Source organism: Vibrio sp. DW001, from assembly GCF_029016285.1.
Lineage (GTDB): Bacteria > Pseudomonadota > Gammaproteobacteria > Enterobacterales > Vibrionaceae > Vibrio.
The window spans coordinates 865,072-922,742 of the sequence record NZ_CP091976.1 but is presented as its reverse complement, the minus strand read 5'-3'; the positions used below and the strand labels follow the sequence as shown (position 1 = coordinate 922,742).

Sequence of the window (57,671 nt, the reverse complement as noted above, 5' to 3'; positions counted from 1 at the left end):
AGGATTAGCAGCATAGTTATAGTTCATGCCCATTTCATTTAGTGCCCAACCAAAGAGCCCTATATCTGCACGACCGAAGATTTGCCAAATAGTACCCACTACATTCAGAGGTACTAAAAGGGGTAAAGCCAATACCAGCAAAGTCACGACAGACCAATTGCCAGATTTAGGCATCATTAAGGCCACTGCGATCCCAAGAGGAATTTCTATCAGTAACACTGCCCCGGAAAAGATAAACTGACGTACTAATGAATCCTGTAATCTAGGGTCACTCAAAATTTCTCGGTACCATTCGGTGCCAACGTAGATACGTGTGTTGACGTCAAAAATATCTTGAATCGAATAGTTGACCACAGTCATAAGCGGCACAACGGCACTAAACGCCACCAGCAGAACAACGGGTAGAACTAGGAACCATGCCTTGTTGGAACGAGATTTATTCATTATTTTCACCCTTAGAGACAAGAAACTCGTCGACATAAAGCATTAACCATTGATCTGGAAAGCTAATAAAAGCATTACCTTCTGGAACAGGTTGGTCTTCTTGCAGGCGTGCTTTAATTAAAAGTCCATCTAGATTAAGGCTAACAATTTTATAGGTTCCGAGATCTTCAACGAATTCGACTTCGGCTTTGTATGCTTCACCATTTGGTTTGTCCCAAACATGTATAAATTCTGGCCGGATACCTATCTTTAAGTTGTCTGAATCACACTTTTCCAACGCTTTCAGTTCTTGTTCGTTAAGGGTAAATATCTTTTCTCCAAAACAGACGCCTTCTTCACAACGTTTTACTTCTAGAAAATTCATACCCGGGCTACCTATGAAGTAACCTACAAATGTATGGTTTGGTTTTTCAAACAACTCACGCGGCGTACCAAACTGCACAACCTGCCCTTCATACATCAAGGCTATTTTGTCTGCAAAAGTAGAGGCTTCAAGTTGGTCGTGGGTGACATACACCATAGTGGTATTAAACTGCTCGTGGATTTGCTTCAACTTTCGACGCAGTTTCCATTTTAATTGCGGATCGATAACAGTAAGAGGTTCATCAAACAAAATAGCCGACACATCATCACGTACCAAACCTCGGCCCATCGATACTTTCTGCTTCTCATCCGCGGTAAGGTTCGCGGCTTTTTTCTTCAGTACATCGGTTAGTTCAAGTATGGCTGCAATCTCGCCAACCTTGGATTGAATTTTTGCGTCGCTGGCCCCCATATTGCGCAATGGAAATGCCAGATTGTCAAAAACAGACATGGTGTCGTAAACGACGGGAAACTGGAAAACCTGAGCAATGTTACGATCCTGCGGTGGAATATCATTGACTCTTACCCCGTCAAACAATACGTCGCCATCTGAAGGCTCCAGCAAACCAGAAATAATATTAAGCAAAGTAGATTTCCCACAACCTGACGGCCCAAGGAGAGCAAAAGCGCCGCCATCCTGCCATACGTGGTTCATTTCTCTAATTGCGTATTCTGGTTCCGCTGCCGTCCTATCGTAACTATGCGCTAAAGATTTTAGGTGGATTTCAGCCATGATAGTTACCCTCGATTCTGCGACTGGAAGCTTGGATTAATTGACCATCCATTTGAAATACATTGAGTTTATGGGTTGGCACATAGATCTTGATTTTTTCATCCACGTTATAGTTATGCACACCAGATAAATGTAATACCATTTGGAAGTGGTCATTGCGCACATGCAAGAATGTTTCGGAACCACTAATTTCTGCCACTTCTACTTGGACTGAAATTTCCAAATCATCATCATTTTTCGGTAACAAACTTAAATGACTCGGACGTATTCCAAATTGATATTCCCCTTCATCTAGAGACAGAAGCTCGGATGTCAACGGAAAGTGCACTGTGTTATCGAAGGTCACCTCGGCTTTGGTTATGTTGCCTGTAATCAAATTAATAGGCGGTTCATTGAACAAGGTTGCCGCGATAACATTGCACGGCGAATGATAGGTTTTGGCGGTTGGGCCACTCTGAATTATCCGCCCCTCATGAAGAATGGTCGTGGTACCACCTAGCGCCAAAGCTTCATTAGGCTCTGTCGTTGCATAAACAGCTATGGTGTTACGCTCAGCGAATAAATTACGCATTTCTTGACGTAATTCCTCACGTAATTTGTAATCCAAATTAACCAAAGGTTCGTCAAATAAAATGATGTCGGCATCTTTCACCAACGCGCGAGCCATCGCAGTACGCTGCTGTTGACCACCCGAAAGTTCTAAAGGTAAGCGAGAAAGAAAAGGGGTGATGCGCAACATGTCAGAAATTTCCATCACTTTCTGTTTGATCGTGGCTTCCGACTCCTTAGCTAGTCGTAGCGGTGAGGCGATATTGTCGTACACCGTCATGCTTGGATAGTTTATGAATTGCTGATACACCATGGATACATTACGCTTCTGGACTGGAACACCAGTCATATCTACGCCATTCATCAATACACGACCCGAAGTCGGTTTATCCAATCCAGCTATCAGACGCATCAAGCTCGTTTTTCCAGACAATGTTCGACCAAGCAGTACATTAAATGATCCAGGCTCAAAACTGAGATTTGCCTGATTAATGTAATACTGACCGTCCACTATTTGTGTTACATTTTCCAATGTCAGGGACATACAGCGATAATCTCCATTTTGATTAACTGCAATGCAAAATTAATTTTCTGTTCAATTTTGCCAATTCCCTAACGGTACTGCCAAATTCATGCCATATTTACAAACACCACCTAATTCATTGTTATATAACATAATTCATTGTATTTTTTCATTTTCACCCTCCCCTTTGGTTGTTATTTAATTGAACAATCGTTGTTAAGTGTGTGAACAAAATGTAAACCAAACTGTTCAGATACTGCTTACTGATATTTGTATGAGTTATGTGATGGGGGTTAATGTATTGTTTCGTAAATGTAAGCACACTATGGCTACGAAAAAACACTCAGGTTTTACGCTCACTATTAAATTCATCATTTGAGAAGATGGGAAGTGATTCATGCTTAAAAAGTCCGCTGCGAAAGTTGACCATGCTACAACGATCAAACAATCTTGGATGCGATGTCGAGAGTCCGGACTTACTCATCAATCGGAACCAAATGTTGATCATATAACAGGTGGTTCACTGTCATCACTGCTTGAAGAACACCATCGCCTTATCGAAACCACTCGCAACGAAGTCCTCCCTTGTTATGAAAATTTACTGATTAATAGTAAGAGCCAAGTCATGTTGGCTGACCATCAAGGCTATGTGCTTAAGAGTTGGGGTGAACAACAGATTAAGAAGAGCCGAGAAGAATTATTTGTTCCAGGCACCGATTGGAGAGAATCTACATTTGGAACAAATGCGATTGGCACAGCATTAACAACAGGAAGCGTTGTACAGATTCAGCACGACGAGCACTTTTTGATTTCCAATCGTTTTATGACCGGTTCTGCCGCCCCTATTTTTGGCATAGACCGTCAGATGCTTGGGGTTATCGACATATCAAGCGATACATATTTACCTGATTCTCACACGTTAGGCATGGTGAAAATCATGTCACAAGCTGTAGAAAACCAAATCATTATTTCTCACTTCAAGAGTGAGTATTTTTTACTGCGTTTTAATACCAGCGTTGAGAATATCGATAGCCAATGGTCAGGATTAATAGTATTTGATGAAAACGGATTAATCATCTCCGCCAATCATCGTGCTGAGCTCATATTGGGTAGCGACTTAAAACTGGTGAACATCTCTGAACTGTTCAATATCAATGTTCACCAACTCATAAATCAACCGAAAGGTTTTCAGGTCCCGTTACTTACCGTCAAAGGGTTTAGAGTTCACGGTATATTGGATAAACCTACCCAGCCAAAATCGAAAGTATTGGACTTTAGAACTCTAGTGAAACAGCCCAACAAGCCAAAGAAACATGTATCAGAACAACACAAATTCCATCTAGATGAACTCAATTTTGGTGATCCTGTATTTGAGAAAGCGGTCGCTCAGAGCAAGCGAATTATCAACAAAGATATTCCTATTTTGATCTATGGTGAAACCGGTGTTGGTAAAGAGTTTTTTGTCAAAGCGCTACACCATTCAAGCCAACGTTCCACACAAAACATGATCACGGTAAACTGTGCCGCAATTCCTCAGGAATTGGTTGAATCCGAGCTATTTGGTTATGAAAAAGGGGCCTTCACAGGTTCAAGTCAAAAAGGGTATATAGGGTTAATCCGTAAAGCCGATAAAGGGACACTATTTTTGGATGAAATTGGTGACATGCCGATGAATGTTCAAGCACGTCTATTGCGAGTATTACAAGAGCGCAGAGTCAACCCTCTTGGTAGTACTGAATCTTATCCCGTTGATTTTAAGCTTATTTCTGCGACCAACTGTAACCTCAAAGAGGCGGTAGCTGCGGGGACTTTTCGCAAAGATTTGTATTACCGAGTCAGTGGATTAAATATAGAACTACCAGCACTACGTCATCGAAGCGATCGTAAACAACTGATCTATTTCCTTTTGGATTATTATGCAGAAAACAAACATCACGCTCAAATAACAGAACGAACGATGCAGAGTTTCTGTCAACACAGTTGGCCTGGAAATATTCGCCAATTGGTCAGCGTCATACAGATTGGACAGGCGATGTCAGATAACGAGGCTATTGACTTTGAGCATCTACCGGACGATTTTTTCGCGGATATAGAAGCGGAAGCAAACAATGTTAAACCTGTCATTGTTAATTTAGAAAACAAAACACATTCGATCAGTGCGGAACCCTCCGCAGAGGACATAGTGACGCTGTATCAATCGCTCAGCTGCAATATTTCGAAAACGGCGGCCGAGTTGGGCGTAAGCAGAAATACTGTCTATAAACGCCTACGCGAATGCGGCCATAAATAACAAGCAAAATACAGATATTCGAAAGGTTCATGACGCTTGTCTATGAACCCATCATTTAGACCCGATAAGTCGACTCCAACTCACTAACTCCCAAACCACTTTTCTTACTTACTTTAAGCTGAACTGGAATGCGCTCTTTCATCGCCTCAATATGGCTTATCACTCCAATCATCTTCCCAGACGCATTCAAACTGTCTAATGCATCCAGTGCTAAATCGAGCGTTTCTGCATCTAAGGTACCAAATCCTTCATCTAGGAACAGCGAATCGATACTGGTTTTATGGCTCACTAAATCCGATAAACCTAGTGCCAAAGCAAGGCTGACTAAAAAACTTTCGCCTCCCGATAATGTTTTGGTGTCGCGTACTACATCCCCCTGCCAAGTATCCATTACCGAGAGCTCTAATCCTTCTCCATGGTTACGTTGTAACTGGTAGCGACCATGTAATCGAGACAACTGACGGTTAGCCAAGTGAATCAAGTTATCTAAGGTCAATCCTTGTGCAAACTTACGAAATTTATCGCCACTACTAGAGCCAATCAGCGCATGCAAGTACTGAATATCGTCATAGACCGCTCTGTACTGCTCAATTTGATCAAATAGGTTCTGCTGCTCTTTGCGACGACGCTGATCCGATTGAATCTCGTTCGCCAACTCACCTTCCCTTTTCGTCGCTTGTCCTATGGTCGCTTTGAGCTCACTTAAACTCTGCTCTATGCTGGATCTGTCCGCCTTTTGATACTCTTCAGAATACTCATCCCCCATTAAAGCGTCATACTGTTTGATGGCGGAATCAGATATGGCTTGTGCTCTTTCCAATGCCATCACACATTTTTGTTTCATCTCCGTTAGGCGATGTCGTTCTTCGTGGTCCAATAACGCAAACTCAAACGCCTGTGTTGAGGAGAACTGACTGAGTTCTAGCAACCCATTCCACTGGGTCTTTTGTCCATCACATTTCTCTTTTGCCGTTTTTAGGTTGGCGTTCAGGATCTTCAGTTCCCCTTCTATCGCCTTTTGTTCCTGCTGAGCTTGTTGGAATTGTTTCTGCGCGTTAGCCAACGCTTGTTCCGCCTGAGCAAACGCATGTAGACTACGTTGTCTTTCTTGCTCCACGACTCTCTCGCCGAACAACTCAATTCGCCTATCAACCAGATCAACCAATGTTTTTTCTTGATCGCTTAATTTCTTATTCTCAGTTCCTAGGCTTATCTCTATCTCAGACAATCGATGGTGATGAGCCTCCAAGTTGGATTGAAGCGCCGCATGTTCTTTCTGTCTCTCATTGAACTTCAGCTCATTGGCTTGCCATTTCGTCAGGTCTTGCTGTTTTAATGCCAACCAAGAGACTAAGTTCGTCTCTTGTTGGGTAACATAGCCACAATCCGAGATATTGTTCAGCAGGTCACTCTGTTGTTTTATCGCTTCAGATTCTAGTTTGTGTAATTGCTGTACCGCTTCATCTTTGCTTTTCTGTTCATGGTCGACTTGCTGTTGTTGCAATCTTGCCGCTGACTCTAATTGATGGTGTGCTTGTTCAGATTGCGAAAGGCTCTCCTTCGCGTTCTGTAACTGATCTTCAATATGGCGAAATTGCACAGTAAAGTCCGACAGTTTATTACGCTGAGTTTCTCGTTCCATTGCATAGGCGTTCAACGCTTGGCTGTTTTGTATCGGCTCTCGGTAGTCAATGGTCACCGCCGTTTTTTGCCATAATTGTGATAATGTTGACTGCTCTTGTTCAAGCCAACTAATCCGTTTGTCACCATCCTCCATATGGCGAATTAGGGATTCAATATCGCCCTTTATATTTAGTCCGTTGGTCTTAATGACCATCAGTTCTGCGGCTGCTTTCTCTAACGCTGTTTGCTTCGCAGACACGTCGAACTGTTGGTCAATATTATCGGCAAATGGATGGTCTTCTGACCCACAAAGTGGGCATGGGGCGTCGTTTTTTAGCTGGCTCCGGTAGAGTGCTAAGACCTGCTCTTGTTCCAGTAACGCTTTCTCTTGCTTCACTTGTTCTTCTAGTGATTCTTTCAAGCTATCTTGTAAACGATACTGCTCTCTGAGATGACCACGCTGAGTCTCTTTCTCTTTTTTCCGGTTCTCAATATCAACCTTGGATCTTAACTTCTCTTGTTTTTCTGCCTCATAGCCCATCCATTGAGTTTGATAGCCATGCAGTGTTTGTACTATTGCGATTTTTTGATTGAGAGCGCTCAGTTGCATCTCTATCTGAGGCAGCGTATCAACAAGTTTAGACGTCGTCTGCAATGCTTGTTTTTCGGCATCCGTTTTTGTCACTCGCTGCTTTTTTTGTTCCAATTCAGCACGGCTTTCAGATAGCCTTTGTTGTTTAGTTTTACCTTGGTCAATTAGAATCGTTATCTGCTGTTCTAACTGTTCAATATGGTTTTTTTGTTGCTGAACACTGCCGGAATGACGCTCAATTTGATTCAATTGCTCACTCCATTTCCCCATATGCTGATTAAGTGACGCATCAGCTTTATGGTCGGCTTGATATTGAGTGATAACGCCTATCGCTTGCTCTACCTCTTGCTTATCTGCGAGTGCTCTTTGCTGGATACCTTGAAAACCATGGTACTGTTCTTCCTGTTCTTTCACCCTTTTCTTGATCGTCCCAAGCGCGCTATTCTCTAATTTTATCTGATTATCAAGCGGTATGATTTGTTGATTAATTAAGGTTTCTAATTGGTTATTATCTTGCTTTTCTATCGCTTGTTTTTCTGTTGCACTCACTGAGATCAATTCGAGTTCTTTCGTTCGACTGTCTAAGGTCTGAATCGCTTGTTGCTTATCCGCAAGGCGTTCTTCAATAAGCTGTAAGTGAGTATTCGCTTCTTTTAAAAGCATATATGGGGAACGAATTTTCTCTGCGGGTTCGCACGCCGCCAATCTATCGAAATCGGGTTTGGCGTGTTCTAACTGTTGTTTAACAACGTCTAATTGGGATTGCGCCTCCGCTTTCTCAGCACTGTATTTCTCGACATTAATGTACCAATTTACATTGGCCTCAAGGCCAGAAAGTTGTTTTACTTGTTCCGTCTGCTTATCGCTTAACGCATTAAGCTCTGCCGTTAACAATTGTTTCTCTTCTTCATTGAGAAGATGAACACCTTTCGCCTGAGCTTCTAGCTCTGCTAAGTCTTGTTTGGCTAGGCTATAGTGTTCATGTACTTTTTGAGAGATCTGACTGTAGATTTCTGTTCCGGTTAACTCTTCTAATAACTCTGCACGCTCTGACTCTTTCGCATTTAGAAATGCGGCAAACTGTCCTTGAGACAACAGCATCGACTTCGTAAATCGACCAAAATCCAGACCCGTAATCGCCTCTACTAGCTCACCCTTTTTCTTTAGCTGGTTTGCCAGTACTTTACCTGACTCAACCTCAGCCAACTCAACCGTAGCAGGCTGAAGCTTACCATCCACTTTTCCTCTGGCTCGCTTCATCCCCCAAAATGCTCTATAAGCCTTGCCCTTCACTTCAAATTCAACTTCTGAAAGACATTCCGTAGTGCCACGAGTCATTAATTCATTGTTCGCGGGTGTGATAGGCCCTAATCGCGACGTTTCTTGATACAGGCCAACACAAATAGCGTCCAGTATCGTCGTTTTCCCTGCCCCCGTTGGACCGGTAATAGCAAACAGGCCATATTCAGAGAAAGGCGGTTGAGTGAAATCGATTTTCCACTCGCCTTTTAGTGAATTGAGGTTTTGAAAACGTAGGCTTAAAATTTTCATTCGCTCTGCTCCCCGTTTTCAACTTCTTCAACGATTTGGTGAAAACGCGTCTTTATTCTTACCAACCTTTGAGATTCATTTTCGCTGTCTAGCGTTTCGTGTTCGACTCGCTTTTCAAATACATCGAAAGGGGTCAGCTCAGCAAGGGTTTCAAGCTGTTCCTGTTGCAAGCTTTTTGTTTGCTGTCCTCTGGCTCGACGTAGTTGCAGCACCTCAACGTTAAGGTCTTCTGTTAATGCCTGAACTCTTTGTTGTAAGTCGGAGAGGAAATCCTGTACTTCGACCTCAATGGCAAGCCAGACAGGCTGCTCATCGGTAACATTACGATACGATTCGAGCTGTTTTTCTATATAGGTTAGATCACCCTTTATCATTTCCATTCGTTGAAACGTCGGGATTTCAATAATTTTTATATCTGAGCGTTTCTCTTTTTCAAATTCAACGATTACCACCTGTTTGGTGGATTTAAGTTCATCAAAACTTAAAGGAATAGGTGAGCCGCAATAACGAATATGTTCTGATTTCGCCACTATTTGCGGGCGATGGATATGACCGAGGGCGATATAGTCGGCCGGTGGAAAACCATCGGCTGAAAAAGCATCGAGTGTGCCAATATAGATATCTCGCTCCGAATCAGTTTTAGTGACACCCATTGCGGTCAGGTGACCTGTCGTGATAATAGGAACCTTTATATCCCTCTCTTTACGACGCTGCACGGCTCTCTGATAAAGGGACAAATAATGACCCTTTATCGCCTCCCCTAACTGTTTTTGTTTCTCATTGCCAGACGACCCCGCAACGCTTTGCATGACATCCCTTGCCCGCACAAATGGCACCGCACATAGCAACGCACCGATTTCTCCAGAACAAGACAATTCTATGATCTGACTGTCTAAATCGTCTGAAGTATTGGCAATGACATGGGTATTCAGACATTCAACAAGAGGCTTAGATTCATTCAGCATAGAGACTGAATCGTGATTTCCCCCCAATACGACCAAGGTGCAGTTAAGCGAGTTCAACTGCACAACGAATCGGTTATATAGCTCTCGAGCATAGCTAGGTGGCGTGCCAGAATCAAACACATCGCCAGCAATGATTACCGCGTTTATCTGCTGATCTTTAACAAGCTCAAGCAACCATTGAATAAACGCTTGGTGTTCATTTTTCCTGCTTTTAGTAAAAAATGACTGCCCTAGATGCCAGTCGGATGTATGAAGAATTCGCATAGAAAGTTCTTATGATAAAGGCTATACACTAAAGATGATTTGATTGTGCCAACTAAGTGCAGTTCATACAATCGATCCCTTATAAAGAAGTAAGTTTTTGTATAGTGTCCGAGGGGATTTCGGCAAACCAGAGGTTTCAGAGATAGTGGTTCTCGCTTAACAATGGATAACTCAGTAGAAACAGAAAGGCACATCGTCATCGATGTGCCTTTTAAAACCGTTTATTACATTACCAAATTATTTAAGTAATCCTGAACTCAGATTAACTTAAATCGACGTCCTTTGTACCCCATAGGTAGGTCGCCGCAAAGCCAGCCGCATAAGAAATACACAGTCCAGAACCATAAACGGCCATCGCAATAAAGATACCACTATTGGACGTCATAAGCGGCAGAGCAACGATACCTGATGGTCCGAATACCGTATTTAGACCCACAGGAAGACCGAAATAGGAGATCAAACCAATATAGAACCCACCAGCCATACCACCAATACATGCCGTTATGAAAGGTTTTACTCTAGGAAGCGTTACGCCATAAATCAATGGTTCACCAATACCCAAAATACCCGGAATGATTGAACCCCTAATTTGTATTCGTAAAAGAGAGTCCTTACCGGCCTTTTTATATAGAGCGAACGCGGCACCAACTTGGCCCCCTCCTGCCATCGCCAAAATCGGAAACAGTGAGTTAAAACCTTGTGCGTCCATTAGTGCAAAGTAGACAGGAACGAATCCTTGATGAATACCAAACATGACGGAAATCAAGAATAAACCCGCCAAAATTGCACTACCAATTGGGTTACCATTCAGGTTCAAGAACAGCCAAGTCATCCCACTATAAAGATAACCACCGATAGGCATAATGATGATAAAAGTGACCACGCCCATGACCAACAACGTAAAGAACGAAGTAAGAATCATATCAAGATCGTCTGGCATATACCGACGAATAAAACATTCCACTTTGGCCCCGACAATAGCGGCAATCAAAACACCAATGATGTTCCCTCTAGGGTCAATATTATGCCCAAAGAAGCTGTCGATACCTGAATAAAAACCTTTTGTTGCCTCAGGGTCGTAACCCAGTACAAACAAGGCCGCGATGATGGCCCCATTGACACCAGAACCACCAAATGCTTTTTGTGCATTGTATCCAATTAATATGCTCAGGAAGCTGAATAGACCTTTACTAAATATCTTCATGTAGCCAATCAGATAAAGTAAGTCTTCACTGGGGCTATCCGCTCCTTTAATGAAAAGTTGTTCAAATAATGTAGCGAATCCTAGCAATAAACCCGCGGCGATAAAGCCGGGAATTAATGGGGTAAAGATTGTGGCAAATTTTGATAAGAATTTATGCACGCCGCTAGTATGTTTGGCTTTTACCTGCTTTTTCTGATCAGCGGCAATATCTGAGAGATCAAGGACAAGACCTTCAGGCGTCACTAATTCATCAACAGAATCGCCACGTTCAGCCATCATAGCATTCAGCATTTCTGCCGCTGTTTGTGCCTTTCCTGGCCCCAAAACAATCTGCAACTGATCATCACTTTCTACAATGCCTAATACTCCAGGCACACGTTTTAGTTCACTATCGTCAACCAACTCATCGTTGATCAACACGAGACGAAGACGGGTCATACAGTTACCACACTGCTGTATATTTCGTTCTCCACCGACAAGTCGAATGATCGTTTCAATCGTCGTATTATTTATCTTTACCATTATTAATTACCTGTTGTAATGATGTTTATTTCGGTTATTTACTCAAAATATTTAACAATTGATCGCCGCTCTAATAAATCCATTATTTTTTCGAAGTAATTCATCTGCGTGACTAAAATCCATTTCGGTGAGCACCATCACGACGGCCGTTTTACAATCGCCATCACTTTGCACTAACACGTGTTCTGCCGTCTGTCGGTCACACCCTGTTGCTTCCATCACAATATTCTTTTGACGTTCGATTACCTTTGCATTGGATGCCGCTGCATCGACGCTTTGGAAGGCATGGGCAATAAAGTCGACCGACTCAGCGATTTCCGGGAAGATGAGTTCGATCGCTTCCGCGACCGTCTTATCTTCACTGTTGATCACCTTCAACTCACTGTGTTATTCACACTAGATATGGAATATTCAATTCCATATCTAGTGTGAATGTAGTAATAAATAATTCCTTTCGAACATGATTTATTTTTCTATGCCTGAATTAGCGCAATCTGATATGATTTTATGAATGGCTACACTATTTAATCTGAGTGATACAACATGGCATTACTAACAAAAATAATGAATCTAAAGAACAGCTTATCGGCAAGTAGTCGCCGAATTGCTCAGATAATATTGGATACACCTTCAGAAGCACTAAAAATGTCCTCGCAAGAAATGGCCCAACAAGCGGACGTGAGTCAATCTACCGTCATTAAATTCTCACAAAAAGTAGGATTCAAAGGCTTTCCCGCACTTAAATTAGCATTGAGCCAAGAGTTAGGAAGAAAGCGGGCAACAAATGAATCTCACAACTTGCACAACGAAATCAGCTTCGAAGATTCCATTCCTGATATTGCACATAAATTATTAGAAGAAAAAATTAAGGCCATTCGAGAAACAACGGAATCTATCAATTACGACGTATTTGATAGCATTGTCGAATTAATTGATAACGCACAGAGGGTTCAATTAGTCGGTATTGGTGGTTCTGCTCTAGTCGCGAAAGACTTTAGTTATAAGCTATTAAAAATTGGTATCAATACGATCTCAGAACTGGACACTCACGTACAAGTCTCCGTGGCTCAAACCCTATCCCCTAAAGATGTTCAATTTGTCATCTCATTTTCTGGCAATAAAAAGGACGTTTCCGTCGCCGTTCAGTCAGCAAAAAGTAACGGTGTACCTATCATTGCTTTAACCTCCATACTTAGCGCTGAACTGAGGAAAATTGCCGACTATTGTCTTGATTGTGTCGCGGATGAAAGTCGTTGGAGAAGCTCGTCTATCTCGTCCAGAGAGGCACAAAATACGGTTATAGATCTCATATTTATGGCACTTATCCAAAAGAGAGGGGAGATGGCTGAAACTCTTATCAGTGAATCTAGGGAAGCCGTAAAGAAACTCGAACTGTAAGCGATGCTACAAGCCGTTACCTACTTTCACTGCCGATGATTCAACCTATTTCTTTTTCATATCGAATTCCTCTTTTAAGTGGCCGATTTTTGCTTGATACTTAGCGAGCAGTCAAAAATAATAAGGGAATAAGAATGGCCGAACAACAAAGAGACATAACGCTTCGATTTCTAGCCGAACCCGGTGATGTGAATTTCGGTGGTAAAGTGCACGGTGGTGCCGTTATGAAATGGATCGATTTGGCCGCATACGCCTGTTCGGCTGGCTGGAGCGGAAAATATTGTATCACCGCTTATGCTGGTGGCATCCGATTCGTCGCCCCCATCCATGTAGGAAACTTGGTTGAGGTAAGTGCCAAAGTTATCTATACCGGCACTAGCTCTATGCATATCGCGCTAGATGTTCAGGCAAGCGATCCTAAGGAGTTGAATAAAACGCTCACGACACACTGTATTGTCATCATGGTGGCGGTAGATGCGAATGGTAAGCCGACTAAAATACCCGAGTGGATACCTAAAGAAGAAGAAGACATCAAGCTACGTGACTCTGCGATAAGACTAATGAACATGCGCAAAGAGATTGGTGAAGAGATGGAAATGCATGTAAAAATGCTGAGATAACCATTGCGCATATCGCAATGAATTCGTCATTACTCCCATAGAAATAGTTTTAAAAAGAGCCCCCACCCTAATATCTCAGGTCGGCGGCTTTTCATTTTGTCCATTGTCATTTTTCTTTAACGCTTTTCTGTTCTAATCCTCAACTCATTGTATATAACTCAAACATCCACAATAAATAACGGTAGGCCTTCAATTGATAGATGACCGATCTCTAATTACATTAAGTGATGACACAATAGGAAACTTAAGTGCAGTAGAGTACCAGTGGGTACGTACCATGTACGTTGAAGGTTATTTAAACGAGGATATTAACCATTACATCCAAACGTGTTTTGGTGGCGACGGTATTTTTGCAGACCTTTTTAGAAAAGTGGCCCTGCATGAGGAAAGTATTTATGTATTAATGCGCTACGTTGGCTGTGCACCTTCCAGTAAAGAATTATAACCAACAAGAATTATTGCTGGTATAAAAAAAGAGCGACCACTTGGTCGCTCTTTTGCTTCTTATCCTTTCACACCGCCCGCTGTCAGACCACCAACGAGCCAACGCTGTGCTAACAAAAACACTGCGGTAATAGGAACAGCAGACAATACAGCCGCCGCCGCGAAATCACCCCATAAATAGTTTTGTGGATAGAGATACTGTTGCATACCTACCGCAAGTGTGTATTTGTCTACATCAGATAATAATAACGACGCAACAGGTACCTCACCGACAACACCAATGAACGAGAGAATAAACACAACCGCTAGAATCGGTACTGAAAGTGGAAGCAGAACCAACCTAAATGCCTGCCATGGCGTTGCACCATCAAGTGCTGCCGCCTCTTCAAGTGAGTTATCAATGGTTTCGAAATACCCTTTAATCGTCCATACGTGTAGCGCAATACCACCAAGATAAGAGAAAATCAAACCACCATGGGTATTCAAGCCTAAGAACGGTATGTACTGCCCTAACTTATCAAATAATGCATACATTGCGACGAGTGCCAGCACCGCGGGAAACATCTGGAAAATCATCATTGCTTTCAAGATAGTGTTCTTACCGCCAAACTTCATACGCGCAAATGCGTAAGCAGAAGTTGTCGATAACGCAACGATGAAGATAGACGATATTGCCGCTACTTTCACTGAGTTCCACAACCAAAGAAGAACAGGGAATGGTGGTGGTGTTATCGAGCCGTCTGCGTTCGTTACAGAAAAGCCTAATGCCAGTTTCCAATGTTCTAGAGATGGATTCTCTGGAATCAAACTACCTGTTGCAAAGTTACCCTCACGGAACGAGATAGCAATAACCATCAACAGCGGAAAGATTATCATTGATAAGAATATCCATAGAGCAACATGGGTTGCCCATACACGATATTTCACATTTTTACCTTGTACAATTGCCATAATATTGTTCCTTAGTCCTGTGAAAGTTTCGTGAATCGTAGGTTGAATAATGCCAAACCACCAACCAATAAGAAGATAAGCGTTGCAATCGCACTTGCCAGACCAAAGTCTTGACCACCACTGCCTTCGAATGCAATACGATAGGTATAACTCACAAGTAAATCTGTGTAACCAGCAGGCTCTGAGGTTCCGATCATGTTTGGACCACCACCAGTTAACAGGTAAATCATCACAAAGTTATTAAAGTTAAAAGCAAAGCTAGCGATAAGCAATGGCGTCAACGGCTTAAGCATCAAGGGAAGCGTTATCTTGGTGAAGTTTTTCAATGGGCCCGCGCCATCTATTGCCGATGCTTCATAAAGATCATCCGGGATAGCCTTAAGCAGACCCATACAAAGGATCATCATATATGGGAACCCTAACCATGTATTTACAATAACGACCATGACTCTGGCGAGAACAGGATCAGAGAACCAGTTAGGGCTCAATCCAAATATGGTTTCCAGAACCATATTGATCTCACCAAAACTTTGGTTGAATAAACCCTTAAAGATAAGAATAGAGATAAATGCAGGGACAGCATAGGGCAAGATAAGCAGCACACGATAAGCGGCACGCCCTTTCAATGACTCCCATTGAACAACACTCGCCAGTACAAGGCCAATGACCAGTGTTAAACCAACACTCAGCGCCGAGAACGCCACTGTCCAAATAAAGATGCTAATAAATGGTTCTTTGATGCCATCGTCCTTCCAGACACGCTCGAAGTTTGCAGTATCAATATTGACGATGAATCCGGGTGATATGGTGTTACCAATAAATGCACCTTTTCCATCAATGACTTGATAAAAACCGACATCCATATTTGGCTTCAATGTCTCACCTGATTTGTTGTTGATCATGGATTCACCATCATCTTGCAACGAATACAGGGATGCGACAGAAGCAAACTTACGCAAGCCACTCATGCGGACATCAGAACCATCAGGCATATGCAAATCTACATTACCGAGAGAAGCTTTGTTCTGAATAATCGTTTTAATTTTCTCTTTTTCACCCTGAATGTCTGACACGATATTCAAGTCAAGGTCTGTTTCCGCAAAGCCTTCTAGGGTGAACTTATCAGTGGCGAGTAGTTGTTCGCCTTTCGTGACAACAAGTTGATGACCATTGTCAGTTTTATAGAGATTAAAAGGATAGCTCTCACCACTCTGGTAAGTTCTATCGAGTAATACAGTCTGCGCTCGTTCTAACGACAACTGATTTTTAGCACTATAGTTTGTAAACGCTAAGCCGACAGTATAAGCAAGTGGGAAAAGAATGAATAAAATCATTCCCGCTATACCCGGGTAAATATAGCGATGTGCGTATGTCTTTTTACTACCAAAAATATAAAGAGCTAGAGCGGTAAGCACCACTGTAAGCAGAGCGAAAGCGAGTTCACCGCGAGAATACATTAGAATTGTGGCATAGCCATTCACTATACCTACTGATGCCAATAATGCCCATTTGATAAACACTTTTTGGCTTGAAGGTAATGCGGCAGATGCCGTTGCACCTGAACCTTGAACTGACTGCATAAGAAAACCTGCTAGCGATTAAAAATAAAAAATATTAAGGAGAGGTTACCCTCTCCTAAAAATGAATAGGACCTTCAACTGCTTTCGTGATTGTGCAATCTATGGGCCCTATCTGTTTACTGTTACTTCGTCATTTGCTTGTCTGCGTCTGCAAGTGCAGCATCAACGGTTTGGCGACCGTCTACGATGTTAATGATTGCATTTTTGGCACTGCTCCAGAACGCACCCATTTGTGGGATGTTAGGCATGATTTCACCATTCATTGCGTTATCCATTGTTGCCGCTATACGCTTGTCACTATCCAATTCTTTCTGGAAAGAATTAAGAGCAACTGCACCCAATGGTTTGTCGTCATTGATCATACGAAGACCATCGTTAGTAAGTAGGTAGTTTTCGATAAACTCTACGGCTAGATCTTGGTTAGGTGACGCCGTGCTGATACCCGCCGTTAACACACCAACGAATGGCTTAGAAGATTTACCGTTAAATTTCGGAAGCGTCGCAACGCCGTAGTTAATACCTGATTTCTCGATATTGCCCCAAGCCCATGGACCATTAATAGTCATGGCTGTGTTGCCTTTGTTGAACTCTGCCTCAGAGACCGAGTAGTCCATATCAGGAGAGATAATACCTTTATCTATAAGACCTTTAACAAAATTCATCGACGCTTTAACGCCATCGGTAGCAATACCAGCATCTTTTACATCATAACCAGATGACGTATATTTAAACGCGTAACCCCCATCAGCCGCCATTAATGGCCATGTGAAATACGGTTCTTTTAGGTTCCACATAATGGCTGTTTTGCCATCTTTTTGCAGTTTCGCGTTTAACGCTTCAACTTCTTCCCAACTCTTAGGAGGAGTCGCCACTAAATCTTTGTTATAAATAAGAGAGAGAGACTCAATCGCGACTGGGTACCCTATTAGCTTGCCGTCATATTTAACCGCATCCCACGCAAAATCTACAATTCCATCTGTTACTTCTTTCGATGGCTTAACTTCTGCTAATAAACCAGCTTCTGCATAGCCGCCAAATCGGTCATGAGCCCAAAATACGATATCTGGACCATCGCCAGTTGCCGCTGTTTGAGGGAATTTGTCTTGAAGTGCATCAGGGTGAGCAACCGTCACTTTAATACCCGTGTCTTCTTCAAATTTCTTACCCACTTCCGCCAGACCATTATAGCCTTTGTCACCATTGATCCAGATAGTTAGTTGACCTTCTTCAATGGCTGCGTTTGCACTTAATGAACCAAGAGCGGCTAATGTGCATACAGCAACAGTGCTTAGGGCTTTTTTCATGTTTAATATCCTTTTTATATGTGAGATGTAGGGCTCTTTTTAGACGATAAGCCATATTTCGAGTTGTATCATCTTAAAATACGAGTAAGTAATCATCATCCTATATTCTACGCCCCGTATGGTATGGGAAATTTTCGTGATCGTCATCTGCATTAGATAGAGAAGCCCATCACACAATCGTCGCAATATGAGATACGAGTCACGTTTTGCGTATCCATTTATTTGAAGTGGATCTTGTTTTGTATTTCTACGCCTCCTACGCCTCATCCCCCACTACTCCCCCTGGAAATTAATTCTAATGGAGGATGTGTAAATAGCATTAATACAGGAAACTAGACACCATCAAGAGTAGTGATTAGTTGTTAATAGCAAAGCACATATCAAGATAACCGTAAGTAAGCTTACTAACTCTCTCTTTTTTTTAAACATTTAGTCAAAAACTGTTTCCTACTTTTTATTGTCTACCGTAGTATTTATATACTGTTAGACGATAAGACAAAAAATTAATCGAGGACAAGCTACATGGCGAGCGTCACGTTAAAGAATGTATGTAAAGCTTATGGCGACTTACTGATCTCCAAAAATGTTGATTTAGAAATCAAAGAAGGTGAATTTGTTGTTTTCGTTGGTCCATCAGGCTGTGGTAAATCTACGCTATTACGCTGTATTGCTGGTTTAGAAGAGATCACCTCTGGTGACCTCTATATTGGCGAAGAACGTATGAATGACGTTGAGCCATCGAAACGTGGTGTTGGTATGGTTTTCCAATCCTATGCGCTATACCCGCACTTGAATCTTTATGACAACATGTCGTTTGGCCTTAAGCTTGCAAAAGCAAGCAAGACTGAAATCGATAAACGTGTCTCTCATGTTGCTGAAATATTACAGCTTGGTCATCTGCTAGAAAGGCAGCCTAAAGCGCTTTCTGGTGGTCAACGTCAACGTGTCGCAATTGGCCGTACTCTTGTTTCTCAGCCGAATGTATTCCTACTTGATGAGCCCTTGTCCAACCTTGACGCCGCGTTGCGCGTAAATATGCGTAGCGAAATCACCAAGCTGCAACGTCAGCTTGGTTGCACCATGATCTACGTAACGCACGACCAAGTCGAAGCAATGACAATGGCCGACAAAATCGTTGTACTCGATGACGGTATTGTCTCTCAAGTAGGTAAGCCTCTCGAACTGTATCATTACCCTGAAAATCGTTTTGTTGCTGGCTTTATTGGTTCACCAAAAATGAACTTCATGAGCGTTAATATTGAAGAAGTCGAAGCAGAGCGTGTACAGGTTCAACTTTCTAATGGCAATACGCTTTGGATCCCAGTTGATGGTAGAACCGTCAATAAAGGCGAACGTATGTCGCTAGGTATTCGCCCAGAGCATCTACAAAATGCTGAAGAAGCCGACGCCGCCATCGAGGGTGATATTCAGATTGTTGAAAAACTAGGTAACGAAACCCAGATCTATCTGCATTTAGACAGCGCAGATGCGGATGTTATTTACCGCGCTCCTGACACGCTCGCGGTAGAGGTTGGGGACAAGTTCTCTATTGGTCTAGCAGCCAATCGTTGTCACCTTTTTCATAGTGATGGTAGAGCATGTAGAAGACTGCACAAAGAAAATGGAATAGATTTTGATTAAGGTCTAATAACGTCGCTCTAACCGTAACCACTAAAACCTTGCTCATACTTAGCAAGGTTTTTTATTTTCTCCCCCTAATCTATCCTCTAAGAAAGTACTGAGCGTCAAATCGATTCTCATATTGAGAATACGCAAGTTTCTCATTTTAATATCAACATAAAATCAATATATTTCCAATATTTCAATGACTTAAAATATGGCACATAAAGTGTATTTACCTATCTACACACAACCGCATAAAGAGTCATTGTCATGGAACTTAGAAAAATAGACGCAAGTGAAACACTCCTTACTCTTCAGCTTTCAGGAGACTTAGACGCAAATGGAAGCAAAGAAGCCCTTCCTCATATTGATCAGGTCCTTTCAGAAGATAACCATCCAGAGATCGAGATCGACCTAAAGCATGTTTTGTTCTTAGATTCCTCTGGTGTAGGCGCCATCGTTTACATGTACAAACGATTAGTCGAGCGAGAAAGAAATATGCGAATTGAAAACGTACATGGACAACCTCTCGAAATTATTACGCTGCTTCGTATCAATCAAGCGATATCTGTAAACCAAAAGAGAGAGGCCGCATAGATATCATCTCTATGCGAGACTTAAGGAGAAGCCAGCATGAAAAACAACACCTATAAACACCTGTTAATCCTTTTTAGCATCAGCTACCTAGTTGCATGCAGTAGTAGCTACCCAGAAAGCGGTCGTGGTGGCTTGGCAGAAAATGATTTTGAATCTGGCTTCTCCCCTGTTTTACCTGATGAACCACTCGGCCCAGAGCACGGGCTAAGATTTGACTGGCAAATAAGTAAGCTTCATCTCGATATGTTAGTACAAGAAGGCGCTATATGGTGCTTCCCTGCGGCGGTTGTACAGAACCAAGAAAGACAAAATAGAATCGCCAGAGAGCTTGAAGGCAACCTGTTACTCGATGCCGCAAACGACCTTATTGTCCAGAGAAAAAGTCTTAACAAATTGGAGCAACGGCTGACTTATGTCACCAATCAGGCCGATTGTACACCGCCAGAAAGTCAGCAAGACCAGCAGCAAGAACTGGGTATCATTAACGAGTTATTCGCGATGCTCAACGTTGACAATCAATTTGCCCAGAACTCAAGTGAGATCAATCCAAAATACATGGGAAACCTAGCACAAGCGGCCAACATGTTGAAAGAAAACAAGCATCTAAAGCTCGCCATAACGGGTCATGCCGACGCGTCAGGTAGTGTCGAATACAATGAAACGCTAGCATTAGATAGAGCAAATCAAGTGAAACGATACCTAACCATTTTTGGCTTGAACCCTACTAGAATTAAATCCAGTTCTCTCGGTTCAAGCGCACCACTTTTCCAAGGTGATACCGCTGCCGTTCAATTAACCAATAGAAGAGTTAGCGTTGAGATTATCTCAAGTAATAGCTCGACCGTAGCCTTAAACACAAGGGGCTCATTATGAAACCCACAAATCTATTTTTAGTCACATTAACCTGTCTATTTGTCTTACTTTTTACCTCTACCTCTCAAGCAAACTCAAATGAGACGGTTAACATCGGTGACAACATACAGGTTAACCTTCCTGGGGAAAGCAGTTTAAATAAAGGTTTCCAAGTCGACCAAAAAGGACAAATAACCCTTCCAGAAATTGGTGCTGTCTTTGTGGCCGGATACGATGAAGTACAGCTCAAAAACATCGTACTCGAACATCTTTCTGTCGCTTTTAGAGACCTGCGTAACGCCGAAGTATATGTCGCGAAGAAACAGCTAATCGTCATGGTACAGGGGTATGTGAAATCACCCGGTCAATTTACTATCCCTAGCAATGCAGGCGTTCAGGCAGCGATCACTTCCGCTGGTGGTCTTCGTTCGGGTGCTCAGTTAGATAAAATACTGTTAAAAAGAGGAACCGAAAACAGCGTCTTCAACTACAAGAAATTTCTTGATACCGGCGACAATAACGTTCTACCTAAACTTCGTTCGCTCGATACAATATTTGTCCCAGCATCACCGCTTGTTGGCAATATAGAACAAGAATTCAACCCACTTTCTCAGGCAAATTCAGGGGACAGTTCAGACCCTAAATCTGCCATTAAGGTTTTTGGGGAGGTCAATTCACCAGGGTCTTTCTCTTATAGTGCCGAGGCAAACCTAGTCGATATATTAATGCGTTCCGGTGGTGTCACTCGCTACGCTAGCGTTGAACAGATTCGTGTAATTACTGATAACAACCCTATCCTTTTTAATCTCAAACGGTATCTAGATTCTGGCGATAGCAAACTCCTTCCTATCTTATTACCAGGATCCACCATTTTTGTTCCTAAACAAGAAGAGGAGATAAAATCGGGAGCTAACACCGTTTACGTAATGGGTGAAGTTGCCGCACCCGGTGCATTTGAAGGAAAACCAGGTGCAAGCTTTATGGACATTCTTGCCAATGCTGGTGGCCCAACAAGGTTTGCAGAATCAAGACAGATACGCATCATTAAAAGTGGTGGTCAAGTCATTAAATTTGACTTAACCGCCTACACAGAAGGCCTAGGAACTAACCGACCGCCATCTATCATGCCCGGTGACGCTATTTTTGTACCTGAAAAAACTGACATGAATGAAAAGTCTTGGTTGAAAGTGTCACCTAACCGAGCCGTTAACGTGATTGGGGAAGTGGTTAGACCCGGTAGGATTGAATGGTCAGATGAGATGGACTTTATGGACCTACTCGCTCATGTTGGTGGGCCAACACGTAGAGCCGACACGACAAAAATAGAAGTCGTATCAACCAATAGATCAACCGGAGAAAAAGAACTACAGACCTTCAATTTGGATGATTTCATCAAAAAAGGCGCGAGACGTTCAGATCAACCCATCATCTCAGCTGGCTCTATTGTTCGCGTGCACGACCTACCGCAAGATCCATCAGACAACAAATCCCAGTGGGTGAGGCAAAGTTCTGATGCTTCTATTTACATATTTGGACAAATAAACGCACCGGGTCGTTATCGATTCACTAACGAAATGCATTTTTTGGATATATTATCTGCTGCCGATGGCCCAACGAAGGACGCCGATATACACAACATTCGAGTCACCCACAGGGACAAGAGTTATTCTAAAGTGAGCAAATTGAACCTAGCCTTATACTTTGAGACGGGCGATGAGTCCCTACTACCAAAGGTAAAACCGGGCGACACAATTTATATGCCAGAGAAAAACCGCAATTGGTTAGATCGCTCTAAAGAGAGCACAGTAAGAGTACTAGGGGCTGTAAATGATCCTGGACGATACGTTTTCAACGATTCTATGACGATCCTCGATATCCTTGCAGAAGCTGGGGGACCAAGCGAAGACGCATACCTAGAAAAAATCAGCGTCGTCAATATTTCCACTAGTCAAAGCCAAGCGAGAACCTTTGACCTCATTGAGTTTAGCAAATCAGCCAGTTTTCGAAACCTGCCTGTCATTCGAGCTGGGGACACCATTTATATCCCTGACAGAAGAGAAAGCTTAACGGAGAAAATACGCCTTGGCCTTAAAGACGTTCTTCAAATCGCGACCACCATTGTTTTAATAGGAGCGATCTAATGACCATTCCCGCAATGCACGCCGAAATAGAACAGATTTTTATCGAAGCTGAATTCGCTGACTGTCGTTCACTATGTATCACTTCATGCCAATCAGGTGAAGGCGTCACGTCACTAGCTATCGCCTTAACTGAGCGGTATCTGCTGGCAGGTTACCGCACGTTGATCGTTGATCTAAACATCCACAAACCCAGTTTTAATGTGCTGGAATTACCCTCATTAGAACCCAACGAATTTTGGCTAGAACACGCCAGCTCGGCCCAGTGTTTTACTGGCGTGTCTTCTCCTATCAATTCTCCTGCTCAACTCGCGTATAAACGTCCTGGGCATCTCAAAAAGAACATAGAAGAATGGAGCACACAATTCGATCGCATCGTGATAGATACGTCTCCAATACTCAATATCAATAAGAGCAACATTCCTTCTCAAATTGTTGCGACAGCCTGTGACCAAACCATTTTAACGGTACTGGCTGGAGTGACAAACAAACATGACATCACACAAGCGATGAAGCTACTTAATTCATCTCAGATACAGCTACTAGGCACCGTTTTAAACACCAAGGAACAGCCTAGTTTATTATTCGAACTCAGCAGAGAGGTAAACAGACTGGTCTTTCTTCCTCATAAATGGCGATCAGCCATTATAAATAAATTAAAAAAGAATCAATTTCTCTCCATCACGGTATAGTAAATAGTGGATTATTACCTAAGCTAGTACTACAACCATTTGAAAAGATAAAGATTATTGATAGGAACAAATAATGATAATAATTAGAACAATCCTAATATCCTTGATAATGCTCATTTCTACGCCTATTTGGGCACACCATTATACGTTTGGTATTGTGCCTCAGCAGTCTGCAAGCCGACTTGCAAAACAGTGGGCGCCCATATTAAAGGCACTTTCAGAAGAGACTGGGCATGAATTTGTATTCAAGACGACGAGTGATATTCCTACCTTCGAAAAAAACCTCGCTAAGGGGGAGTATAGCTTTGCTTACATGAACCCTTATCATTTTGTTGTATTTAACCAATCACCGGGATACCAAGCTGTAGCGAAAGCCAAGAACAAAAAGATAAAAGGCATCATTGTCGTAAAGAAAGACAGCAACATAACGCAGATAGAGCAACTCAATAACTCCGAAATGGCGTTCCCTGCACCGGCTTCATTTGCGGCCAGTATACTTCCTCAAGCGTATCTAAACGCCGCCAACGTTAACTACACGCCTAAGTATGTTTCATCCCATGATTCAGTCTATTTAGCGATAGCGAGAGGATTCTTTCCTGCAGGTGGAGGAGTAATGAGAACATTCAATGCGATGCCCCCAGAAATAAAAGAACAACTTAATCCTATCTGGACAACCAAAGGTTACACACCCCATGCCATTGCCGCACTCCCTTCTATAGACTCAAAATTATTAGAGCAAGTTCAACACTTCTTTTCTAAACTTGCGAGTACTCCAGAGGGCCAAAAAGTATTAGAACCATTGAAAATAAACGCATTTATGCCCGCGAAAAATAGCGACTGGGACGACGTGCGAGCCCTGGATATTGACCTCATTCAAACGAAATAGTAGGACAATAAGATGAACCTTCGCAACAAGACTATCATTGGTATTGCGGCTATTGAGACTTTTCTCTTAGTCATTCTTGTCTTCAGTGCTATGTCTTTTTTGGGTGATTCGAATGAGAAACAATTGATACAACGAGCCCATGCGACAACAACTATGTTTGCACACGCCATCAAAGATGCGGTATTAACCACCAATCTCGCGACACTCGATGACCTTGTAAATGACATTATGGTGCTCGAAGATGTGGTCTATGTTCAAGTAAAGAGTTATGGGCAAACACTCTCATCTGGTGGCAATATTGAGTTGCTTGAAAATGGTGTGAAAATTGATGAAGACTTACGGTCCGTCGACGATGGTGTATTTGATACCAAAATCGACATTGAAAGCGATGGTACCGTATATGGTTCTATTGAAATAGGTTTTGCAACCACCGCTATTAGCAAGATGTTGGATGATGCTCGCAAGGCCATAATAGGCATCGCCTCTTTAGAGGTTCTGCTAGTCGCACTGTTTTCCTTTGTACTTGGTACCTACCTGACCAGAAACTTAGTCAAATTAAGAAAAGCAGCACACACGGTAAGTAAGAAAGGGCCTGGTTATCAGCTGAATCTACAACAGAATGACGAACTAGGTGAGGTTGCAAACGCCTTCGATATCATGTCTAAGAACCTTGAAGATAGTTACACAGACCTTCAGGCAGCCCGAAAACAGGCAGAAAAGGCAAATGAAAGCAAAAGCCTTTTCCTCGCCTCGATGTCACATGAAATCAGAACACCAATGAATGGCGTTATAGGGTTGCTTAATTCTCTCAAGCAGACTCCGTTAAATGACGAACAGCAAAAATTGGTTAATGTCGCCACCGACTCCGGACTATTTCTCCTATCCTTAATCAACAATATTCTCGACTTCTCCAGAATGGAATCGAATAACATGAGCATCGATAGGAGAATATTCAACCCTTCAGATGCGACTCAGTCGGTCATTGACAACATTAAAACACTAGCGCTTGATAAAGGCCTAAACTTAAGTTTTAAACCCAACCATCTCCTTGAATACCTTGTCGGAGATGAATATAGATATAAACAAGTGTTACTTAATCTTATCGGTAACGCATTAAAATTCACCGAAGCAGGGGGGATTGATATTGAACTTTTCACGACAAAAACATCTGAAAGCCATGCCAAAATCGCCTGCAAAATAAAAGATACCGGCATCGGCATTTCTGAAAAATCACTGCCTTATCTATTTGATGAATTTACCATGGTAGATCAAACCTTCTCTCGTGATTATGAAGGGTCTGGGTTAGGTCTTGCCATCTGCAAGAAATTAGTCAACCTAATGGATGGCGAGATAACAGTAGAAAGCACGGAAGGCGTAGGGAGTTGTTTTACGGTTCACCTTCCTATGGAAATTGCAACGCGTGACGACTTCCAACAATCCAAAGCATTGCCAAACAATCTACATCCAAAGTGCTTGCACAGTCGCATTCTAGTTGCAGAAGATAATAAGGCGAATCAGCTCGTCATCCAGAGCCTTTTTAAACACATTGGATTAAATGTTGATATAGCCAACAACGGTATTGAAGCGGTTCAAATGGCTCAAAGCAACATATACGACATTATTTTTATGGATATCTCAATGCCCGAAATGGATGGATTAGAAGCATGCAAAAGGATCCGCGACGTCGACAGTAAAACCAGAGCTACATTACCGATTATCGCCTTTACAGCGCATGCATTATCTGGCGATAAGGAAAAATTTATTCGCGCAGGCATGACGGATTACTTATCGAAACCCGTCAATCTTTCAAATTTAATCAATACATTAAACAAATATGTCGCACAGGAAAGTGAAACAGACATTCAAATTAAACCGCCAACTATCAAGATAATACCAAAAACGGCAAGTAACACCGCACATTCAAAACCACTTATTAATGAGTCAACGCTGCGACAGATGATTAAAGATACGAGTGCCGAAGTGATGCCAATGTTGATTGACCACTATATAGACGAAGCGCAAATAAATGTCCGCAAAATGCTTATCGCATTAGAAAAGTCCGATTATGCCGCACTCAAGTTTGAGGCACACACGTTAACAAGCTCCTCACTCGCATTGGGCAATACGAGCTTAGCCGAATTAGCTGAAAAAATAGAATCCCTCTGTATCAATAATGAACTCACAAAGGTAAAAGCGATCACAGAAAACTTAGACTCGATTGCACAAGACTCTTTAGATGCGTTGCAAAGAAGAAAAGAACAAGGATTTTAATAAGATAAAACAGAATTAACGTCGTTATAGTCTATTCTGTAGGAATGATGTTCCATATGAAAAAACAAAGGTATAGGTATGCGACCAAAAGTATTACTTGTCGAAGACTCAACCTCTCTCGCTATTTTATACAAACAGTACGTCAAAGATGAACCCTATGACCTGCTACATGTAGAAACCGGGAAGGAGGCAAAAGCATTTATAAAGAACTATGCTCCCCAATTGGTCATTCTCGATTTACAACTTCCTGATATTAGCGGTCAGGAAATACTAGACTGGATTCAAGAAAACGAAATCCCTTCTTCCGTTATCATTGCAACAGCTCATGGTTCCGTGGATGTTGCTATAAGCCTAATTCAACGAGGGGCCAAGGATTTTCTAGAAAAACCGATTCAAGCAGAGCGGCTCAAAACCTCTATTCGTATCCATTTAGAAAATGCCAAACTAGAGCATCTTGTCGAGGATTTAGAGAACAGCCTAGACCGTTCTAAGTTTCATGGATTTATTGGCTCAAGCGTGCAGATGCAAGGGGTGTAATAAAATCATTGATTCTGTTGCCCCAACCAATGCCAGCGTATTCATCAATGGAGAGAGCGGCACAGGAAAAGAAGTGTGTGCGGAAGCTATTCATCACCAGAGTGATAGAAAAAACAAACCATTTGTTGCGATAAACTGTGGCGCTATCCCTAGAGACTTAATGGAAAGCGAGATATTTGGTCATATCAAAGGGGCGTTTACCGGTGCTACAGCGGATCGAAAAGGGGCGGCAGTGCAAGCTCACGGTGGTACACTTTTTCTCGATGAGCTTTGTGAAATGGAATTGGAAATGCAGAAGAAACTGCTACGGTTTCTTCAAACAGGTACGTTCACTCCCCTTGGTGAAAGCAGAGAAAGAAAGGTGGATGTTAGGATCATCTGTGCGACTAATCGAGACCCACTAAAAGAGGTCGAAGAGGGAAGGTTTCGAGAAGATCTCTATTACCGCGTCCATGTAATCCCTATAGAGATGCCACCACTTCGAGAACGTGGCAAAGACATCATTACGTTGGCAAACCACTTCCTTAAGATTTATGCCAAACAAGACGGGAAGAAATTCACAGGCCTAGACAAACCAGTTCAACAACTTATGAAGCGCTATCGTTGGCCCGGAAATGTTCGTCAACTTCAGAATATCATCAGAAACATTGTGGTTCTTAATGATGACAAACTCGTTGCAATGGAGCATCTCCCCTCCCAAATAAGTCATGTTGATATAAGCAGTAATGTCGAGAGTAAAAAACCACGACAACCAGAGATCGTCGAACAACTAGAAAAACGACAATACGAGGAATCTAACGTCATTGAGTCACCGCCATCAGGTGAACCGTTCGAAGCAAACAAACAAGCGTCAACGATAATTCGGCCTATGTGGCAAGTTGAAAGAGAAACGATACAAAACGCTATCGATTTTTGTGATGGAAATGTTCTGACTGCCGCGGTACTACTGGAGCTGAGCCCATCGACGGTTTACCGTAAGAAACTGGCTTGGGAAACAGAGGATGAATATAGCGAAACCTAACACTAACACCTTGTTAAGGGAGGATATTTGGTTAGCAGTGGACAGCCAAATTTTGGGTGGTATTGAGAGCCATATTTTAGAATTGGCTTCCGGCCTTATACAATTTAAACAAAAGGTTAGAGTGGTACTTTTAACCGAATATTCAGACTCACAACCGATTTTAAGTAAACTAGAATTGGCGAAAATACCGTATAATTTCTTGTCAGAATTGTCTAATTGTAAAGGTAATACCAATGTATTTACGCACTTGCGTTGCGCCCTAAAATTACACCGGCCTGCGCTTATCCACGCTCATGGGTATAAAGCCAGTGTTGTTAGTCGGTTCGCATGTTTACACTGTAAATGGAACGAACCTCCGAAGAGCACGGTTCAAGTTTCGACCTATCATGCAGGTGAAACCCCAGTAGGAAAAGTGAAACTCTATGACATGATTGACCGTTTTACCGCTTCTCTCTCTGATCTGAACTTTGCCGTCAGCAAAGATATTGCCAACAAAATACCTTCTAAAACGCATGTCCTAAATAACTTTGTCGCATTGCAATCTTATCCCACACGCTTTGGCAAAAATATCGCCTTTGTTGGACGATTGAGCCATGAAAAAGCACCGGATCGTTACATTGAACTCGCCAAAAACTTTCCGCAGCATGATTTTCATCTCTACGGCTCAGGGCCAATGACGTCGCAACTGAATAAAATGGCGGGGGGAAATATTCGGCTTCACGGCCACATCGATGATATGAATTCCGTTTGGAGCGATATAGATGTACTTATTATCACATCGAGATTTGAAGGGTTGCCGATGGCCGCTTTAGAAGCAATGAGCAGAGGTATTCCCGTTATTTCAACCAACGTTGGTGCTTTGGAGTCACTTATCATTAGCAATGAAAATGGATGGATTGGTAACGATATGACAGAACTGAGCCACTGTCTAAACGACTGGTTATTCGCGTCAGAATCCACGCAAAATACCATGCGAACAAAAGCCCGCCAGACGATTGAAAGTCGTTTCTCTCTGCTGGCGGTTATCCCGCAATATTTGGAACAGTATCAAACCGTTTTAGATCGATCGTAGATATTCTATTGAACCAAGCTAATCTGAGCTCAGTAAGTTGTAACTGCCGGAAGGCAATAAAATTTGATAATCAGTAAACTGTAGTTAATAGAGCATAGAACCATCTCGTATGTTTTGTGCAACTTGGGAGATAAGTGTCAAAGCATCTATCAATAAGCAACATAATGAGGGTATATCAAGGCACTTAACAATTACTGAATCATCTTTGGACAGTTCTGCGTTATGAATTTTGCGATAAGTCCATCTTCATCTTGCAGACAAACTACGTCGTATTTGCCCATAGCACTAATCACAAGTGCCTTTCTTTAAAAGAACATGTGTATGGAGACCGAAAGATGACGTATTTTGCAACACACAAACTTCTTCGTTGATTGCAATACCACTATCCGCAACACTTTTCATTTTAACTTTTGAACGATTAGGTAATTCTACAAGGAAAACAACCATGTCGCCTCGATGGCCAGCACTGGCTATTCCTTTGCTCACTATTGTAACTGTTATTTTTTTTGACGGCTTTGCGGGGCTAAATAGCAGCGGTGTAGCAATGAGTATAAGTGTTACGATAATCCCAAAAGATGTACCAGTAATATATTCTTTATGGCATCTTAACCAGACCAGATATTTTCTCATTTGAAAATCCCTACTTAACCACATAATGACTGACTGCCATAATCCTGCGGTCATCGAGACTGTCCTCAATACCACATTAACCATGGTAAATCTAAAGGTACTAACAACCTTAAAGCCTAATCGAACAAGCAGCTAAAAAAGAAGCTGCGGACTTTTTTAATATTTAAGATAAACACTGCTCACTAAAACGGCAATGAACACACAAATCAAGACAAGGGTGAATGAGGTGAATGAACGGCTAAACCTTCCATATAAGAGAGAACATAGTTTGACACGTTGTAATGACTTTATTTTACTTTAATTAACGTTATAGCTCATTGTCATGAAGTGATAATTAATACAATGGGTCATAAAGTACTAGCCCTTACTGTATTCTTTTTCGTGTTCAATAAGCCAACGTTTTCTCTCTAGCCCACCACCATATCCAGTTAGTTTGCCATCTTTCCCAATAACCCTATGACAAGGTATTATAATAGCAATACGATTATAGCCATTTGCCGAAGCTACAGCTCTGATAGCTTTAGGTTTATATATTTTTTCTGCTTGTTCTTGATAAGTGAAAGTTTTCCCAAAAGGAATTTCACTTAAGCATTGCCATACTAAGTTTTGAAATTCTGTACCGGGAGTAAGCAATTCAACTTCAAACTTTTTCCGTTGACCGAGAAAGTATTCGTTTAGTTCTTTTTTTACTTGTTTTATATGTCGATTCTCACCAGCAATGATTTTAGCCTTTAGTGATTTTTGTAAATCTTTAAACTCAGTTTCAAGCATTCTTCGATCTACAAACTCTAGTAAACAAACCCCATCATCAGATGCACAAACGAACATTGGGCCAAGAGGTGTAGTAACACGACTAATCAAAATTACGTTATTATTTACCGTATGGGCTGGGGAATAACCAACAATTTTCTTAAACGTATACCCAAAACCGCTAAGTGATTCATATCCAGAGTCAAATGCAGCATCAATAGTTTTTCTTCCACTTTTTACCTCTTTATACGCATTATTTATACGGTACATTCTTTGATATGCTTGAAATGTCATACCGTAGTGCTTTTTAAACCATCGACGTACTAATTCGGGGCTTATTTTCAGTTGACGGAGTTGAAAATCGGTTATTTTTTCTTTCGGATTATCCCGTACTATTTTCATTGCTTGAGCTACTGGCTCAGGTGCTTCATGAGCATTTTCCGTAGGCTTACAGATTTTGCAAGGTCTAAATCCCGAGTTTAAAGCGTCTTTGAATGTACTATAAAATACCACGTTTTCAAATTTAGGCTTCCTTGCACGACAAGTAGCAATACAAAAAACAGATGTTGTTTTTACGCCAACATAAAAAATACCCACATAGCTTGAGTTTCTCTCAAGCAATGCTTGGTAAAACGTACCTATCTTTTCTTTATCAGTTATTTGCATAATTAAAAAACAGATTCAAAAGATTGATTGTTCTGTATAGAACTTAGGTTAGCCTGTAGATCTTTAATTATTTTATCAAACAAGAAATTTCCCATACTTATACGCCTTACACCCAAGTCTTTTAGTTTACTAAAGTCGGGGAGCTCGGGCATACACATGACATTAATCGGCAACTTAGTTTTCTTTACTAGCGTTTGAATGTCCATTTCTTTTGTAACACATGGTACGAATATTCCGTCTGCTCCTGCTTCATCATAAAGTTTGATTCGTTTTTCTGTTTCTAACAAAGCTTCAGATACATTTAAAAGAAAAGTATCTGTTCTAACATTTATGAAAAACTTTCGACCACCTTCTTTCAACCTATCCTTTAAATATACTATGAGTTTTGCGAATTCTGTAGCATCCACAAGCTTACGCTCTTCTTCAACAATACTATCTTCTATGTTTATACCTACTATTCCTAAATCTAACAGAGATTGAATATAGCCATAAACTTCTGAAGGGTTTCTGTTGTAACCAGCCTCTATATCAACAGTTAATGGTAGGGTTGTATTAGCTGAGATCCTACTAACCACTTGATACAAATCTTGGAAGAGCATATTTTCGCCATCGTTATAGCCAAGATGAGTCGCAATAGCGGCACTTGAAGTACCAATCGCTTGATAACCTAAACTTTCTGCTATCTTAGCACTAGATACATCCCAAACATTGCAGAGTAAGAGAGGTGTGTTTTGATTGTGTAGTTCATTAAAAGTCATATTTTTTACCAATGTTGAAATCTTATGAGAAGGATATAAAATTGATGGTTTGTCACAACCGAAAAATTGACAAGTATTTTTAAATATGAACAAGACCATTTATCAATTATAAAATCAATCCGTTCCTTCAAGTGAACAATCATCGAATAGATAGACACTTCATTTTATAATAATTACATTAGACAAATTAGGTCAAAGATTACGCTCTGGAATTACTGTGAGTATTGACTCAAATGCACAATGGGGCAGAACTTTCTTAGCGGTACCGCTGATGTAACTCATTTTTGACAATGCCTTTACTAAATTAGCAATTCATGAATAACCACAGATATGGATATTCACTTAACTTGGTGTCCAGTATGGATAGCGCAGATCAGTTTGGAAGGAGAGTTATTTATCAACTTTTACAAAGTTAGGGAAATCTTTCATATAATCAATAAATTTGTCACCTAGTCCCTGTTGACGGAGATGATGTGCACTGACAGGAAGTTTTGGGGGTTGATAATTAGAATTGCCCATAGCCTGATTCGGAAAATCGCAAGCAACAATGGCTCCGCGTCCTACAAGTACAAAATCAGCTCCGCTGGCTAAACACTCAGCTGCTAGTTGAGCACTCATTATTTTTCCAGCAACTCCAATACGTGTATTCGCCCTTTCCAAACTCGTAAACCAAGACATTGTTGTTTTTCCTTTAAATGCGATGTCTTCTGGCTCTTTGTTAACGTCCCAAAGAGATAAGTCTAGCCAATCGATTAATTCGGATTGCATAGATTGTCGTGCTAGTTCGAGCATTTCTGGTAACTTTAACCCAAACCTTTCGGGAGACAGTCGCAGTCCAAGCATAAATTGAGATGAACACGCTGAACGTATACCCTTTAAAATGGAGAAAATAAGCCTCGAACGGTTTTCTAGAGAACCACCCCACTTGTCAGTCCTTGTATTAGTTTCGGAAGAGAGGAATTGAGTTGGAAGGAAGCCATGTGCTGCATGAATCTCAACACCATCGAACCCTGCTTTTTCTGCTTTAAGGGCAGCTCTAACGTAATCGCCAATAAGTTGCTCGATTTCTCCATTTTTTAATGCTTTAGCGTTACTTTTTATATCCGATGAAGGGCTGACTCGAGTTTTAATATCTATTGCTTTTTTTCCAGAATGCGCTAATTGCAGACAAGCAATAGCCTCGTTGGATTTGATAGTGTTCGCTAGCTGGGTTAAACCTGCTAAGTGCTGGTCATCATATGCACCTAACTGACCAACATATCCTTGCCCGTTCTTCTGGATGTGAGCCGCTGCTGTGATGATCATACCGAAGCCACCTTTGGAGCACATATCGAGCCAACGTATCTCATCACTCGAAACTGTACCATCGCTGTGGTTGTGAGTATTGGTTAATGGGGCCAATACGAATCGGTTCTTTAAATTAGGGCCACGATTAAAATTGAGGGCGTCGGATAACTTTGCTATGTCAGGGATTTTTAATTGGGTCATATTGTGTATTCCTTCGTTGAGATTTATTAATTCCTAGAGTTTAAGTTCGGGTTTTTGTGAGTTTTTCTATTACAAGTTCCAGTCCCAAATAACAAGAAACTGCTAAGAAAATACTTGAACTTAAAATAGCACTACGTTGAAAGGCAATTTGATAGTTTTGGGAGTTTTGGATTTCAATTAAAAAAAGCTGTCCAACGGTACCTATGCTTATAGCCATTCCTATATATTGCAAAGCTTGCATGGCACCCGATGCGCTTCCTGAATCATGTTTGTTAACTGTAATCATTGTTTGATGCATTAATGCGATAATTGCACTTCCCATTCCAAATCCAGAAAACACTATTAGAAACATTATCATCGTGACTCCCGATTCCTTGGTTACGTGTTCTACATTTATAGCGACGAAAAATATAGATAGACTAAGTAACTGGCCGCCTAGAAATATTCTAAGTTTGTTCCAGCTAGAATCTAGCTGCTTTAAGATCATAGAGGCACTGAAGGCGCCAAGTGGAAACACCGAAACTGCTAAGCCAGTTTGGAACGCTGAAAACTCTAAATGTTGTTGTAAATAGAAAGCTAAAGCCAAAAATAATCCAGGTATAGAACTACTGAAAATCATTAAAACTATTAAATTATAAATAAATTCTTTATTTTGATATAAGCGGGCAGGAAGTAGACTTGAATGGTGTGTCTTGTTGCAATGAACAACCCAAAAGGCGAGCGTTATAGTTAGCGGGAAAGCCATAAACAGCAAGCCTTTAATCCAAAATGGCCAATTCAAGTTATGTCCCTCTATCAAAGGGAATATCAAACTAATTGATAAACATACAAATAGCGCAATACCTAACCAATCAACACTTTCATTAGTAAACATAGAATGTTTTTCAACATGATTGTTTCTTAGGCCAACTAAAGAGATTAGACCTATCGGAAAATTGATTAAAAATATGCTTCTCCAATCAAGTTCAAACAGATTTAAAGAAATTAATAGACCTCCGACTAAAGGGCCAAGCATTGAAGCTGTGCTGCCTACTCCTCCAACAACACCATACATACGACTTTTTTCATGATCTTGAAAAATAGAATTAGCTATACCTAATACTTGTGGAACCATTACAGCGCTGAATAGCCCTTGAAAGAATCGACTTGCTAACAGAAATTCTATGCTTGTGGCAAAGCTACACATCAGTGAGGACAACATAAAACCAATCAAGCCAATGGTAAATAAATTTTTCTTCCCCTTTAAATCTCCAAGTTTTCCAAAAGGAAACAACCCAGAAGCGAAAGCTAATAGGTAAATAATCGTTATCCACTGGGTTTCATTTACGGTCGCTTCTAAATCCCTGACTATGCTGGGTATAGCGACATTCATTATTGTTATATCTATAAGATTTAACGAATTGGCTAGCAACAAAAAAAACAGTGTTTCCCAACGTTTTTCGTAAACTCTTTCCTTCATGATTTTCGCCCTTAATGTGTAACATCAAAAGTAACGTGACTATTACCTTATATTCATGTAACTTTAAAAGCAACAAGATATTTCGGAGGTTATATGCGAGTAGATAGTCGGCTTTCACGGGTAATTCACGTCTTACTGCATCTAAGTAAAATGCAAGAAGTTGCTACATCGGAAACCATTTCAAAAATGCTAAATACCAATCCAGCTGTCGTACGAAGAACAATGTCAGGGTTGAGAAACAACGGATATGTTGAATCAACGAAGGGGCATCGAGGTGGTTGGAAACTCACAAAATCATTGAATGAAATAACGCTATTAGGTTTATATAACGCTCTTGATATACCCCATCTTTTTGCTATTGGAGCAGAGACCAACACTTCGACATGCTTGGTGGAGAAAATCGCAAATGAATCTGTCGACTTAGCGTTAAAGTCAGCAAAAAAAGTATTTCTGATGGAATTGGAAAATGTGACTCTCCAGCAATTAAGTGAAGAATTTGAGGTTAAATATGAGATTTATTGCAACTCTGGTGAGTAATTTTTAGTAATAAATTGATAATACAATTATTCTGATTTGCACTGTCAACGTTGGACATCGAGTGAAGTGAGTTCAGTCACTAACAAAGTGAAAGTTACGAAAAACTAATACTTTGAGGAACTACAGTTACACAAAAAATCAACGAGTTTCCTTCTAATTAATGGTCAATTTACTCCATTCACTCTAATCGAAATGTTTGCTTTTATGAAAATGATGTTAAGTTGGATATTCATGTGATCAGGTGATAACTGCCTTTCAACTATTCGCTACTAATGAGTACTGTATTATAAGTTTTTGGAGTTATTTCAGAATGAAAAATGGCATCATAAAGCAACATTTAAGACCGGTACTTATCTTCGCAGTAGGCCTCATAATAATGCAAACTCTCAATTCCTTATCGTTTGGCTTCGTATCAAATTGGGGGATCTTACCGAGACAACCTATAGGACTTTTGGGTATACCACTAGCACCTTTTATTCACCATACTTGGTCCCATCTAGCCTCTAACCTAATACCCATTTGCATATTAATGCTGCTGGTTCGTCAATTAGGGTTAGCTATTTTCTGGCAGGTAAGCATCGGTATTACTTTATTAGGAGGAGGATGTGTATGGATTATGGGGAGCTCCGGAGTACATGCAGGGGCGAGTGGACTTATCTTTGGCTACTGCGCTTTCTTGATAAGCTATGGTTTACTGAATAGGACTTTAAAAAACCTATTTATAGGCTTGTTGGTTCTCATGCTATACAGCGGTTTGTTATGGAGTCTATTTTCATTTCAACCTCATGTCAGTTGGGCATCGCATATCTATGGAGCCGCAGCAGGCGTAGTGATGTCTTGGATAAATAGGAACTCTACAAAAGGGCACACACCGTAAATCTGAACAATATGAGAAGGATAGCTATTTTTAACCATTTCTACATGTAACTCGTATGTGGACGTGCGACGTGAAGTCGTATGAAGCGCTGTTCACCGCTCAATGAGTGAACCATCTGTGTCACCAGATGAACCTAAGGCTCTGAATAAAGTAGCGAGCCTGACAATGTAACGAAGATTGGCTATTAGAATCGTGAGAGAACGGTCCTCCTGATAACCACAATCGGGTGAGTGCTAGGTAGTCAGTATGATGAATATAAGTGAATCCGTTTAAGGTGCGTTATACGATGAAACAGCGGAAGTGGTTAACACGCTGTGGCCAAAAGGCAATGAGAGTAGGAAGAGGTTGTCCAGTACTCTTTCGTGATCAATAAAGCTCTCCGCACCATAGCGGGCATCTACCCTGACATTGCGCAACATACGGAACACGGTAAGCCTGTATCACTAAAGCCTATGTGGCCGATAGTGATGCAGGTATAGGAGGTTGGAAAAAGCGAAGGCTGCATTGTAACGATGCAGATACACGCCGTATGAAAGCAGTGTATCAAATGAGTCGAAAAGCTTATCAAGCTAGACCGCTCAAGCGTATCTATATCCCCAAAAAGAACGGCAAACTTCGATCACTGGGTATCCCGTGTATGATAGACAGAGCGCAACAAGCGCTGCACTTATTAGCGTTAGAGCCCGTATCGGAAAGCCTTGCAGACCCTAACAGTTATGGTTTTCGACCAAAACGTAGTACGGCTGATGCTATCGGGCATCAATGGCTGATGGACAATGTTGCCGTTGATAAGCGTATGTTGGGACAATGGCTAAAGTCTGGCTTTGTAGACAAAGGGCTGTTCTATGACACCAATGAAGGCACGCCTCAAGGTGGGATTATATCCCCAGCCTTGATGTTAATGACGCTCTCTGGTCTCGAACAGCAAATTAAGTCTACCGCTCTCAAAAAGGAAGCAAGAGCCAACTTTATTGGATACGCCGACGATTTCGTCGTCACTTGCGCTTCAAAGGAAGTGCTTGAGAACGATATCAAACCGTTGATTGCTGACTTCTTAGCGGAAAGAGGCTTAACACTCTCCGAAGAGAAAACGCACATCACTCACATCAACGATGGCTTTGATTTCCTAGGTTTTAATCATAGGAAGTACAAAGGGAAATTGCTCATTAAGCCGAGTAAATCCAACAAGGCCTAAAACTTGGATCGCCCTAAAATACTTCTTCAACCGCAAAGGCCAATGGCAGTTTCACGGTTGGCAGAAGATCATGGATATGGATTGCCAATTTAATCTGTTCCAAATAGCTAAAGTGCCAATAGAAAGACATGTAAAAATCCGAAGTGCAGTGACACCATTTGACCCTCCATACCAAGAATACTTGGCAAAGAGAAAGTCCAAAAGGCTAGCCCGTAACTCTTGGAAAGAGCCTGTCCCGACTGCGTTATAAGTTGCTGGGTATCATTTGATGCCTTTGTGGAGGCTTGAGCCTAGTGCAGTGAACGTTGCACGCTGGGTTCTTAGGGAGACGGCACTTGGTAACAAGTGTCGTCCACCCGACAAAAACGATTTAGGAGCTTGAACGAAACCTACCTCTGAGATAATTAGTCCTTTATAAGCCTAGTGTTTTTTGCACATCATCAAAGCTATCCACTATAACCATATCATTGGGGAATTCGATTTCCTGATGAAACCTTCTCAAACATATCACTTTTATTCCAGTACGATTAACACCTATTGCATCTTTAACAGGGTTATCATCTTTATAAACACACTCGTTTTTTCTTAACTTATCACGCAGCACAACGCAGTTCGTCTTCCGTAGTCAACTCATTCAAATAGTTAATCATCGGTTTCACTTCTAATTCGTTTATATACTAGCAGGCGGCGTAAAGCATCGAACGATCTCAAGCTTTTAGGTGGTGAACTTAACAAGGTTGAGAACGGCCAGCTGAAGCTGCCCCGTGCAATCCGCCATAACTTAATAAGCGGGAACTTGTCGTGTCCCTATCGGGAGTGAAGATATAAGTCGACTAGAAAACAAGCCTAGTCAAAATATCTATCTAGAAATAACAAGAGAGTTTCCTTAGTACTAATTGTGTTTTGATACTGTCATTAACTCATGCTTGTTAGTTTCTGGGCAATCAATGTGCAATTACATTCATTATATGAATATTTAATGATTAATATCAAAGAGATATAACTACAACTATCTGGATAATAACCGTTTTTTAATACGCAACGTCAGATGTAAACGCAAACTAACTAAATACAAAAAATAAGGGAGCGACAATGAGACCAAGATTCATTTTGGGGTTGATGTTATTCAGCCTATCATTTTTTTCTTTTGCAACCGAGGAAGGTGCTAAGTCAGAAGAAGAGGAATATATCACTTGGGCAAGGGACATCTGGGAGTCATTAGACAGACAAACAGGAACCATAAAAATAGAAGGAACTGGTGCAGTATTGAACGTTCCAGACAGTTTCTATTACTTAAATGCCGAAGATTCCAAAAAGATAATTGTCGACGTTTGGGGGAACCCACCCAATCAACCTATACTTGGAATGCTGTTCCCTGCTCAGATGTCACCGTTTGATAGTGAATCATGGGCAGTCACGATCAAGTACGAAGAAGACGGGTACGTTTCTGACGAAGATGCCGACGAAATTAACTATAGCGATCTTCTACAACAGATGAAAGAAGACACCCTATCCTCCAGTAAGGCAAGAGTAAAAGAAGGCTATGACCCGGTAGAGCTAGTAGGTTGGGCCTCCCCTCCGTACTACGATGCCAACGGAAAAAAGCTACACTGGGCCAAGGAAATTCGATTTGGCGAGCAAGAGATAAATACGCTTAACTACAATATCCGTATCCTAGGACGAAAAGGCGTTCTGGTACTCAATTTTATTGCAGACATGGAACAGAAACCTGAAATAGACTCAAGTATTGAATCTGTCCTCGCATTAGCAGAGTTCGACCAAGGCTCTAAATATAGCGACTTTGATCCAGATCTAGATACAGTAGCGGCCTATGGGCTTGGTGCACTCGTGGCTGGCAAAGTAATAGCAAAAACAGGTTTTATTGCGGTCGCCTTTCTGTTTTTGAAGAAGTTTGGAATATTTGCTCTTATAGCGGTAGGTGCCTTCTTTAAACGATTTCTTTCTAGGAAAAAAGCGTAACCGCATTAAATGTGTACGATTATTTCCTATGGAAGGTCCCACTAAGATAGGACATATATCTCACGAGTTGAAATGTATGTCCCTTTTACTTTCTTTACTTTTTAACTGAAAAGGTGAAGTAAGATATGAGGCACTCTAAATTTTCTGGAACGACACTGTGCAATATATGTTTAACCAAGCTCGCCAATAGATGAGATAAGGTTAGATATGCCTTTGCCTATCATTATTTTTTTGTATTTCAAATACTAGCTTACGATCTGGGAGTATACTTCGGCGCGTAACAAACAATGGGGCATTTTTGTGTTGAAGTGCTCCCTTAAAGTTGGATATGTTGGCGCATTTGGAGTCACATATTATTAACAATGAAAACGGATAGATGGATATTATTTTGATTCTCAAATTGAGAACACGATTTTATTGTCAGAATTAGAACTATTAAAGCTATTGATATTCAACATGTTAAATCAGGTTGACATTCTGGCACTGAGATTGCTGTTTAACCATACTGCTCAATAATATGGACGTCGGTATGGAACAGAATACGCATCAAGAGAAATCAAAAAATCATTGCTTAATTTTTGATCCCATACCGTTCTTCGGGGGGTCAAAGCTTGCCACGCAAGAAGCGCTCAACCAGTGTAATAACGAGTCCGTCTCATTCACTGTCCTTACCGTTAGCCCGACTTGCTGGAAGAGTGAGGTTTCGTCAAGTACCCATCAAATAAAGACCATTCACCTTCGAATGCCTCCCTTTCTTTTCACCGCCAGTCACGGGGGGCTTTTTTGGGTCAAGCAATTCTATTTTTCTATCATGATCTTCATCACTTTACTTCGTATCCCCCCCGTAGACTCAGTGGTAGGCATGTCAGGTCCAGGCGTTGATATGTCGCTCTATCTCGTGAAGGTAATCTGGCGGTTTCCATTGATTCAGCTTATCCATGGCCCTGTTGCAAAATCTCGATCCATTGGCCATTGCTTAACAAAAGCAGACATCATCTTTGCGCTTGAATCCTGCCACCCGTCAATACAGTTAGCGTTTAGCCATTATTTTAGTTGGAGAGTGCACGCTCATTCCGCACAGGAATTTACACAGTTTGCCCTCACTTCTCCACACTACCTTTTTTTTAACAATGGTATTAGTTCAAATCAATGGCCGACTTCGTGTACCTATGGTGAACCGCGCCTTTTTTGGGCCGCATCTCTACTAAAATGGAAGGGGCTAGATACGCTGATTGAAACTGGAAAACGCTTAGGAAATACAACCCCTGTACCTACAGACATTTGTTATATAAAGCCGGAACGTACGCAGATCTCGACTACACAAGCACCTGTTCAAATCCCACTTTTTTCATGGCATCAAAACCCAAGAAATCTGGATGAAATAAGAGCACGAAGCAATATATTTGTTTCTACTAGCCAAAATGAACCCTTTGGCTTATCGATACTAGAAGCGATGGCCGCCGGTATGTGCGTTGTCATTCCCAATGATGGTGCTTACTGGGATATTGTATTAACTCATAAGGTTGATTGTATCAAATACAAACCCAATGATTCTGAAGCTCTCTTTCTCTCTATCCAAACACTTATTTTTTCTCCTTTCTTGATTCCAGCTATCGGTCAAAAAGCAAAAAAGAAAGCTGAGAATTATCACGCAGAACAATGCTATAGAAGGATCGCTAGGGCCATAGCGCAATCGCCCAAACAAATCGCGAAAGAGGGTTAACGTGATGATCCGGTTATCAGTGCCTTCAGGCTTCAGGAATATATTCTATTACGGAATAGGTCTATTTCTGATGAAAGGTTTATCCTTGTTTATGTTGCCATTTATTGCCACTAACTTGTCTATTGAAGAGGTGGGAAAACTTGAAATTCTCGCCAGTATCGCGGCATTTCTCGGCTTGTTCATCAATCTATCCATGCATGAAGCCCTTTATCGTTATTCAGGTGTAGAGGATAGCCCGTCGAACAAGAAAAAAGTCGCGGCACAAATCTATACGCTGACGGCACTCATTGCGTTACTCACTCTTCCTATATTGCTTTTATTCTCCGGTTATTATCTTACTCAACTTACGCTTCTGGTTACGCACACTGAATTTTCAATATTAGCCTTTGGCTTGTCTATCGAGGGCGCTCTGGGAATATCGTTGGCGTGGTTACGTATGCAAGATAGAGCAAAGTGCTTTGTCACTGTCACCGCCGCAAGCGCAATTCTACAACTAATTTTGGTTATTATTGCGATACGATTAGATGCTGGTGTCTCAGGAATTTTACTCTCCTCTGTTATTTCACATGCGATTCAACTCGGCGTACTTCATTGGCTCAATAGATGGTCTTTCACCTTTCCTAGCGCTGAGAAAACAAAGATTTTTGCACGCTATTGCCTACCATTGGCTCTTGCAAGTAGTATTGGTTTCGCCTTGAATGGTGCCGATAGATGGATACTTGCCTATTCAGGATCGCTGGCGGATGTTGCGGTGTACGCCATCGCACTGAAGTTCTCGTTAGCAATGTGTATTCTGGTTCAACCTTACGGCCTATGGTGGATGCCCAAACGGTTCCAACACATTGAGAGCTTTGGTCGCCAATCAACGGCGCAATTGTCCCAATACGGTTTTGTCTGGGTCGCTATGCTCGCCACGTCGGTCTCTTATCTAGCGCCTGTTTTTATCACCTTAGCGCTTCCTGAGGGTTATTCAGAATCAACCAAGTATGTGCTGGGAACACTCTCTATTGCACTGATGAAAGAGCTGAGCGAAATAGGCAATATTGGTCTCCTTTACCGTCGTAAAACTGGCACACTGCTCGCCATCAACATCGTCGCTTCAACCGTAGGCCTTTCTGTTGCTTGGCTGCTCAGAGAGTCAGGTGTTTGGGGAATAATATTAGCCCTCAATATTGCTCAATTGCTTAAACTGATTCTGATCTTCGCTCTAAGTCAAAAATACTATTTCATTCCTTACCAGGCTCGTCCTATCCTATTCATTTTTTCCCTTACCGCACTGTTTATTCTAGGTTCCTATTATTTGAACGATTTAACCGCCCAAATGTTCTTAACCATCGCCGCGCCATTAGTGATTTTAGCGACAGCTATTATCTCTGGCCTTACCCCCTCCCTTTCTCTACCAAAATTGAACCATAGCAAAGAGCTCGGTCGCTTATGAAGCTCTCACCGAAAACTCACATCCTATACGACCGTCGTTACGCAGGCATAACACTTGTTACTCTGTGTTGCGCCGTTATATCACTTATCTGGATCATCGCCCCCAACCCCGTTGTCGTCCTCATCTTATGCGCTTTACCACTAGGAATACTTTTTCTTATTAACCATATGTTTGGCTTGGTTTTTCTCTTTGTTATCTTCTCGTTTTTTCGCATTCATGAGGTTATCCCCGTACTTTATCCATTGAAGATTCCATTGCTATTATCGGCAGGTGCTCTGCTTGCACTTGCATGGCACAGTGTCATTAGCAAGACACTCACTCCCTATTGGCATCCCTCTCTTTCTTGGTTGGTGGCGTTTTGGGTTCTCATATTGATCGGCATCGCGCTTGCATCAAACCGACCTATTGCCATTGAGTACTTTAAGAACATCTATTGGAAAATCATAGTCATGACGTTAGCTATCATCTGGATAGTCAATCAGGCCAAATACCTCTCTTATATTACGCTGCTAATCAATTTATCTGGATTACTGGTAGGCAGTGTTGCCATTTATAACTCAATAAATGGCATTGGGCTTGTGGAGGGCAGCCGTGTCACTATTGGTCGTGATATCGGTTCAATGCTCGGTGACCCGAATGATCTGGCGCTCGTTTTAATGTTCCCACTCGCATTCTCAATATCGACCTTTATCACCAAAAACAATCCATTGATGCTTCGAGTTTTTGCAATAGTCATTAGCGCCATACTTATCTACTCTATTATTGCAACGCAAAGTCGAGGTGGCCTATTAGGGACGCTAGCCATTTTCTCCGTATTGGCATTTGGTAAAATCCGTTCAAAGACCTTGTTATTTTTCCTTGGTATTGCCGCAACGCTATTTCTTTACTTCTTTGCCGGGATCTCGGAAAGAGCCTCTGGTGGCGCAGCTGAAGCAGGCGTAGATGCATCTGCAATGGGACGCTTATATGCATGGCAAGCCGCATTTCGCATGTCATTAGAAAACCCCTTAACGGGTGTTGGCCTCAATAATTTCTACTCAAATTATTTCTATTTCAGCTCTCATTGGGACGGATTAAACCATGCCGTACACAGCACCTGGTTCGGTGTCTTAGCGGAAACAGGAATGTTAGGTTTATTTATATTCATCAGTTTCATCGTGTCTTTAATCAGAACAGCAAAAAATACCGTAAACAAAGTTAAAAGGCACCCTTACCCTGCAAGTGTAGAGACCATGGCAAATGCCGTTTATGCAGGTCTAATTGGTACTGTGATTTCTGGTACTTTTTTAACTCAAGGATTCAATTGGCCAATCTACATTCTTGCTGCACTCACCATCTGTGTCGCTCAAATTGCTAGTCAAAATGAGAATTCAAAATAAGAAAATATATAACTAATTGATTTTTTACAACTTATTAAATGGCACATTCTGTGAAGGTCTTATTGAAAGAAATCAAAAAGAGACTCTACCATGATGACACTTTCCCCCAACAATCTAAAAAATTGGTTGAAGCAGAGCCCGAACCCACACCATCAAAAACTGTTCAGCTTGTTAAAAAGCATACGAACCTTCGACATACCTACGCCTAAGATTCTCAATAAAGCACTCTACTTCTTGCTCATTCTGATCAGAAATTTTTTAAGTAACGTGACTCGAATTTTTCTTTATACACCCGCATTTAAAGGACGAGTACATTCCTGTGGCAAAAATCTTTACCTTTACACTGGTATTCCATTTATCTCCGGTCCTCTATCCATCGACGTAGGCGAAAACTGTCGTATTTCTGGACAAACCACGTTTAGTGGCCGCTCTACTAGCCATAACCCTAGCCTCACTATCGGTAACAACGTTGGTATTGGTTGGCAGACCACTATCGCCGTCGGTACTAAAGTCGTTATTGGAGATAATGTAAGGATTGCCGGAAGGTCCTCTCTATTTGGTTATTCTGGCCATCCATTTGATGCGATAAATCGGGCGACTGGAGGCCCAGATCTAAGCAGTCAAATAGGCGAAATTACGCTAGAAGATGACGTATGGCTAGGTTCAAATGTTACCGTAAACAAAGGCGTCACTATTGGCAAAGGCACCATCGTCGCCACTGGAAGTGTTGTGACTAAAAGCCTGCCTTGCTTTGTACTCGCCGCAGGCAATCCAGCAAAAATTATCCGTGCTATTGGATAGCACAGGCTTTCATATAATCGAGCAAGAGGTGAGTTATGCATGATCTTATCGTATTTGGTGAGGACCTAGGTGGTTTGCCGTCTAGTACACAACATCTGATCACCCGATTGGCTGAAGATAGAAAGGTTGTGTGGGTTAATTCTATTGGGCTAAGACAACCCCATTGGAATAGCAAGGATCTAAAACGAGCGTGGGCAAAACTGCTACCCAAAAAAAATCGTGCACAGCATTACGCGAAACCAAAGGTTCAGCATCACAACATAATAGAGGTCGACTTACTGACCATTCCTGCCCCTAAGTCTACTTTCGCCCGATATATCGCAAGAGATATGATGATAAATCAGCTCAAACCCATCATCGATAGAGCGAAGCTTAACCAACCTATCCTTTGGTCATCTCTGCCGACCACGGCGGATCTTTGCGGCAACTTGGGCGAATCTGCTGTTGTTTACTATTGTGGTGATGACTTTAATGCACTTGCTGGTGTAGACCATCACACAGTTAGCAACCATGAAAAAAGACTCGTCGATAAAGCAGACCTGATTCTGACCGCAAGCGAAAACCTTAGACACAAATTCCCTGCGTGTAAGACCCACTTACTGCCTCATGGCGTTGATACAGAGCTATTTACAAAGCCGCAGCCAAGAGCGAACGATCTTCCTTTAGGTAAGCCTATTGCGGGTTTCTATGGCAGTTTATCAAACTGGATAGACTACCCTCTTATCCAGTTTCTCGCTGAATCGATGCCAAATTGGAATTTTGTTTTTATTGGCCCTAACGAGTTAGAACAGCGAAAGCTGCCTAATTTAGACAATATTTTCTATCTAGGGAGTCGTTCACACCACGATCTACCTAGTTACAGCCAGCACTGGGACGTCAGCATTCTTCCCTTTATTGATAACCCGCAGATAAGGGCATGTAATCCTTTAAAATTGATGGAATACATGGCTTCGGGCCAACCCATTGTTAGTGTCGATTTCCCTGCACTTGCGCCCTATAAACCGCATCTTCACGTTGCCCATTCTCATCACGATTTTCGTCAAAAACTCTATCAGGCAGCAAGGTCAGCCCGCATATCAAAAGACGCCATTTGTCATCAAAGTTGGACGGAACGCAGCCAATTTCTCAATTGGCTATTGGAGCTATTATGATTGAACTAAAGATAAAGTTGCTTATTTTGTTACAAGGGGCATGGAGACGCCGATATATACTGTTGATGCCTGTTCTTATTATGCCTTTTGCAGGCTATATCGTAAGTAAACTGGCACCTGCACAATACCATTCACACACCAGCATGCTTATTCAAGAAACGGCAAAAATGAACCCATTCCTTGAAGATATCGCAGTCTCAACTGGTTTCAAAGACAGAATAAATGCGCTAAGTACACTACTTAAAAGCCGACACATTTTGCAATCTGTCGCTCTGGATCTTGGCCTCATTGATGCCACAATGAGCACCAAAGAGTCAGAAAAAGTGATCAGAAGCTTATCGGATAGGATTTCTGTTCATTTGCTAGGTAAAGAATTTGTACAAATAAAGCTCACCGCTTCAGCGCCTCAGGGAATGAAAGCGCTACTAGAATCCATAAGTGATCACTTTATCGACCAAGTCCTTGCGCCCGAAAGATCGTCTATCAAAGATTCCGCAGAGTTTCTTACTTTCCACATAAACAAGCGATTAGAAGAGCTCAATAATGCCGAACAAGCCCTCGCGGATTTCCAAAACATAAACCCAAATGTGTCGCCTGAAAGGCAAAACGAAAAGCTGTCTAGACTTGCCGCATTAAAACAAACCTTATCCGAGAAAAAAGCGACCCTTGCAGGGGTTGAAAAAAGTCTGGGTAGCCTTGATCAGCAACTATCTCGAACCAACCCTGTTGTAGGAAAAATTGAAGAACAAATTATCGAAGCTCGCAGCCAACTCACCCTTTTGAGAGCAAACTACACTGAAAACCACAGTGCTGTACAAGCAAAAAATCGAGAACTTTCTCGATTGGAGAGCGAACGAGAAACAATGGTCAACGTAAATTCATCCAATCTTTCTAGTGAACAGTTATGGGATATTGCAAGTAGCATTCAACTGTCTCAATTAGGCAACATGCAGCCTTTACTCATCACTCAACTACAGAGTTTACAGTTGATTAGAAGCCAGTACGAATCACTCCAAGAAGAGAGCAAAAGTTTGAAGCAGATGATATCTGTTTTAGACAAAGAGACAAACCAATTTGGCGACCAGTCAAAGATCTTATTTAACCTACAGCGCAGTGTCACCAATAAAAGACGACTCTACGATGAGCTTGTCGAACGATTTGAAATGGCGCAACTAACCGGCTCACTTGGTAATTTTGAACAAAACAAACGCGTTAAGATTATAGATTTACCCTATACCCCTAGCCAGCCATCTAATTTCCCTAGCTGGGTATATGTACTCTCTGGACTATTTGCAGGTATCGCTCTTGGTGCCGGAATGGCCACTCTGCTAGAGCTCTTCGATACCACTATTCGTCGACAGGATGAACTGATTTCTATCACTGGTGTACCAGTATTGAGTAGCATACCTAATGTCAGTTATTAATTTCGTTCTCATATTGAGAAAACCGACCCGCCTGTAAAGGAATAACCATAACTAACTGTTATTAAATGAAATAATACTTGGCACATTACCTGCAATTTATCTATTCAAACAAATAGCCTATTCAAACAAATAGTCTATTGAACACAGAGAAATCCCACATTTATAGAGAAGGATAGCGTTATGGATATTACCTCAACACGCAGACACGGAAAAAAAGTTATCCATGTGGTTCAACACCTCGCCCCTGGAGGACTCGAAAGCCTAACCCTAGATCTGCTGAGTTTTGCCAACCCAGATGACCAAGTATTGATTGTCAGTCTGGAAGGCACGAAAGAAGAATCACTTAAAAACTGGCCTAGACTTGAAGCGTATCAAAACCAGTTGGTTTTTTTAGAAAAAAAACCGGGCGTTCATTTAGGTCTAATTCTTACCCTAATTAAGGCTTTTAGAGCGGTGAAACCCGATGTGGTCCACACCCATCATATTGGTCCTTTGCTCTACGCTGGATACGCGGCACGCATGGCTGGTGTAACAATTAGAATTCATACCGAACATGACGCTTGGCACCTAGAAGACAAAAAACACCGACGCATTCAAGGCATGGTTCTTAAGGCCGCAAAACCAACACTGGTTGCCGACGCCTCTCATGTCAAAGAGAAACTTACTGCTTGTTTTTCTGGATCCAACTCGGTCGTCATAAAAAATGGCGTTGACTGCAAAAAATTCAAACCCGGTTCAAAGCAACTGGCGAGAGAACTGTTCAAATTACCTAACGATAAAAAAATAATTGGAACGGCTGGTCGCTTAGAACAGGTAAAAGGCCATGACTTAGCAATTAAAGCACTCGCTCTGTTAGAGAAAGAGGTGATATTGGTTATTGCTGGTGATGGGTCTCAACGGAAAAGCCTTGAAAATTTAGTCGAAAAATTGCACCTAAAAGAGCGAGTGTTGTTTCTCGGTTTAGTCGAAAATATGCCGCGATTTTATCAATCATTAGATCTGTTTTGTTTACCTTCAAGGTTCGAGGGTTTACCTCTCTCACCGCTGGAAGCGCAGGCGTGTAATATTCCCGCCGTCGTCACTAATGTTGGTGCCTCAGCAGAAGTCTTATGCCCAAAAACAGGGGTATTGGCAAAATCAAACGATGTTGCTGACCTTTCTCATTCATTAACAAGAATGTTGGCAAATCAATCCACGCACCTCCCGCGAGAATTTGTGGTCACAAACAACAATATTCATCAGATGGTTAAAGCTTACGATGATCTATCAATGGGAGAATTGGCATGATGGAACTACTGTTGATCGTATCTAGCGTGGTAAGCGCTTGTTTAATTGTCTATAGCCATGTTGGTTATCCTATGCTGCTAGGCTGGTACAAAAATAATAGGCCACTAGAACCGATTTCTATTTCATCACGGAAGTTTAAAAAAAGTGCAAGTGACGGAGATTTACCAACGGTAACGCTTATCATTCCTGCTTACAATGAAGCTCAATGGATTCAGGGCAAAATACGTAACATCGCCAGTTTAGATTACCCACGACAAAAACTAAATGTCATCATCGCCTGCGATGGATGTACAGACAACACCGCTCAACTGGCACAACTGACGATACAAGAAGCCATATGTGAAAATGTCCATTTTGAAGTCATCAATTTTGCAACTAATCGGGGAAAAATCGCCGTCATTAATGAATTGGTGCCTAAAGCCGCATCCGATATTGTGGCACTAAGTGATGTATCTGCACTCCTATCTATAGATTCGCTGCAGATAGCATCCCATTCGTTTAATGACAAACGTGTTGGTGTGGTCAATCCTAATTACTGCATGACGTTATCTGACAATCTTGAGGAAACAAGCTACTGGGAATATCAAGCTAAAATCAAAAATGGCGAGGCCTGTTTAGGTGCGACTATTGGTTGCCACGGTGCATTCTATCTATTTCGACAATCACTTTTTCAACCCCTTGATCTGGACACCATCAATGATGATTTTGTCCTACCGATGAAAATCGTTGAGCAAGGGTATTCGATTGTCTTCGAACCGAGAATTAACGCGATAGAGCTAGAAGAAACCAATCACAAAGACGACTTTGCACGACGACTAAGGATCTCGGCAGGTAACATGCAACAGGTCCTTCGTTTAATCCATTTGTTCAACCCAAAATACGCGAGCACTGCCTTCACATTCTTCTCTGGAAAAGGGCTAAGGTTACTGACGCCATACCTGATGTTGCTTTGCCTTATATGTTCACTACTTCTCATTGAACATCCTTTATTTCTTTTCGCTCTCGTCATCCAGATTACCGCGTACAGCGTCGGATTAATCTGTTGCTGCCTACCTTTTTTAAGGAAGAGTAAAGTGTTATCCATATTAACTTACCTACTGTCCGGTCATTTGGCGAACCTCGTTGGTGGGCTCACTTATTTATTCACCAGCAAACGGTCTCCCAATAAGATATCTCCCAGAAAACCATCGCCTCAAGAACATGCCAAGAAGAGACATTTCAACTTTTAAGATTCGAGGGCAAAACCATGACCAATCACCATCGAGAAATTTACATCGGCAAACGCATCTTTGATGTCCTGATCGCAACCTACACTTTGTTACTGTTGTTGCCACTGCTTCCTGTCGTTGCACTGTTCATTAAGGGGACATCCAAAGGGCCAATATTTTATAAGCAACTGCGCGTTGGTAAATGCACGTCAGAAACCATCACGTTTTTTGAGATCATTAAGTTTAGGACAATGTATCAAAACGCAGAAGCAAGTTCTGGCGCTGTTTGGGCCGTTGACAACGATCCGCGTATTACGCCTGTTGGCCGATTTATGCGTAAAACACGAATAGATGAAATCCCTCAGCTCATTAATGTATTAAAGGGGGAGATGTCACTTATTGGACCACGGCCTGAGCGACCTAGCTTCTACCAAAAATTGAATCAAGCCATTCCTTTCTTTGTAGAACGAACCTATGGCGTACTACCCGGAATTACGGGGCTTGCTCAGGTAAACCAAGGCTATGATACCTGCATTGATGACGTAAGAAGAAAGGTCGGTTTTGACCATAGCTATGCCCTTGCAATAACCTCGGTATATCAGTGGGTGGTGATAGATTCTACTATTCTGCTTAAGACTATCGCGGTGGTATTCAATGGACGAGGCCGCTAAATGACAGAGCGAAAGACGATTCTTTTTGTTCACTATGGTGATGACTGGATTAGAGGCAGTGAGCAATCACTACTCAACCTTATTGTTCACATTGACCGTCAGAAATTTCAGCCGATCGTTTGGACAAATAACCCCTCACTCCACCGGGCACTAAACAAGCTCTCGGTTCCAAGCCAACTTGATACCTTCTCGCTACTATTTGGATGGGTTAAACCAAAACTTTCTTTTGTTAACTGGTTCAGACTCATTCGAAAAGGACTACGTCTTATTCGTGAAAACAGAGTAGACATTGTACACGCCAATAGTGGTGGTCCTGTTCAGTGGATGTCACTGGCTTGCCGACGGTGTAACGTGCCTATGCTCACTCTATTGCACTGCGATTACCCGTTAAGGGATAGAGTCAGTTTAGGTCTGCATTTTTCCCAAAAAACCGTTGTCGTAAGTAAGGCTATCAGTTTTAAGCTTAATGGGGATGGCTACCCCAACGAAAAGATCAAAGTGATACATAATGGTATTGATTTTTCTTCGCTTGCTCATGTTCCAATAATCAATGTCAAAGAGAGATTAAATCTGCCAAAAGACAGCTTTCTATTTGTCACCATTGGCTCACTCATTTCAAGGAAAGGGATAGATAAACTTATCGATGCGATGCAAGCCATTCATTGCCAATCCCGTAATGTGCATCTGCTTGTGATTGGTGAAGGCCGTGAGAAACAACCACTACTCGATCGTATAAGCTCGCTAAAATTAGACAATAATGTTCACCTTATAAGTGAACAGGAAAACCCCGTCGGTTGGTTAAAAGGAGGTTGCGACGCCTTCGTTAGTGGTGCACGCAGCGAAGCATTTGGTCTTGTTATTGCAGAGGCGGGGTTTTCTTCGCTACCCATTGTGGCACCAAATATAGGAGGGATACCAGAAGTGGTCAGTCACAATCAATCCGCCATCCTATATAATCCTAAGAACAAATATGCCTTGCCCAACGCCATGCTTAGAATCATTCAGTCAAAGCCATTACAACGCTGGCTAGCAAGTAATGCTCACAAAAAAATTCTCAGTCAATTTTCCTTAGAGAGACAAGTGAAGGAAATGGAGCTGGAATATTTCGCCTTGATAAACCATTCTCAAAATGAGATTCAATTTAGACAAGTAAACAGATAAAATATTTTATCTTTATTTATCAATAACATAAAAATGGCACAGAGATTGATACACCTTTAATAGTATTTCATTATTAAGGGACGTTTCAATGAATAAACTACTTGTACTTTTCCTCCTTGTCATCTCGTCACAAGGTGTCTATGCACTACCATTCGACACCTGCCCTAGCAGAGCGTATCTATTCCAGTCGAAACCCGTTCAAGTCTATGGCGTAAATCTTGTTACCGGCCAGACCTCGCTTTTACAAGGAGACACGGGGGTCAGTAGCAACATTAATAGCGTCGGATTTGATTTTGAAGGGCGTTATATTTATGGCTACGACACGACACGTAAAGAGATTGTCCGCTTGGGCAAAAATTTCCAAGCTGAGACCGTAAATAGCTCTGGTTTACCGAGTGACTATACCTTTTATGTCGGTGATGTCTTCAATAAGCACTATTATCTTTATCGCCAAGGTAAAGGGCTATTTAAGATCGATCTATCCCCTCTAGACATAGACAGTGACGCCACACTGGAAGTGGAACAGATCACGAACATTGCCAGTCAAAACCTGACTGATTTTGCCTTTCATCCAGGCAACGACCAGCTCTATGGCATAGATAACAATTCCGGCTACCTTTATCAGTTTGATACCAGCTCAGGTGAAAGCACCTATATTGGAGACACTGGTCAAACCGGCACGTTTGGTGCTGGCTACTTTGATGTGAACGGGTACTACTATGTGGCACGAAACCAAGACGGCTATATCTACCGAATAGATCTATCGAATCAAGCCAATATTAATAACGGCTTAGTGACAGCAGTAAAATTTGCAGATGGTCCAATGTCGAATCAGAACGATGGTGCTCGCTGTGCTAATGCCCCGGTCATCGATGAAGATTCAACGATCGATTTTGGCGATGCACCAGATACTTACCAAACCACACTCGCGAACAATGGGCCGAGACATCAGCTCGACAACCTGACTTGGATGGGCTCTCAGGCGCCAGATGGCGAACAAGATGGGTTGGTTGCACCACTGAGTGATAATTCGGTTGGTATCAATGATGAAGATGGTATTGGCTTTGTTACCGCTATAGAGGCGGGACTAGACGCGATAATAACAGTAGAAGCATCGAGCCAAGGTTATCTTTCCGCATGGATTGACTGGAACCAAGATGGTGATTTCACTGATGATGGAGAACAAGTGTTCTCCGATACCGTGCTAGAAAAAGGAAACAATACACTCTTCTTTATTGCCGATATAGACGCGGTTGAAGGGTTAACATGGAGCCGATTTCGATTCAGCCAACAAACTAACCTATCCCCAATGGGCGGTTCAACCTCTGGTGAAGTTGAAGATCATCAGATCATGGTTATCTCAGAAGGGATCACCGTTCGGCACTTCCCAAATGAGACTGGATACGCCACGTTAGCCTACGAAGATAACTGGCCCTATACCGCCGATTACGATATGAACGATGTCGTCATTCATTATAGGATCACTGAAGTTCTTAAAGATGGAGAGATTAAAAAATCCTTTATCAAAGGGAGACTCGCTGCTTTTGGTGCGGATTATCACAACGGATTTGCAATCAGATTACCTAGATTAAGCCGCGACAACATTGATACCTCCCTTACTCGTCAAATACACAATGACCGTCAACAGACAAACAGTGGCCTTGAGCTTGATAGCAATGAAGCCATCTTTATCGTCTCAAATGAGCTAAACAAAGAAAAAGGGACAGACTGTCGCTATTTCAGAACCCTCTCCACTTGTCTAGAAAATGAATCATTCACATTTGAATTGCATATCTCAATCGTCGATGGCATTTCGGTTGATGACATAGCAAGTATGCCCTATGACCCCTTTATCTTCTCAACGCCAGGATACTATCACGGAGAAGGCCTTCCTCTCCACCCGGGCAGAAAATGGGAGGTTCATCTACCAGACCAAAGCCCAACCGAAAAGTTTGATGGTGATTCAATGTGGGGGCTGGGTATTGATGCCAGTGATGCCAGCAATGCGATCTATTTTAAGACCGCAGACAATCTTCCATGGGCATTATTGATTACTGATGAATGGCAATGGCCATTAGAGAGGGTTGATCTGGTTAACGCCTACCCAGCATTTGCGACCTACGCCGAAAGTGGCGGTACGTTGGAAAAGGATTGGTTTATATCAGACAAAGCCGTCACAAACAAAATCTATCAACCATAGGAGCAGCGTTATGAGAAAATTATGGATAATGTCATTGGTTTTACTTCAAGCTTGCGGCGGTGGTGGTGGGTCAGATAGTGGTTCATCTCCCTCAGCAGATACGCCTGCTGAATCAGACACGGGTTCAACCCAAGATATCGAACTCGTCGTGCTTCGAGATATGCAAGACCTCTCGATTCCCGATGGGTTCAGTTACAAGGCTATTCAAACCTATCAGTTGGACGTGAGTTTATCCGGACTGTTCTCCACAAGAAGTTATCTGTCGATTTACTCGGGCTTTACGACGAGATCAGATGGCACTTATCAGGCCGACAATGGTAGCAAGGTGACAGGGGGACCGTTAACATCAGGAATAATAGACGTTTCATTTTCGTTATCAAGCTCTACTTCGGAGTTCCTAATAGAGGTTTGGACCTACGATGGGAACCCACCTTTGCAAAAGGTATTTAGTACTACAGGAAATCGTTTTGTATGGGAAGAGTAACGTCAGTTCTTCAATGAGATATCAATATAAACGTCAGAAATGACGTTTATTCAGGCACACAATCCACACCAATTACAAACTGGCTTTCTTTTCCTTCTGCATCGTATATAACGGTGAGAGGGAATTGCTCTGCGTTCATACGATAATTAACCGTCGACCCTTTATTGATAGTGCTAGACAAACGGTTACCTGAATCGGATAAGAGCTTCAACTGTCCCCTCTCATCTTTGGAAGTGATAAGCAGACGTATTTGAGTGTCTTGTTTACTGCAGTCGATGGAAAGGCCTCTATGTTCTATCATAGATTCACTTCCTATAGCGGAAAATGGGATGAGTAAAGCGGCGCATAGCGCCGCTTTTATTAACGAATAATACATATCAAAGATAGTATTTATTAGTTTTGGTTAATGTAAACAGAGTTATTGTTTGAAGATACTAGGTTAACATTAGCCCAATCTTGAGACGTCTGTTGAACATAAATACCACTACCTCCATTATTCGTATTATTACGATTAGAGTTGATTAGTGAAATATTAGCACCTGAAGTACTAGAGTTCTGAAGTACTTCGATATCGTTATTGTCAGATGATCTTAGGTAAACATCAGCAATATTATTTCTATTTTGGTCAACAATAACCATGTTACGGTCAGAATTAATCAAATCTACGTCTGCTGTATTATTTATATTTTGTTCAACGCCAATCACATTACCGTCAGAATTAGTCAAGTCCACATCTGCACTGTTTCGACGAGATTGCGTAACCGCTACATCGTTGCCGTTAGAGCTTCTCATATTGACGAATGCACCGTTATCTCCAAAATAGTTACCTCTATTTTGCTCGACATCAACCGTATTACCATCAGAGTTTCTAAGGTCTACTTCAGCAAGGTTCCAAGAATCAGAATTTTGATCGACTGTTATACCGTTGTTATTAGAGTTCATTAAGTCAATGTAAGCTTCATCACCGCGATCTTGGGTTACAGTAATTGTATTATGGCTAGAAGCACCCATATTCAACTCTGTAAGGTTCCATTCCTCTTGAGTGATTGAAACGTTATTTCTATCTGACCCATTACGGATATCAACATACGCACCGCCCCAGTAACCATCGTTACCAGAAGCCTGTGCAATCGTCACTGTATTTCCATCTGAATGAGCGACTCTAACACCCGCATTGTTACTCTGCCCTTGCGTAATAGTCACATTGTTTCTATCAGCAGAAACCAAATCAACTACAGCTTCATTCTTATCAGATTCTGAAAGACCTGCTTGAGTAATAGTTACTTCGTTGCCGTTTGAGCCAGCACCTTTCACTTGCGCATCATCACTTTCGCCATTCTGCATCAGGCCAACCGTGTTTCGGCTACTACCATTCAACTGCACATAACCTTCATTACGTGAGCTTTGTTGCGTGATGGTGACAGCATTGCCGTTACCATTTGTAACACCAACAACCGCCGTGTTACCTTCAAGACCGTAAGGAGAAACGCTGTCTTGGTTAATCGTCACAGTATTTCTATCAGCACCCGTTAGGCTAACATCGGCTTGATTGTCACTATATTGGCTATTTACAAAGCTGCTTAGATCGTCAATGGCGACTTCAGTTCCTGATGAAGCCATAACGCTGCCTGTAGTTAATGCTAATGAGATAGCTATTGCTAATTTTTTCATAATAGACGTCCTTTATCCTTAGATATTATTAATATAGTTTTCAGTTACTGCTCAATACTGATATGTCGGCCCATGCTGCTCCATACAGCTATTTTGGACCCGCCATTCTGTTTGATGCTGTAGTTGGAACCACCACGATCCACAACTAACGCAACGTTGTTATCATTCATTTGTTCGATACTGATACTGCTAGAGCGACGGTTTTTGTATTGTTGCTTAAGAAACGCTAGATTATTATCGCCCTCTTGCAAAATGTAGCCCTCTTGACCATTGCCACTTTGAACCAATAAAGCAGTATTGCCGTCTCCATCTTGTGTAATTAATCCCGTATTATTAGTACCGTACTGAGACAAATACACGTTATTATCTGAGGAGCCAGTTTTTATAATCACTCGTGCTTTATTAATTCCGCTACCAAAACCATCTTGATCAATCATTACTTGGTTATAACTTGCCCCTGTAATTTGTACATCGGCATAATTATTGTAATGGCTATCAAGCTCAGAGCCGGCTAATAGGTCAAACGAATCCGACCTGTCAAACCCCCCATCAACAAACTTGTCTGATGAAAAATCAAACGACGCTAAGGTCTCCATTGGAAATATCAGAACAATAGAAAGGGCCAAGACTTTAGGTATAACCTTAACAATCCTCATATTGCACTCCCTGCTCCGTTGTTCCCTATGAACGCTTACATTATTGGATTTTGAAGAGGATTCGGCAATAAACTTTAAATTGATTATCTAAGTTATTTATTTAGCTTTCGCATGAGTAAATTAAAAAAATACAGACAAATTTAATTAGATTTTCCTGTGCGGACTAATACGAAAGTTTACTTATACTTTATATATTAGTAGCGGCTAATTAAACTAATTTTTATTAATCTGTATTTGACACAGAATTGACAGTCTTACTTTTAAGACTTATATACTTGACTCATGAAACTAAACTTTCGTGATTGATAAATTTTCAATATAAAATTAAAATATAGCTATTAGATGGTTACCATTTATGTCTAACCTGAAAGCCTAACGTGGAAATTAATATGACAATTAAAGTAGTCACTGTATTAACACTGTTTTCTACTATTTTTCTCATCTCGTCGGCTCTGGCTAAGATAGAAG

The 57,671-nt window shown here is 41.7% G+C and carries 46 protein-coding genes and 2 pseudogenes (2 of these 48 only partly in view); 30 read left to right on the top strand and 18 right to left on the bottom strand.

From position 1 onward, the window contains the following. The 3 genes in view from L3V77_RS21500 to L3V77_RS21490 are tightly spaced (each overlapping or abutting the next) and all read right to left on the bottom strand, a layout consistent with a single transcriptional unit that may run on beyond the window. Positions 1–444, bottom strand: partial view of a sugar ABC transporter permease gene (locus tag L3V77_RS21500; RefSeq protein ID WP_275136868.1) — the 5' portion only. Its footprint begins 420 nt before the window's first position; only the first 444 of its 864 coding nucleotides appear in the window; it begins with the start codon at positions 442–444; the stop codon falls past the left edge of the window. Beyond that, positions 437–1,540, bottom strand: a complete 1,104-nt coding sequence (locus L3V77_RS21495) for an ABC transporter ATP-binding protein (RefSeq protein WP_195705714.1) — start codon at positions 1,538–1,540, stop codon at positions 437–439. Before L3V77_RS21495 ends, L3V77_RS21500 begins: the two co-directional genes overlap by 8 nt. Further along, the gene (locus L3V77_RS21490) at positions 1,533–2,633 is read right to left on the bottom strand and encodes an ABC transporter ATP-binding protein (protein ID WP_275136867.1); all 1,101 of its coding nucleotides are present in this window, start codon (positions 2,631–2,633) and stop codon (positions 1,533–1,535) included. The genes L3V77_RS21495 and L3V77_RS21490 overlap by 8 nt, the downstream gene beginning before the upstream one ends. 376 nt (positions 2,634–3,009) lie before the next feature. Between L3V77_RS21490 and L3V77_RS21485 the strand changes: the two genes are divergently transcribed. Continuing rightward, the gene (locus L3V77_RS21485; RefSeq protein ID WP_275136866.1) at positions 3,010–4,902 is read left to right on the top strand and encodes a sigma-54-dependent Fis family transcriptional regulator; all 1,893 of its coding nucleotides are present in this window, start codon (positions 3,010–3,012) and stop codon (positions 4,900–4,902) included. Positions 4,903–4,957: 55 nt separating this feature from the next. Here the strand turns inward: L3V77_RS21485 and L3V77_RS21480 are convergent, their stop codons facing one another. The 4 genes from L3V77_RS21480 to L3V77_RS21465 form a co-directional block, all read right to left on the bottom strand. Further along, on the bottom strand, positions 4,958–8,668 hold the full coding sequence (locus L3V77_RS21480) for an SbcC/MukB-like Walker B domain-containing protein (protein WP_275136865.1): 3,711 nt from the start codon (positions 8,666–8,668) through the stop codon (positions 4,958–4,960). Next, a complete protein-coding gene (sbcD, locus tag L3V77_RS21475) occupies positions 8,665–9,897 on the bottom strand; it encodes an exonuclease subunit SbcD (RefSeq protein WP_275136864.1) in 1,233 nt (410 codons plus the stop codon). The genes L3V77_RS21480 and sbcD overlap by 4 nt, the downstream gene beginning before the upstream one ends. Before the next feature lie 262 nt (positions 9,898–10,159). Then, positions 10,160–11,623, bottom strand: a complete 1,464-nt coding sequence (gene murP, locus L3V77_RS21470; RefSeq protein WP_275136863.1) for a PTS N-acetylmuramic acid transporter subunit IIBC — start codon at positions 11,621–11,623, stop codon at positions 10,160–10,162. Between the two features lie 51 nt (positions 11,624–11,674). Further along, complete coding sequence (locus L3V77_RS21465) at positions 11,675–11,995, bottom strand: hypothetical protein (protein WP_275136862.1); 321 nt, start codon at positions 11,993–11,995, stop codon at positions 11,675–11,677. 171 nt (positions 11,996–12,166) lie between these two features. On the opposite strand from L3V77_RS21465, the gene L3V77_RS21460 reads away from it, so the two are divergent. The 3 genes from L3V77_RS21460 (at position 12,167) to L3V77_RS21450 (ending at position 14,086) form a co-directional block, all read left to right on the top strand. Then, positions 12,167–13,021 carry a MurR/RpiR family transcriptional regulator gene (locus L3V77_RS21460; RefSeq protein WP_275136861.1) on the top strand — a complete coding sequence of 285 codons (855 nt, stop codon included), beginning with the start codon at positions 12,167–12,169 and terminating at the stop codon, positions 13,019–13,021. Positions 13,022–13,155: 134 nt separating this feature from the next. Then, on the top strand, positions 13,156–13,641 hold the full coding sequence (locus L3V77_RS21455) for an acyl-CoA thioesterase (protein WP_275136860.1): 486 nt from the start codon (positions 13,156–13,158) through the stop codon (positions 13,639–13,641). Between the two features lie 196 nt (positions 13,642–13,837). Then, positions 13,838–14,086 (top strand): hypothetical protein, encoded by a 249-nt coding sequence (locus L3V77_RS21450; protein ID WP_275138222.1) that lies wholly within the window; start codon positions 13,838–13,840, stop codon positions 14,084–14,086. A 59-nt stretch (positions 14,087–14,145) separates the two neighbouring features. Here L3V77_RS21450 and malG read toward each other — a convergent pair whose 3' ends face one another. From malG to malE, 3 genes are all read right to left on the bottom strand, one after another. Then, positions 14,146–15,036: a maltose ABC transporter permease MalG gene (gene malG, locus L3V77_RS21445; protein ID WP_275136859.1), complete on the bottom strand. Its 891-nt coding sequence runs from the start codon at positions 15,034–15,036 to the stop codon at positions 14,146–14,148. Positions 15,037–15,047: 11 nt separating this feature from the next. Beyond that, a complete protein-coding gene (gene malF, locus L3V77_RS21440) occupies positions 15,048–16,616 on the bottom strand; it encodes a maltose ABC transporter permease MalF (protein WP_275136858.1) in 1,569 nt (522 codons plus the stop codon). Positions 16,617–16,738: 122 nt separating this feature from the next. Then, positions 16,739–17,920, bottom strand: coding sequence for a maltose/maltodextrin ABC transporter substrate-binding protein MalE (gene malE / locus L3V77_RS21435; RefSeq protein ID WP_275136857.1), 1,182 nt, complete (start codon positions 17,918–17,920; stop codon positions 16,739–16,741). Between the two features lie 522 nt (positions 17,921–18,442). Here malE and malK point away from each other — a divergent pair. The 9 genes and pseudogenes from malK (at position 18,443) to L3V77_RS21390 (ending at position 29,609) form a co-directional block, all read left to right on the top strand. Beyond that, entirely contained in the window at positions 18,443–19,561 is a 1,119-nt protein-coding gene (gene malK, locus L3V77_RS21430; protein ID WP_275136856.1) for a maltose/maltodextrin ABC transporter ATP-binding protein MalK, read from the top strand. Between the two features lie 252 nt (positions 19,562–19,813). After that, positions 19,814–20,140 (top strand): STAS domain-containing protein, encoded by a 327-nt coding sequence (locus L3V77_RS21425; RefSeq protein ID WP_195705727.1) that lies wholly within the window; start codon positions 19,814–19,816, stop codon positions 20,138–20,140. A gap of 36 nt (positions 20,141–20,176) precedes the next feature. Further along, positions 20,177–21,013, top strand: coding sequence for an OmpA family protein (locus tag L3V77_RS21420; protein WP_275136855.1), 837 nt, complete (start codon positions 20,177–20,179; stop codon positions 21,011–21,013). Further along, positions 21,010–23,133, top strand: a complete 2,124-nt coding sequence (locus tag L3V77_RS21415; protein WP_275136854.1) for an SLBB domain-containing protein — start codon at positions 21,010–21,012, stop codon at positions 23,131–23,133. The genes L3V77_RS21420 and L3V77_RS21415 overlap by 4 nt, the downstream gene beginning before the upstream one ends. Further along, on the top strand, positions 23,133–23,822 hold the full coding sequence (locus L3V77_RS21410; protein ID WP_275136853.1) for a chromosome partitioning protein ParA: 690 nt from the start codon (positions 23,133–23,135) through the stop codon (positions 23,820–23,822). Before L3V77_RS21415 ends, L3V77_RS21410 begins: the two co-directional genes overlap by 1 nt. A 73-nt stretch (positions 23,823–23,895) precedes the next feature. Next, positions 23,896–24,708 (top strand): phosphate/phosphite/phosphonate ABC transporter substrate-binding protein, encoded by an 813-nt coding sequence (locus L3V77_RS21405; protein WP_275136852.1) that lies wholly within the window; start codon positions 23,896–23,898, stop codon positions 24,706–24,708. 12 nt (positions 24,709–24,720) lie between these two features. Then, entirely contained in the window at positions 24,721–26,979 is a 2,259-nt protein-coding gene (locus L3V77_RS21400) for an ATP-binding protein (RefSeq protein WP_275136851.1), read from the top strand. Between the two features lie 78 nt (positions 26,980–27,057). After that, positions 27,058–28,537, top strand: a pseudogene (locus tag L3V77_RS21395) (sigma-54 dependent transcriptional regulator). After that, positions 28,518–29,609 carry a glycosyltransferase family 4 protein gene (locus L3V77_RS21390; RefSeq protein WP_275136850.1) on the top strand — a complete coding sequence of 364 codons (1,092 nt, stop codon included), beginning with the start codon at positions 28,518–28,520 and terminating at the stop codon, positions 29,607–29,609. The pseudogene L3V77_RS21395 and the gene L3V77_RS21390 overlap by 20 nt, the downstream one beginning before the upstream one ends. 285 nt (positions 29,610–29,894) lie before the next feature. On the opposite strand, the gene L3V77_RS21385 is transcribed toward L3V77_RS21390, so the two are convergent. From L3V77_RS21385 to L3V77_RS21365, 5 genes are all read right to left on the bottom strand, one after another. Continuing rightward, the gene (locus tag L3V77_RS21385; protein WP_275136849.1) at positions 29,895–30,293 is read right to left on the bottom strand and encodes a hypothetical protein; all 399 of its coding nucleotides are present in this window, start codon (positions 30,291–30,293) and stop codon (positions 29,895–29,897) included. Positions 30,294–30,596: 303 nt separating this feature from the next. Then, positions 30,597–31,655: a methylated-DNA--[protein]-cysteine S-methyltransferase gene (locus L3V77_RS21380; RefSeq protein ID WP_275136848.1), complete on the bottom strand. Its 1,059-nt coding sequence runs from the start codon at positions 31,653–31,655 to the stop codon at positions 30,597–30,599. 2 nt (positions 31,656–31,657) lie between these two features. Then, a complete protein-coding gene (locus tag L3V77_RS21375) occupies positions 31,658–32,413 on the bottom strand; it encodes an isocitrate lyase/phosphoenolpyruvate mutase family protein (RefSeq protein WP_275136847.1) in 756 nt (251 codons plus the stop codon). A 390-nt stretch (positions 32,414–32,803) separates the two neighbouring features. Next, positions 32,804–33,901, bottom strand: a complete 1,098-nt coding sequence (locus L3V77_RS21370; RefSeq protein WP_275136846.1) for an NADH:flavin oxidoreductase — start codon at positions 33,899–33,901, stop codon at positions 32,804–32,806. Positions 33,902–33,941: 40 nt separating this feature from the next. Then, entirely contained in the window at positions 33,942–35,360 is a 1,419-nt protein-coding gene (locus L3V77_RS21365) for an MFS transporter (protein WP_275136845.1), read from the bottom strand. Positions 35,361–35,453: 93 nt separating this feature from the next. Here L3V77_RS21365 and L3V77_RS21360 point away from each other — a divergent pair, with 93 nt between their 5' ends. From L3V77_RS21360 to L3V77_RS21285, 16 genes and pseudogenes are all read left to right on the top strand, one after another. Beyond that, the gene (locus tag L3V77_RS21360; protein WP_275136844.1) at positions 35,454–35,897 is read left to right on the top strand and encodes an Rrf2 family transcriptional regulator; all 444 of its coding nucleotides are present in this window, start codon (positions 35,454–35,456) and stop codon (positions 35,895–35,897) included. Between the two features lie 310 nt (positions 35,898–36,207). After that, entirely contained in the window at positions 36,208–36,774 is a 567-nt protein-coding gene (locus L3V77_RS21355; RefSeq protein WP_275136843.1) for a rhomboid family intramembrane serine protease, read from the top strand. Between the two features lie 517 nt (positions 36,775–37,291). Next, positions 37,292–38,219, top strand: a pseudogene (locus tag L3V77_RS21350) (reverse transcriptase domain-containing protein); the annotation flags it as partial. A gap of 842 nt (positions 38,220–39,061) precedes the next feature. Next, positions 39,062–39,949, top strand: coding sequence for a DUF2167 domain-containing protein (locus tag L3V77_RS21345; protein ID WP_275136842.1), 888 nt, complete (start codon positions 39,062–39,064; stop codon positions 39,947–39,949). A gap of 529 nt (positions 39,950–40,478) precedes the next feature. After that, a complete protein-coding gene (locus tag L3V77_RS21340; RefSeq protein WP_275136841.1) occupies positions 40,479–41,672 on the top strand; it encodes a glycosyltransferase in 1,194 nt (397 codons plus the stop codon). Positions 41,673–41,742: 70 nt separating this feature from the next. Further along, entirely contained in the window at positions 41,743–43,110 is a 1,368-nt protein-coding gene (locus L3V77_RS21335; protein ID WP_275136840.1) for an oligosaccharide flippase family protein, read from the top strand. Beyond that, entirely contained in the window at positions 43,107–44,489 is a 1,383-nt protein-coding gene (locus tag L3V77_RS21330; protein WP_275136839.1) for an O-antigen ligase family protein, read from the top strand. Before L3V77_RS21335 ends, L3V77_RS21330 begins: the two co-directional genes overlap by 4 nt. A 90-nt stretch (positions 44,490–44,579) precedes the next feature. Then, complete coding sequence (locus L3V77_RS21325) at positions 44,580–45,290, top strand: acyltransferase (protein ID WP_275136838.1); 711 nt, start codon at positions 44,580–44,582, stop codon at positions 45,288–45,290. Positions 45,291–45,325: 35 nt separating this feature from the next. Continuing rightward, positions 45,326–46,441 (top strand): glycosyltransferase, encoded by a 1,116-nt coding sequence (locus tag L3V77_RS21320; RefSeq protein WP_275136837.1) that lies wholly within the window; start codon positions 45,326–45,328, stop codon positions 46,439–46,441. Then, a complete protein-coding gene (locus L3V77_RS21315) occupies positions 46,438–47,865 on the top strand; it encodes a chain-length determining protein (protein ID WP_275136836.1) in 1,428 nt (475 codons plus the stop codon). Before L3V77_RS21320 ends, L3V77_RS21315 begins: the two co-directional genes overlap by 4 nt. Positions 47,866–48,045: 180 nt before the next feature. Continuing rightward, complete coding sequence (locus L3V77_RS21310) at positions 48,046–49,152, top strand: glycosyltransferase (protein WP_275136835.1); 1,107 nt, start codon at positions 48,046–48,048, stop codon at positions 49,150–49,152. After that, positions 49,149–50,381, top strand: coding sequence for a glycosyltransferase family 2 protein (locus tag L3V77_RS21305; RefSeq protein WP_275136834.1), 1,233 nt, complete (start codon positions 49,149–49,151; stop codon positions 50,379–50,381). The genes L3V77_RS21310 and L3V77_RS21305 overlap by 4 nt, the downstream gene beginning before the upstream one ends. Before the next feature lie 17 nt (positions 50,382–50,398). After that, positions 50,399–51,031, top strand: a complete 633-nt coding sequence (locus tag L3V77_RS21300; RefSeq protein WP_275136833.1) for a sugar transferase — start codon at positions 50,399–50,401, stop codon at positions 51,029–51,031. After that, positions 51,032–52,192: a glycosyltransferase family 4 protein gene (locus tag L3V77_RS21295; RefSeq protein WP_275136832.1), complete on the top strand. Its 1,161-nt coding sequence runs from the start codon at positions 51,032–51,034 to the stop codon at positions 52,190–52,192. An 88-nt stretch (positions 52,193–52,280) separates the two neighbouring features. Continuing rightward, complete coding sequence (locus L3V77_RS21290; RefSeq protein WP_275136831.1) at positions 52,281–54,392, top strand: LruC domain-containing protein; 2,112 nt, start codon at positions 52,281–52,283, stop codon at positions 54,390–54,392. Positions 54,393–54,402: 10 nt separating this feature from the next. Then, a complete protein-coding gene (locus L3V77_RS21285) occupies positions 54,403–54,876 on the top strand; it encodes a hypothetical protein (RefSeq protein WP_275136830.1) in 474 nt (157 codons plus the stop codon). Between the two features lie 46 nt (positions 54,877–54,922). Here L3V77_RS21285 and L3V77_RS21280 read toward each other — a convergent pair whose 3' ends face one another. From L3V77_RS21280 to L3V77_RS21270, 3 genes are all read right to left on the bottom strand, one after another. After that, positions 54,923–55,177 (bottom strand): hypothetical protein, encoded by a 255-nt coding sequence (locus L3V77_RS21280; RefSeq protein WP_275136829.1) that lies wholly within the window; start codon positions 55,175–55,177, stop codon positions 54,923–54,925. Between the two features lie 92 nt (positions 55,178–55,269). Beyond that, positions 55,270–56,547 (bottom strand): hypothetical protein, encoded by a 1,278-nt coding sequence (locus L3V77_RS21275; protein WP_275136828.1) that lies wholly within the window; start codon positions 56,545–56,547, stop codon positions 55,270–55,272. Between the two features lie 44 nt (positions 56,548–56,591). Further along, complete coding sequence (locus L3V77_RS21270; protein ID WP_275136827.1) at positions 56,592–57,203, bottom strand: hypothetical protein; 612 nt, start codon at positions 57,201–57,203, stop codon at positions 56,592–56,594. A gap of 389 nt (positions 57,204–57,592) precedes the next feature. On the opposite strand from L3V77_RS21270, the gene L3V77_RS21265 reads away from it, so the two are divergent. After that, positions 57,593–57,671, top strand: the beginning of a protein-coding gene (locus L3V77_RS21265; RefSeq protein ID WP_275136826.1) for a curli production assembly/transport protein CsgE. Its footprint extends 410 nt past the window's final position; the window shows 79 of its 489 coding nt (coding positions 1–79); its start codon is at positions 57,593–57,595; the stop codon falls past the right edge of the window.

Coding starts and splice junctions, on each gene's coding strand:
- L3V77_RS21495 (WP_195705714.1), bottom strand. CDS start 1,540: ATGGCTGAAATCCACCTAAAATCTTTAGCGCATAGTTACGATAGGACG.
- L3V77_RS21490 (WP_275136867.1), bottom strand. CDS start 2,633: ATGTCCCTGACATTGGAAAATGTAACACAAATAGTGGACGGTCAGTAT.
- L3V77_RS21485 (WP_275136866.1), top strand. CDS start 3,010: ATGCTTAAAAAGTCCGCTGCGAAAGTTGACCATGCTACAACGATCAAA.
- L3V77_RS21480 (WP_275136865.1), bottom strand. CDS start 8,668: ATGAAAATTTTAAGCCTACGTTTTCAAAACCTCAATTCACTAAAAGGC.
- sbcD (WP_275136864.1), bottom strand. CDS start 9,897: ATGCGAATTCTTCATACATCCGACTGGCATCTAGGGCAGTCATTTTTT.
- murP (WP_275136863.1), bottom strand. CDS start 11,623: ATGGTAAAGATAAATAATACGACGATTGAAACGATCATTCGACTTGTC.
- L3V77_RS21460 (WP_275136861.1), top strand. CDS start 12,167: ATGGCATTACTAACAAAAATAATGAATCTAAAGAACAGCTTATCGGCA.
- L3V77_RS21455 (WP_275136860.1), top strand. CDS start 13,156: ATGGCCGAACAACAAAGAGACATAACGCTTCGATTTCTAGCCGAACCC.
- malG (WP_275136859.1), bottom strand. CDS start 15,036: ATGGCAATTGTACAAGGTAAAAATGTGAAATATCGTGTATGGGCAACC.
- malF (WP_275136858.1), bottom strand. CDS start 16,616: ATGCAGTCAGTTCAAGGTTCAGGTGCAACGGCATCTGCCGCATTACCT.
- malE (WP_275136857.1), bottom strand. CDS start 17,920: ATGAAAAAAGCCCTAAGCACTGTTGCTGTATGCACATTAGCCGCTCTT.
- malK (WP_275136856.1), top strand. CDS start 18,443: ATGGCGAGCGTCACGTTAAAGAATGTATGTAAAGCTTATGGCGACTTA.
- L3V77_RS21425 (WP_195705727.1), top strand. CDS start 19,814: ATGGAACTTAGAAAAATAGACGCAAGTGAAACACTCCTTACTCTTCAG.
- L3V77_RS21420 (WP_275136855.1), top strand. CDS start 20,177: ATGAAAAACAACACCTATAAACACCTGTTAATCCTTTTTAGCATCAGC.
- L3V77_RS21415 (WP_275136854.1), top strand. CDS start 21,010: ATGAAACCCACAAATCTATTTTTAGTCACATTAACCTGTCTATTTGTC.
- L3V77_RS21410 (WP_275136853.1), top strand. CDS start 23,133: ATGACCATTCCCGCAATGCACGCCGAAATAGAACAGATTTTTATCGAA.
- L3V77_RS21405 (WP_275136852.1), top strand. CDS start 23,896: ATGATAATAATTAGAACAATCCTAATATCCTTGATAATGCTCATTTCT.
- L3V77_RS21400 (WP_275136851.1), top strand. CDS start 24,721: ATGAACCTTCGCAACAAGACTATCATTGGTATTGCGGCTATTGAGACT.
- L3V77_RS21390 (WP_275136850.1), top strand. CDS start 28,518: ATGAATATAGCGAAACCTAACACTAACACCTTGTTAAGGGAGGATATT.
- L3V77_RS21385 (WP_275136849.1), bottom strand. CDS start 30,293: ATGACCGCAGGATTATGGCAGTCAGTCATTATGTGGTTAAGTAGGGAT.
- L3V77_RS21380 (WP_275136848.1), bottom strand. CDS start 31,655: ATGCAAATAACTGATAAAGAAAAGATAGGTACGTTTTACCAAGCATTG.
- L3V77_RS21375 (WP_275136847.1), bottom strand. CDS start 32,413: ATGACTTTTAATGAACTACACAATCAAAACACACCTCTCTTACTCTGC.
- L3V77_RS21370 (WP_275136846.1), bottom strand. CDS start 33,901: ATGACCCAATTAAAAATCCCTGACATAGCAAAGTTATCCGACGCCCTC.
- L3V77_RS21365 (WP_275136845.1), bottom strand. CDS start 35,360: ATGAAGGAAAGAGTTTACGAAAAACGTTGGGAAACACTGTTTTTTTTG.
- L3V77_RS21360 (WP_275136844.1), top strand. CDS start 35,454: ATGCGAGTAGATAGTCGGCTTTCACGGGTAATTCACGTCTTACTGCAT.
- L3V77_RS21355 (WP_275136843.1), top strand. CDS start 36,208: ATGAAAAATGGCATCATAAAGCAACATTTAAGACCGGTACTTATCTTC.
- L3V77_RS21345 (WP_275136842.1), top strand. CDS start 39,062: ATGAGACCAAGATTCATTTTGGGGTTGATGTTATTCAGCCTATCATTT.
- L3V77_RS21340 (WP_275136841.1), top strand. CDS start 40,479: ATGGAACAGAATACGCATCAAGAGAAATCAAAAAATCATTGCTTAATT.
- L3V77_RS21335 (WP_275136840.1), top strand. CDS start 41,743: ATGAAAGGTTTATCCTTGTTTATGTTGCCATTTATTGCCACTAACTTG.
- L3V77_RS21330 (WP_275136839.1), top strand. CDS start 43,107: ATGAAGCTCTCACCGAAAACTCACATCCTATACGACCGTCGTTACGCA.
- L3V77_RS21325 (WP_275136838.1), top strand. CDS start 44,580: ATGATGACACTTTCCCCCAACAATCTAAAAAATTGGTTGAAGCAGAGC.
- L3V77_RS21320 (WP_275136837.1), top strand. CDS start 45,326: ATGCATGATCTTATCGTATTTGGTGAGGACCTAGGTGGTTTGCCGTCT.
- L3V77_RS21315 (WP_275136836.1), top strand. CDS start 46,438: ATGATTGAACTAAAGATAAAGTTGCTTATTTTGTTACAAGGGGCATGG.
- L3V77_RS21310 (WP_275136835.1), top strand. CDS start 48,046: ATGGATATTACCTCAACACGCAGACACGGAAAAAAAGTTATCCATGTG.
- L3V77_RS21305 (WP_275136834.1), top strand. CDS start 49,149: ATGATGGAACTACTGTTGATCGTATCTAGCGTGGTAAGCGCTTGTTTA.
- L3V77_RS21300 (WP_275136833.1), top strand. CDS start 50,399: ATGACCAATCACCATCGAGAAATTTACATCGGCAAACGCATCTTTGAT.
- L3V77_RS21295 (WP_275136832.1), top strand. CDS start 51,032: ATGACAGAGCGAAAGACGATTCTTTTTGTTCACTATGGTGATGACTGG.
- L3V77_RS21290 (WP_275136831.1), top strand. CDS start 52,281: ATGAATAAACTACTTGTACTTTTCCTCCTTGTCATCTCGTCACAAGGT.
- L3V77_RS21285 (WP_275136830.1), top strand. CDS start 54,403: ATGAGAAAATTATGGATAATGTCATTGGTTTTACTTCAAGCTTGCGGC.
- L3V77_RS21280 (WP_275136829.1), bottom strand. CDS start 55,177: ATGATAGAACATAGAGGCCTTTCCATCGACTGCAGTAAACAAGACACT.
- L3V77_RS21275 (WP_275136828.1), bottom strand. CDS start 56,547: ATGAAAAAATTAGCAATAGCTATCTCATTAGCATTAACTACAGGCAGC.
- L3V77_RS21270 (WP_275136827.1), bottom strand. CDS start 57,203: ATGAGGATTGTTAAGGTTATACCTAAAGTCTTGGCCCTTTCTATTGTT.